We start from the raw sequence: 56111 nt of genomic DNA on the forward strand, positions 1-56111 counted from the left end.
GCAGGCTCAGGCGGCCGACAACGCCGCCTGAGCCGGAGGTGCAGCGCAGGGTGAGGGCCGAGGAACGAGGCACTCGCCCGTAGCGGAACCGCAGGCTCAGGCGGCCGACAACGCCGCCTGAGCCGGAGGTGCAGCGCAGGGTGAGGGCCGAGGAACGAGGCACTCGCCCGTAGCGGAACCGCAGGCTCAGGCGGCCGACAACGCCGCCTGAGCCGGACGCCTGTACCGGCCCACCCGACCCGTCAGATCCAGCGCTTCCAGCGGAAGATGCGGAACAGGCCCACGCTCACGCCCAGCATCGCGACCAGCGCGGCCGGATACCCGTACTGCGTGTGCAGCTCGGGCATGGTGTCGAAGTTCATGCCGTAGACGGTCCCGACGAGCGTGGGCGCGAACAGGATGGCCGCCCAGCCCGAGATCTTCTTGACCTCCTCGCCCTGCTGGATGCTCACCTCCGAGAGGTGCTTCATCTCCTCGTTCTGCCGCTGGGCGACGAGGGTCGCGTTCACCGTGAGGATGTCCCGCAGCGCCGCCCGGTAGGACTCGATGCGCTCGCCCGCCTCCGTCAGGTGGTCGGCCACGTCACGCAGGTACGCCTGCAGCTCCTCGTCGACGCCGTACTTCGCGGCACCCTTCGCCAGCGACGCGCACACGCCCTGGAGCGGCCGCACGGCCCGCTGGAAGTCCACGACCTCGCGCGACAGCTCGTAGATGCGCCGCGACACCTCGGGGTCGCCGCCGAAGACCTCGGACTCGATCTCGTCGACGTCGTTCTCCAGGCCCGCCACGACGGGCGCGTACCCGTCCACGACGGCGTCGAGGATGGCGTACAGCACCGCCTCCGGGCCCTGCGAGAGCATCTGGGGCTCCCGCTCGAGCCGGCCGCGCACGCCCGCCAGGTCCGGCGAGGCACCGTGCCGCACGGTCACGACGAAGTCCGGCCCGACGAACACGTGCAGCTCGCCGAACTCCAGCTGCTCCTCGGCGTCCAGGTACTTGGCCGCGCGCAGCACGACGAACAGCGTGTCGCCGTACCGCTCGATCTTGGGCCGCTGGTGCGCCTGGATCGCGTCCTCGACGGCGAGGGGGTGGAGGTCGAACTCGCGGGCGAGCGTCATCAGCTCCGTCTCGTCCGGGCGCTCGAGCCCGATCCACGCCATGCCTCCGGGCCGCTCCCGCAGCGTGCGGAAGGCCTCGGCGAGACGCGTGAACGACCCGGTGCGGCGCCCGTCGTGGTAGATCGCGGCGGCGACCACTGACGAGCGGCGGGTGTGCGGTGCGAGCGGGGCGTCGTCGGGCGCCACGAAGGGGACGACCGGCACGCCGGGGCGGCGGCGCAGGCCGAGGAACGGCTTGGAGTTTCGGGACGGCAGGAAGGTAGCCATGAGGGGCTCCGCGGGGTCGCGCGTGCGGGTGGGCACTGGGGCACGGCCTGGCCTGCCGACGGCGCGGCAGGGTGCGTACGGCCAACCCGGCGCGGCGTCGTCGTCGCGTCGGTCCTCGGGTGGCGTGAGGTCAGGTGGCCGTCAGCATGGGCCGGGACTACTCGGGGGCTCGCTGCGAGTCATTGCGTGCCACACCCCCTTCGTCCCTGCGGCGTCCGCCGCGGCCTGCCTTGCGAAGTCGGCCCTCTGCGGGCCGAGGGCAAGCCTACCCGCGCGGACGGGCGAATCGAACCCTTTCGAGACGTATCTCACCCGGTCCGGAGGCTACCGGGCGTCGTGGACGGGTGGAGGTGGCCCGGCGGGGTGCCTCGGTCGCCCGGGGCGGGCGAGAGATAGGTGCGGGCGAACTCGAGGGCCGCGGCCAGGTCCGCCTGCCGCTCGTCGGCGGTGCGGGCGCTCCGCGTCGAGATCTCGACGCAGACGTCGCCGCTCCAGCCCCGGCGCACCAGCTCCTGCAGCACCTTCTCGGCCTGCATCTGGCCCCGGCCGGGCACCAGGTGCTCGTCGCGGGCGCTGCCCGTGCCGTCCGCGAGGTGCAGGTGGCGGAGCCGGTCGCCGAACGTCTCGACGAGCGCCAGGCCGTCCTGCTGGGCCACGCTCGCGTGCGACAGGTCGAGGGTGACGGCGTCGTAGTTGTGCTCGGCGGGGTCCCAGCCCGGCAGGTAGGCCTGCAGCTCGCGCCGCGCACCCCGCCACGGGTACATGTTCTCGACGGCGATCGTGACGCCCGTGTCCTCGGTCAGCTCCCGCACCTGCTCCTGGAACAGGCGCGCGTACTTGTACTGCCAGCGGAACGGCGGGTGGACCACGACGGTGGAGGCGCCGAGCTCGAGCGCCATGTCGGCCGCCCGGCGCAGCTTGGGAGCCGGCGACCGGCCCCACACGCGCTGGCTGACGAGCAGCGTGGGCGCGTGGATCGACCGCACCGGCATCCCCGTCTCGGCCGACAGACGGGCCAGTGTGAGCGCGCTCTGCGTGGCCTCGTCGGACCAGACCATGACCTCGACGCCGTCGTAGCCCAGCTCGGCTGCGGACTCGAACGCGAACGGCGCCCGGCGCGGGTAGACGGAGGCAGTCGAGAGGGTGACGTGCACGTCTGGCTGGCCGGTCCGGCTCGTCTCGGTCATGAAGCCACCTTAAAGGGCTGAAGTGACAGGTTCGTGGCCTAGAGATTGACGATCCGTGCGCGCACGGACTCGCGGGCCTCGTGGGCAGTGGGCTGGTCCAGGGCCAGTCGTGCCAGCTCGGCGCACTCGTCGAACGTGACGGTCGCCAGGACCCCTGCGACCTCGGCAAGGGCCCGCGGGGTCATGGACAGCGACGTGACCCCGAGACCGACGAGCACCGGCGCGAGCCAGGGGTCGGCGGCAGCCTCGCCGCACACGCCCACCGGACGGCCGTGCACAGCACCGCCGGCGCACGCCACCCGGACGAGCTCCAGCACCGCCGGCTGCCACGGGGTCGACAGGGCCGCCACCCCCGCCAGGTCGCGGTCGGCGGCCATCGTGTACTGGGTGAGGTCGTTCGTGCCGAGGCTCGCGAAGGAGGCCTCCGCGAGGATCCAGCGGGACTGGATCGCGGCAGCGGGCGTCTCGATCATGACGCCCGCCTTCGGCAGCCCGTGGGCGGCGCACGCCTCGACGAAGGACCGCGTCTCGTCCACCGTCGAGACCATCGGCGCCATCACCCACACCTCGGCCGACTCCGCCGTGGCCGCCGTCGCGATCGCGGCGAGCTGGCGGTCCAGGACGTCCGGGTGCGCGACAGCGGTGCGCAACCCCCGCACGCCGAGCGCCGGGTTGTCCTCGTGGTCCGGGGTCACGAAGCGCAGCGGCTTGTCGGCGCCCGCGTCGAGGGTCCGGACGACGACGCGGCGCCCCGGGAACCTGGCGAGCACCGCCCGGTACTGCCGGACCTGCTCGTCGACGGTCGGTTCCTGGCCCCGGCCCAGGAAACAGAACTCGGTACGGAACAGCCCCACGCCGCGCGCGCCGGCGTCGGCGGCCGCCACGGCTCCGGCCGGGTCGGCGACGTTCGCGAGCAGCTCGACCTCGATGCCGTCCCGGGTGACCCCGAGCCCGCTGAAGGCGCGCTCGGGAGCCTTGCGACGCCGGGTGCCCTCCACCTCCGCCTCCGAAGGCGACCGCGTCACCGTGCCCGCGTCGCCGTCCACCAGGACGGTCTCGCCCGCGGCGAGGTTCGCCGCACCCGGCAGCGCCACCACCGCCGGGATGCCGAGTGCCCGCGCGATGATCGCCGTGTGCGACGTGGGGCCACCCCTGGCCGTGACCACCGCGAGGATCGTGTCCGGGTCCAGGGTGGCCGTGTCCGCGGGGGCAAGGTCGGTCGCCACCAGCACGAACGGGTGGCCCGGGTCCGGCACGCCGGGCGGCGTGGCCCCCGTCAGGGCGGCGACGATCCGGTCGCGCACGTCGCGCACGTCGCGCGCCCGCTCCGCCATCGGCCCGCCGAGCGCCTCCAGGCTCGCAGCGACCGCGCCCGCGGCGTCCCACACCGCGCGCTCCGGCGTCAGGCGGTCCTCGCGGACGCGGCGGGCCGCGTCCGCGGCGAGCGTCGGGTCGGCGGCCATCGCGGCCGTCACGGCGAGGATGTCGGCCGCGGTACCTGTCGCTGCGGCCGCGCGCTCGGTCAGGGCGTCCCGGACCTGCGCGGCGGCCCGCTCGACGGCGGCGGCCGCCGCGTCCACCGTCCCGGACTCGAGCCGCGTGGTGGGCGGCTCGGGGACGGGCGGCGGCATCCTGACGACATTCCCGACGACCCGTCCCGGGCTCGCGGGGACACCGGTCTCGGTCTGGGTGGACATGCGGCGGCTCCCGTGGGCTCGTCGTCGAGTGCGCGCGTTGGAACGTAACACGTTGGCGCGGGCGCGGCGAGGGTCCGGGCAGATCAGGGTTGGCGGAAGCCAGAAGATCCCTGACGCGTGCCTCCCGCGAGGGTCCAGGCAGATCAGGGTTGGCGGAAGCCAGAAGATCCCTGCGACGATGAGCCCATGGCCGAGGCGCTCACCGTCCTCTCCCCGGTCGCGGGGCGTGTCGTCGCGATGCGCGACGTCCCCGACCCGGTGTTCGCCGAGAGCCTCGTGGGGCCGGGCCTCGCCGTCTCGCCCGACCCCGAGCGGGGACGCGACGTGGTCGCTCCCTGCGCCGGGGTGGTGGTCAAGCTGCACGCGCACGCCTTCGTGCTCGCCGCGGGTGGCCCGCCCGCCGCTCCGGGGACGGCCGCCGTCGCCGGCGGGCGCGGGGTCCTCGTGCACCTCGGCATCGACACGGTGCAGCTCCGCGGGGCAGGGTTCAGGCTCCACGTCGCCGAGGGCGACGCCGTCGCCGCGGGGCAGGTCCTCGTGACCTGGTCCCCGGCCGAGGTGTCCGACGGCGGTCGCTCGCCCCTCGTCCCCGTCGTCGCCCTGGATCTCGGACCGGGCGAGCTCGAGCCGATCGCGCGGCCCGGCGCCGACGTGGCTGCGGGCGACCCGCTGTTCCGGCTGCGCTGAGTCAGCCGCGCAGCGGCAGCGTCAGCGTCTCCTCCGCGGCCGCCGGGACCACGCGGACGGGGACGCCCCAGTCCTGCTGGGCCAGGTGGCAGGCGGGGAACACGTCGGGGTCGGGTTCGCCGTCCGGCCCCAGCGGGACGACGTCGCACGACGCCGCCTTCGCCGTCACGTGCAGCACCCCCTCGCCGACCTCCGGGTTGATCACCAGGTCCCGGAACAGGTCCGGGCCGCCGCCCGCGCCGACGAGGAGCAGCTCCGGCGGGGTCGCGCTGACCTGGAGCTGTGTCGACGGGCCCCAGCGGTCGTCGAGCTTCTGGCCCGGCGCGGGCACGAACGGCACGTCGAGCCGCAGGGCGCCCGCGGGGATGTCGGTGACGGGACGCTTGGTGCGGCGAGCCTCGCCGTCGAGCACGTCGCCCGCGAGCGTCGCGGGGAGCGCGACCCGCGTGATGCGGTGCGCGGCGGACTCCACGACCAGCAGGTGCACCTGGTCGCCGTCGATCTCGACGAGCACGTCGGACGGCTCGGCCAGACCCTTCGCCAGCGTGGTCACCTCGCCCCGCTCCGGGTCGTACCGGCGCAGCGCCCCGTTGTACGTGTCGGCCACGACGACCGACCCGTCGGGCAGCACCGCCACGCCCAGCGGATGCTGGAACAGCGCCTCGTCGGCGGCCCCGTCACGGTGCCCGAAGTCGAACAAGCCTTGGCCGACGGCCGTGCGGATGGTGACTGTGGCCGCCGACGACGCCGTGTGTACGAACACGGTGCCCGGCTCGCCGGAACCCAGCTCCTGGGAGAGGTCCGCGCCTCCCGGCACATCGATGCGGCGGAGCGCGGAAGTCTCCGAGTCGGCGAGCCAGATCGTGCCGTCCGCCGCGCGGGCGAGGCCCGAGGGCTGCGCGAACCAAGCAGTCGTCCCCGGGCCGTCCTCCAGGCCCTCGTTCATGGTCCCGGCAAGGAGGCGGACGCTACCGTGCCGGTCGCGGACGACGGGATCGAACGCCCACAGCGTGTGGTTGCCGGCCATGGCCACGACGAAAGCTCCGAGCTCGGGCGACCATTCGATGTCCCACGGCGAGGAGAGCCGCACGATGCGCGCGGGATAGTCGTCCGCGGTGTCGAACGGCATGGCAGGACCGCTGACTTCCGGGACGAGCCGAGCGCCGGGTACCACGGGGTTGTCGTCGATGTGGCCCGAGCGCAGCACGTTCTCCTGGCCGCCCACCATGAACTGCTGACCCGTCCCCGCGAGGGTGACGACGACGCCGTCGGACAGCCGGACGCCGCGCAGCGCGTGGTTGACCGTGTCGGCGACGACGACGTCGTACCCGAGGCGCTCCGCCGCGTCGGCGGGCACGAGGCACAACCCGTTCGGCTCCGAGAACCGCGCCTCGTCCGCCGGCCCGTCCACGAGCCCGCGCTCTCCCGACCCGATGCGGCGCACCAGCGTCTCCCCGTCGGGGGCGAGCTCGGCGAGGGAGTGATGACCGGCGTCGGCGACGAGCAGGTTGCCGGAGGGCAGCGCGATGGCCTTGGCGGGGAAGCGCAGGGTGCCCGACGTCGACGCGGGCGCCACGTACGGGCCGTCGCCCCGGTGCAGGGTGCCTTTGGCGTCGTGCTCCGCGATCAGCTCAGCGACGAGCGCGGCGAGAGCCGACCCGTGCCCCTCGCCGGCCATCTGCGCGACGACGTAGCCCTCGGGGTCGATGACCACGAGCGTCGGCCAGGCGCGAGCGGTGTACGCGGACCAGGTGACGAGCTCAGGGTCGTCGAGGACGGGGTGGTGCACCTCGTACCGCTCGACGGCGGCGGCGAGCGCCACCGGGTCCGCCTCGTGCTCGAACTTGGGCGAGTGCACGCCGACGATGACCAGGACGTCGCGGTGCTGCTCCTCGATCTCGCGCAGCTCGTCGAGGACGTGCAGGCAGTTGATGCAGCAGAAGGTCCAGAAGTCCAGCACGACCACCTTGCCGCGCAGGTCGGCGAGGGCGACGGGGCGGCCGCCGGTGTTGAGCCAGCCACGTCCGACGAGCTCGGAGGCGCGGACACGGGGCAGGCGGGAAGAGGTGATGCGGCTGGTCACCCGGCTATTGTCCCCCGGGCGCCGGCGGAGTCCGCCGACCAGGACCCTGGTTGCGGAAAGGCGGCCTAAACCGCAACCAGGGTCCTGGTCGGCGGTCGTGCCTCGGGCGTCAGCCTGCGCGGACCTTCCCGACGACGCGGACGCGGACCGCCACGTCGTCGATCTCTTCCGGGACCTCGGCGACCACGCTCGGGTCGGTCACGTTGACCTGCAGGACCCAGCCGTCGGCGTCTCCCGCGACCTGGTCCACCGAGACCTCGTCGGCGAGCACCTCCACCCGTGAGGTGTGGCGCCCGCGTGAGCGACCGGGTTCGGACACCTCGGCGATCACCATGCTGCGTGCCGGGTACTCGAGGACGCGGCCGTGGCCGAGCGGGGTCGTGAACTCGGGTGCCACCCCGACGCCGACCACCCCACCGAGACCCGAGACGGCCTTCCGCAGCTGTTCCTTGGCTGCCCGCGCCTCATCGAGTGTTGCCATGCGATCACCTCCTGGACATCCATTGTGCTCCTCGTGTCCAGACCCCACCGGAGTTCAGGGGCGCACAGCGCACGTTCGGGCGGATCCCGGCATACCTACGCAGGTCAGGCCCCGCATCGGGTCCGGGGCGGGCCCGCGACACGCCTGGAGCGGCGTGCCGGGCGCGCCGACACGCCCGTCAGCGGCGCGCCGAGGCGGTCTCCCCGGCCAGCTCGATGCCCAGGACCTCGAGCACCGCGTCGATCGGGTTCGCATACGTGAGGCCCTTGCCCGCCCTGCCGCCGGTCTCGGAACCGGCGAAGAGCAGCCCGAGCGCGACGCCGTCCTCCCGGTAGACGAGCGCCCCGGAGTCACCCCCGCGGGAGAAGGGCTCGCCGCCGAGGCCCTCGATCTCGATCTGGTCGTCGAAGCTCAGGGCGCCGAGGTCCTCGTACCCCACGATGACGTCGTCCAGCTCGATCGCGGTGACCCGTCCGCGCGTCAGGGCGGTGGTGCGGCCCACCTTCTCCACCAGCTCGCCGCCCATCGCCCGCGCCGTCTTCGTGACGCGGCCCACCGGGTACTCGTACTCGACGGCGACGTCGTCCAGCCGGGCGAGAGCGGCGTCCGTCCACGACGCCTCGTCAGGGTCGAGCCGCACCACCTCGGACAGGGCGCCGACGCGATCTTCCGGGTAGTCGCCGCCGTCCGCCGGGCCGGGCTGGAGGACGACGTCGCCCGGCCGGGCCTCCGGCGACCCCGCGAGCACGTGGTAGTTCGACAGCGCGTAGAGCGCCGGTCCCGTCAGGCCGCGTCGCGTGACGAACGCCCCGAGCGTGCCCGCCGTGACGTCGACGTGCCCGATGGACACCCCCGGCCGTAGCGGGCGCACGCGGCCCGTCTCCCCTGCCGACTGCGCCGCCGGGGCCGGCGGTCGCGGCCCGAGGTCGGCGATCGGCCGGATGCGCCCGGTCCGCCGGACGTCGACCGCCGGGCCTGCCTCCGCCTCGACGCGCCGCACGATGCTGCGCGCCCGCGGCACGCCCAGCCGGTAGCGGACGGCGATCCCGTATCCCCCGCCCGGCTGCGGGGCGAGCCCGATGGCGAGCGTCGGAGCGCGCACCACCTCGGCCGCGGAGACGGCGGGCCCGGTCTGGGGAGCCTGGGCCTGGGCCTGGGGCACCACGACGCCGTGCCGCTCCGCCAGCTCCCGCGCGAAGCCGGCGAGCTGCTCCTTCAACTTCTGGGCCTCGTAGCGTTCCATGCGTCGATCCTCGCCGACCGCACTGACACGACACGAGAGGCGCGCCCGCGGCGACACGCCGTTTCGCGGGGGAAAGTCATCCCATAGAGGGATATCCCGAGCGAGCGGGACGCGATACGTTCCGCTCGTTTATCCCATCTCGGGAGATGCGCAACTTGAGGCACGGTGCGTTGTCACAGATCACCCGCCGTCCCCTCCTGTACCTGCGGGCCGGCTGTCCGGTCCCAGCGGAAGTGGGACCTGCCGACCGGTAGGACCCCGTGGAAGAACGGCGAGCAGGACCTGTGATCGCGACGATGGACGAGACACGGAGCACGCGGATCAGCCGCGCGGACGTGCAAGCCGCCCTCATGTGGGCGATCGAGCACGACCGCACGGCGTTCCTGGAGCACCGGTCGACGACGTACACCGGCCCCAGCGACTTCACCCGCCGCCGGGCGGATGCCAAGCTCGTCGAGCTCTGGCGCGTGGCCACCGGGCAGGTCACCGCGGGGTAGGCCGACGCTCAGCCGAGCATCGGCGGCAGCTCGCGTTCCTTGCCGAGCACGTGCTCGGAGAGGAATGCGAGCACCACCTGGTACCAGACCTTCGCGTGCTGCGGCGTGAGCACCCAGTGGTTCTCGTCCGGGAAGTACAGGAAGCGGTGCACCGTCTCCCCGTCCGGCCCGGCCGGCAGGCCGGACGCGGAGAGCAGCTCGTACCAGAGCCGCAAGCCCTCGCCCACGGGCACCCGGTAGTCCTTGTCGCCGTGCACCACGAGCATCGGCGTCCGGATCTGGTCCACGAACCGGTGCGGGGTGTTCTCGTGCGCCATCTCGGGAGTCATCTCGAGCGCCCAGTAGTACGACGCGTCCGTCGTCGGGCCGAACTGGTCGAGCGCCCACAGCGACGCATGGGTGACGATCGCCCTGAACCGGTCCGTGTGCCCGGCCACCCAGTTGGCCATGTACCCGCCGAACGACCCGCCCATCGCCGCAGTCCGGGTCTCGTCGATCTCCGGCAGCGCCTCGGCCGCGTCGGTGATCGCCAGGAGGTCGGTGTACGGCGCGGCACCCCAGGCGCCCCAGCCACGCTGCACGAACGCCTGCCCGTACCCGGTCGACAGGGCCGGGTCGGGCAGCAGCACGGCGTAGCCCTCGGCGACCATCAGCCACGGGTTCCAGCGCCAGCTCCACGAGTTCCACGAGCCGAGCGGGCCGCCGTGGATCCACAGCAGCAGCGGCGCCGGCTCGTCCGCCGAGGCGGTCGAGGGCAGCGCGAGCCAGGCCCGGACCCGCGACCCGTCCGAGGCCTGCGTCTCCACCTCGCGCAGCACGCCAGGCAGCTCGGCGGCGGGCACCGGAGAGCGCAGGGCCGTCGCCGCCACGGCCTCACGCTCGCCTGCCTCGCCGGATGCGAGGAAGGCGGCGAGGTCCACCCGGACCGGCTCGGCCGGGGCCGCGTACGACGCCCGCAGCGCATACAGCGCCGACCCGTCCGGCGCGACGCTCACGTCCGTGAACACCGCGGCGTCCGACGTGACCTTCTCGACGGCCACCTCGCCGCCGGGCAGGCCCGACGTGAAGGTCAGGAGGAACACCGGCCCGCGGCCGTCGTCGTCGGCCGTGACGACCAGGCCCGACCCGTCGGGCAGCCACGCCGCCGACGTCGGCCACCGGTCCCAGTCGTCCGCCAGGACGACGGGCTCCGCGTCACCCGCGAGGGCGACGAGCCCGAGGCGCGTCACCTGCGCCGTCGTCGGCGTGGTGATGGTCTCGGTCACATAGACGACCCAGGACCCGTCCGGCGAGACGACGGGCGAGGAGATGTGCGCGTCGGGGTCGTCCACCAGGGTGCGGCGCGCGCCCGTCGCGGTGTCGACGGCGACGAGCGTCTCGCGCACCGCCGTGCCTTCGATCAGGGCCCAGGTGGTCACGAGCGTCGACCCGTCCGGCGACAGGTTGGCGGTGTGGTTGAGCAGCTCGCGCCCGGCGCCCGTGAGGTCGCGCAGGTCCAGCCTGGCCGACGTCGGCTCCTCGGCCGACTCCTTCTCGCCCTCCGCCGGGGGCACCGGCGCAGCGGGCTCGTCCGCCAGACCGGCGAGGTCGGCGGCGAACCGGCGGTCCTGGTCCGGGCCGAGGTCGTGGTCCCAGTACCGCACCGGGTAGGAGGAGTGCAGGATCGCGGCGACCTTGTGGTCCTTGCGCTTCTTGCGCAGCTCCTCGTCCTGCTCGAGGTCCTTCGCGGTCGGCAGGAGGCTCGACGCGACGCTCACCACGTCCGCGTCGCGCGCGGCGAGCGGGCCCGAGATCCCGCCGGGCGCGGTCGCGACGACCCGCGCCTCGCCGCCGCCGGCCGGGAGCAGCCAGAGCGCGGACTTCGGGTCGTCACCGTTCCTGCCCGCGTCCGGGTCGGGCCGGGCGGACGTGAACAGCAGGTCTCCGCCCTGCGTGAAGGCGGCGGACGACTCGCCCTTCGCCGACCGGGTGAGCCGCCGAGCGGGCTGCTCGCCCGCCGGGTCGACCTCCCACAGCGCGGTGGTGTACCCCGTCCGCTCGGGGTCGAGGGTCTGGACGGTCGCGGCGAGGCGCGTGCCGTCGGTGCTGAGCACCAGGCCGGTCAGGCGAGGGATCGCGACGTAGCGGTCGAGGTCGTGGAACGGGGTGCCGGTCGGCTCGGAGGATGCGTTCACGGGTCCGTCCTATCATGGGCCGCTGACGACCCGGCCGGGTTTTCCCCAGGCCTACCTCGCGAGGAGCTCGTCCAGAACCCGCGGCGCCAGACCCAGCGCCGTCGTCAGCCCGGCGCCCGACGTGACCGCCACCGCCCGGACCCCCGGCATCGGCTCCGCGACGAGGAACGGGTCCGACGCCGTCGCGTGCACTCCGGTCCACCGCTCGACCACGCGCAGCGTGCCGCCGAGGACCGCCGTGGCCTCCCGGAGCAGCAGGTCGTCGAGCGCCTCGTCCCGGAAGGGGTCGTGGGTCGTGGCGTGGGCCTGCGTGCCGCCGAGCGTGACCGTGCCGTCCGGGCGCTGCGTCAGCGTGAGGCTCAGGCCGGCCTCCAGCAGCTCCGGCCGGGTGCTCGCGAGCCGCTCGCGGACGCGCGCCAGGGCGGGGCTCGGCGCGAAGCCGGCGTGGTGCAGCAGCGCCGTCCCGGTCAGCACGGTGGGGTCGATCGCGGGGGCGTCGGGTCCCCCGCCGCGCAGCGTGACGCACAGCATCTGCAGCCGGGTGCGCCGCACGCCGGCCGCGCGGGCGGTGTCGGGGAAGAACCGGTCGACGTCGTGCCCCACAGCGACCACGACCTTCCGCGCCGCCACGTCGCCCCGCGTGGTGCGGACCAGGGTGGCGCCGCTGCCCGCCTCGAAGCCGAGCACCGTGGTGGCCGTCTCGACGGTGACCCCGGGAAGGGTGGCGGCGTGGCGCGCGATCGCCGCCATCGCCGCCCGTTGGTCCACGCGGACGTCGAGCGGCAGGAAGGCGCCGCCCACGACGCCCTGACGACGGACCGGAACCAGGGCCAGGACGCCCGCCCGGTCAAGGAGCCGGGCGTCGCCGTCGCGGCGGGCCACGAAGTCGTCGAGCACTGCGAGCTCGTCCTCGGCCCGCGCGACGACGACGGTCCCCGCCTCCCGGACCTCGAAGCCGGCCTCCCGGCCGAGCCGCAGCCAGCGCTCCCGCGCCGCGAGGGCGTAGGCGAGGGCAAGGCCGTCCTGCGTGGTGAAGGCGGCGTGGCCCAGGCTCCGGACCGACGCTCCCACCGCGCGGTCGTCCCGCTCCAGCACCAGCACGGACTGGCCGCGCGCCGCCGCCTCGAGGGCATGCGCCAGACCGACGATGCCCGCGCCGACGACGGCGAGGTCGACGCGCGGCGGCAGCCCGGGCACGACGACCAGCGGGCGCTTCCTGGAGCTCACGCCGTGACCCTGCACGACGCGAGGTCGGGGCTCAAGCCCTCGTGACGACCGCGCGAACACCTTCCCGCAGAGTTCATGCGGTGTTCGGGTTCGTCACCCGGCGGCGTCCCTGCGTTCACCCGCGCGACAACCGCCGCCCGGATCCCGGAAGCGACGAACGCCACGCCCGACCCCTGCCGGGCAGGCCCGCCGCTCACCTAGGCTGGATCGGTGACCACAGCAGACGTGCGACCGGCGGCACCGAGGGGCGACGGCCCCGACGCGGCGCCCGCCGGCGTGCCCGCCCGGCCCTGGTGGCTCGTCGGGGCCGCGCCCGCGACGGTCGCCGTCGCGCTTCTCGCCGCCGTCGCCGCCGGGTCGTTCTCGGGCGCCTTCCGCCCCTTCACCTACTTCACCGACCCGGGCGCCGGGGTGCGCTGGGGCATGCCCATGGCGACGGTGGTGACGGAGCTCATGGCTGCCGTCACGCTGGGCGCCCTCGTGCTCACCGCGTGCGTGCTGCCCTCCGGCCGGGCGGTGGAGCGGGGGCTCGGCATCGCGGGCGTCACGTCGGGCGTCTGGGCGGTCGCGGCGACCGTTCACCTCGTCCTGCACACCTCGTGGTCCACGTTCGTGCCGGTCGGCGACCCGGTGTTCGGCCGCACGTTCTGGTCGTTCGTCACGGACGGCGAGGTCGGCCGCGCGTACCTGGGCGTGGTCGTGGTCGCGGCGGTCACGTCCGCCGTCGCGCTCGCCGTGCGCGGTCCCGTGGGCGCCCTGTGGACGGCGGGGATCGCGCTCGTCGCCGTCGCGCTGCAGTCGGGCACCGGCCACGCCGCGGGGGCCTCCAGCCACGACCTGGCGATCTCCGCGATGTTTCTGCACCTCGGCGGCGCCGCCCTGTGGGTGGGCGGCCTCGCGGCGATCGCGCTCCTCGGCCTGCGAGACGCCGCCGCGCCCACCACGATCCGCCGCTACTCCGCGATCGCGGGCTGGTGCTACGCGGCCGTCGCGTTGTCAGGCCTCGTCAGCGCCTGGATCCGGCTGGGCTCGGTCGACGCCCTCACCACCGACTACGGCGTGCTCCTGATCGTCAAGGCCACCCTCCTGGTCGTGCTCGGGGCGCTCGGCTGGGTGCACCGCCGCGCCGTCCTGCGCCGGCTGCCCGACGCCGTCCCGCGCCCCGGTGCCGTGGTGCAGGTGGACGCGCGTCCGCCGTCGGCCGGCGTGCCACGGCTGTTCTGGCGGCTCGCCGCCGTCGAGCTGCTCGTCATGGGCGCAGTTTCCGGGGTCGCGGTGGCGCTCGGCTCCACCGCCGCGCCCATCCCCGAGGTGCCCGTCGTCGACGCGAGCGCCGCCCAGCAGGTCACCGGCCACCCGCTGCCGGCCGAGCCGACGGTCGCCCGCTGGTTCACCGAGTTCCAGTGGGACCTGCTCCTCGCGTTCGGGTGCGCCGCCGCGGTCGTCGTCTACGTGACGTGGGCCGTACGCCTCGCCCGGCGCGGCGATCGCTGGCCCGTGTCCCGGACCGTGTCGTGGTGCCTGGGGATCGTCGTGCTGTTCTGGGCGACGAACGGCGGCGCGGCCGTCTACGGGCACATCCTGTTCAGCGCGCACATGGTGCAGCACATGGTGCTCGCCATGGTCGTGCCGCTGCTCCTCGTGCTGGCCGCGCCGGTCACGCTCCTGCTGCGCGCCGTCCCGGCCCGGCGCGACGGCTCCCGCGGGCCGCGCGAGTGGATCCTCGCGCTGGTGCACTCACTCTGGGGCCGGCTGATCGCCCACCCGATCGTCGCGGCAGTGCTCTTCGCGGGCGGCATGATCGCGTTCTACTACACGCCGCTGTTCGAGCTGTCCCTGCGCTCCTACCCCTGGCACGTGTGGATGATCATGCACTTCACGCTCGTCGGGTACCTGTTCGCGAACGCGCTCGTCGGCATCGACCCCGGGCCGTCACGCCCGTCCTACCCCCTGCGGATCGTGCTGCTGTTCGCCACGATGACCTTCCACGCGTTCTTCGGCGTCGCGCTCACGTCCGGCACGGCGCTCCTGGTGCCGGAGTGGTTCGGACTGCTCGGCCGGCCCTGGGGGCCCTCCGCCATCGAGGACCAGCAGCGCGGCGGCGCCGTCGCGTGGGGCATCGGGGAGCTGCCGATGCTCATCCTCGCGATCGGGGTGGCGGTCTCCTGGACCCGCTCCGACGCCCGCGACGCCAAGCGTCAGGACCGAGCCGCCGACCGCGACGGCGACGCCGAGCTGGAGGCGTACAACGCCATGCTCGCGAAGATGGCGAAGCGCAAGGACTGACGTGCAGGTGCCACGAGGTGAAGCCTCGGCCAGCGCGGCGTAGCATTGTGGCTGCCGCCCCCGCTGGGGGAGAGGAAGTGAAGCCGGGAACCCTGATGGAGATCAGGATCCCGGCATTCGCGTTTTCTAGAGCAGTTCGATGTTGACCTCCTCGACCCCGTCCCCGAGCGCCAGCCGCACGTCGAGAGCTCGCCCGCCGCGAGCGTGCGCGGTGATCCCGGCAACGGCATCAGGAACCCACAGCATGGGCTCGACGGTTGGGTTGGCGAAGTCGACGTGGGTACTTGGGGAGATGCGACCCTTGTTGCGCACTGCGTCGACGAGGCGGATGTCGCTGCGATTGAGGGACTCTGTCCGAGACTCCAGCCAGACTCTCGTCACACCGAGCTTCTCCAGCTCGTGCAGCAGCCGCTCCATGCACAAACGACGCGCCCGCTCCTGACGCCTGGGGTCGATCGGGACACCGACGACCACGAGATGGACCTTGTCGTAGGCACCGATCGCGGAGGCGATCTTGAGGTGACGCTGCGCGGACTCGTCGCGCCAGTGGAAGCGAGCACCCTTCTTCTTCAGTAGCTCGCGGAGGCTGTCCCGCACCGGCTCGCACTCTTCGGGGTCGGCGATTGCTGCCGCGAGCACATACATCCCGACGCGTTCTTGAGTGGGCATCTGCATCGACTCGTCCACCCAGGCGTGCAACGAGAACGACACCTGAGGGTCGATCACTGCCCGATAGCGCCACGGGAACCGCAATCTTTCACGGTGAAAAGGTCCTTGCGGATATGGAACAGCATCAACCGTTACTACATGACCGCGGCTTCGGGCCACCGACCTGCCGGGCCTGTTCCGGCTCGCCGGTCCACCTTTCGGGCCCGCTCACCCTGTGCGTACGTTGTCGACCCAGAGTGAGCGGACTCCAGGGCACCAGCCGGTCCAGGCACTGCCGACGCGCGCGGCTGCGCGCGAAGCGGGCCCGCGCACCGGCATACTTGTCCCCCGACAGCGACGCAGATCACAGGGGGTTGCCCGGTGCCTGAGCACAACGAGATCAGCGCGTCCGACCTGGACCGGGCGACTGCGCTGCTCAAGCGCATCACCCAGGTCTTCGACGAGAAGGTCGTCGGGCAGGAGGCACTCCGGACGGCCCTGACGAGCTGCCTCCTCGCGGGCGGCCATGTCCTGCTGGAGAGCGTCCCCGGCCTGGCGAAGACCACCGCTGCGCAGACGCTCGCCGCGGCGGTGGGCGGCGAGTTCCGGCGCATCCAGTGCACCCCGGACCTCATGCCGAACGACATCGTCGGCACGCAGATCTTCAACTACGCGTCGGGCGAGTTCAGCACCCAGCTCGGGCCGGTGCACGCGAACCTCGTCCTCCTGGACGAGATCAACCGCTCCTCGGCGAAGACGCAGAGCGCGATGCTCGAGGCGATGCAGGAGAAGCAGACCTCCATCGGCGGCGTGAACTACCGCCTGCCGGACCCGTTCATGGTCCTCGCCACGCAGAACCCCATCGAGGAGGAGGGCACCTACGTGCTGCCCGAGGCCCAGATGGACCGCTTCCTGATGAAGGAGGTGATCACGTACCCCACGCCGGACCAGGAGCTGGAGATCCTGCGCCGCGTCGCGAGCGGCCAGATGGAACGCCCCGTGGTGACGGAGCCGATCAGCCTCGGCGACGTGCACTTCCTGCGCGAGCTCGTCGACAAGGTGTACGTGGACGACTCCGTGAAGCGGTACGTGGTGGACATCATCAACACGACCCGCATGTCGGGACCGCGCCCGGTCCGCGACCTGGGTCGGCACGTGCGCGTGGGCGCCTCGCCGCGCGGCGGCATCGCGCTGATGCGCCTGGGCCAGGCGCTGGCCGTGCAGTCGGGCCGGGGGTTCGTGATCCCGGAGGACATCCGCGCCATGCGGTACGCGGTGCTGCGGCACCGGCTGGTGCGCACCTTCGACGCCCTCGCGGACAACGTGCCGCCCGAGCAGCTCGTGGACGCCGTCTTCGACGCCGTCCCGGCGCCCTGACCCCGCCCGCCGACCCCTGAGCGCATGCACGACGTCTCCCGTCTCGCCCAGGTCCGCGCCCGGCTCGACCTCCCGGTCGCGCGGCGCGCAACCGGCCTGCTCGAGGGCCGGCACCGGTCGATCTACAAGGGCCACGGTCAGGACTTCGACGACCTGCACCTGTACGCCCCCGGTGAGGACGTGGGCGACATCGACTGGAAGTCGTCGGCCCGGGCGGGGATCCCGGTGGTGCGACGGTTCGTCAGCGAGTCCAACCTCAACCTCGTCCTGGTGGTGGACACGGGCCGGACGATGTCGGCGACCGCCCCCAGCGGCGAGCCGAAGCGCGAGGTCGCGGCGTTCTGCGCGGCCCTGGTGGCGTACCTTGCCCGAGACCGCGGCGACCGGGTGGCGCTCGTCGCAGGCGACGCCGAGCGCCTGGTCCAGCTCCCGCCACGGGCCTCGACGAGCGACCTGGAGACTCTCCTGCGCACTGTCGACCGGATGTGGACCGACGACCCGCGCGACCTGCCCGGGAGCGACCTCGCCCGCCCGCTGGACCGGGCGCTGCACGCCTTCACCCGCCGCTCCCTCATGGTGATCGTGACGGACGAGGCGCGGCCCGCCCCCGAGCACGAGCCGCTGCTGCGCCGGCTGCGCGTGCGGCACGAGCTGATGGTCCTCGCCGTGGCGGACGTCTCGCCGTTCGCGGCGCCCGGTTCGGGACGGATCGCGGACGTCGACGGTGACCTCGTCCTCCCCCCGTTCCTGGCGGGGCGCACCCAGATCGCGCGCGAGGCGCGGCGCGAGGTGGAGCGACGCCGCGCGGAGGTCGCCGAGGTGCTCCGCCGGCAACAGGTCGAGGGCGCCGTCCTGGACGGCACCGACGACGTCGTGCACCGGTTCGTCGAGCTGCTGGGGAGGCAGAAGCGTGCCCGGCGATGAGCTGCTGCCCCCGGTGGGGTACTCGGGGTGGTGGACGGTGCTGGGCGTGGCCCTGCTCCTGGTGGCCGTCGCCCTCGTCGTGCTCCCGCTGTGGTTCACCCGCCGGTCGAAGCAGGAGATGGAGGCGGAGCGCCACGCTCCAGCCCCGTCCGGGCGCCGGGGCCGCACCGATCCCTGGGACGCCCTGCGCAAGGAGTACACGGCCCGCCTGGACGAGATCGAGCGACGCTACGAGCGCGACGAGCTCGACAGCAGGGCCCTGCACCAGGAGCTCGCGCGCGAGATGCGCCGGTTCGCGGCGACCCGCCTGGGCAGGCCCGTCGAGACCCTGACGCTGACCCAGATCGCGGAGCTGCAGGACGCCCGCCGCCTCACGGATCTCATCACCCGCTGCTACGCGCCCGAGTTCGCCGATCCCCACAACCGGGACGCCTTCGGCCTTCGTGCGCGCACCTCGGTGCACCAGGCACGGGAGGCGGTGCGCGAGTGGTGACGACGACGGTGTGGCCGTGGCTGTGGGTGCTCGCCGGCCTGGCGGTCGTCGCCGCGGGGGCGGCGGCGGCCTGGTTCGCGCGCCGCCGTCGGGCAGACAGGACCACCTGGGTGGCCAACTCCGCCTACCTGGCCCGCGTCCCTGCGTTCCGGAAGTGGCTCCTGAAGTACCGCGTGTGGCGCGCGGCCCTGGCCGTGGGCCTGCTCGCGGCGACCCTGGCGGCGGGCGCCCTCGCCGCCCGCCCGGCCGACGTCGAGGTCGTCACCGAGCGCCTGGGGACGCGGGACATCGTGCTGTGCCTGGACGTGTCGGGCTCGATGACGGACTACGACGGCGCCATCCTGGGGATCTTCCAGCGGATGGTCGACAGCTTCCAGGGCGAGCGCATCGCGCTGTCGGTGTTCAACTCCACCTCCCGCACGGTCTTCCCGCTGACGGACGACTACACGCTGGTGCAGGCGGAGCTGCAGCGCGGGGCCCACGCCCTGGAGGACTTCGACGAGATCGACCCCGAGGACCCGGACGACCGCGACGAGGTCCTCGACTACCTGCAGTTCACGGCCGGGACGTGGGCCAACGAGGACGCGGCGAGCCTCATCGGCGACGGCCTGGCGTCGTGCGCGCTGCTCTTCGACGAGGCGGAGTCGGAGCGGTCGCGCTCGATCGTGCTCGCGACCGACAACTACGTCTCGGGCGAGCCGATCTACACGCTGCCCGAGGCGGCGACGCTCGTCGCGGACCGCGGCATCACGCTGTACGGGATCTTCGGCGGCGGGCGGGAGTACTGGGGCGGCGTCGAGGAGCAGGAGTATCGCGACGTCGTCCAGGCCGGCGACGGCCTGTACTTCCGTACGGACGACCCGGCGCTGGTGAACGGCATGGTGGACGACGTCGTGGCGCAGCAGGCCGTCGCGCTCGACGCGTCGCCCGAGGTGATCGTCACGGACCGGCCCGCGGGCTGGTTCCTCGTCGCGGCGCTCGGCGTGGCGGTCCTCGTCCTCGCGGCCTGGCGGGTGCGCTCATGACCTTCCAGCCCCTCGCCCCCTGGTACGTGCTCGTCGCGGTCGCGGCGCTGGTCGCCCTGAGCGGCGTGCTCGCTGCCCGGGCCGGCGATGCCGCCGGCCGCTGGGGCTGGGTCCGGCGGCTGGCGCTGTGCGCCGTCCTGCTGGCCGCCGGCCTGGGTCCGTCCGTCCCCGAGACGACGACGGACCGCTCCGTGACCGTGGTGGACGTGTTCTTCGTGGTGGACCGCACGGGCTCGATGGCCGCAGAGGACTACGGGGCCGGGCGCGACCAGGAGCGGCTCGACGGCGTCCGGCACGACGTCCAGGCGCTCACCGAGGCGGTCCCGGGCGCGCGCTACTCGGTCATCACGTTCGACTCGCAGGCCGCCCGCCAGCTCCCGCTCACCGCGGACGCACGCGCGATCGGCGCGTGGGCGCAGACGTTCCGCCGCGAGATCTCGCTGTACTCGCAGGGCTCCCTCACCGACCGGCCGCTCGCGGAGCTGACGGCCGCCCTCGAGGGCTCGGCCGAGCAGCACCCGGCCAGCCTGCGGCTCGTCTTCTTCCTGTCCGACGGCGAGCAGACCGCATCCGGCACGCCCCGCTCGTTCGCGGCACTCGAGCCGCTGGTCGACGGCGGGGCTGTGCTCGGGTACGGCACGCCCGAGGGTGGGCAGATGAAGGAGTACGACCCGGACGTGCCGCCCGAGGAGGCCGCGTACCTGGAGGACCCGGAGACGGGCGAGCCCGGGCTGTCGCGCATCGACGAGGGCGTCCTGCGGGGGCTCGCGGAGCAGCTCGGGGTGCCGTACGAGTACCGCGCCGAACCGTCCGACCTGACCCACCTGGTCGCGGACCTCGACCCCGATCAGGTCGCCGCCGACGGGCGCCGCACCGTCACCACCTACCGGCCGGTCGTGTGGCCCCTCGCGCTCGTCCTCGCGGCGCTGCTCGCGTGGGAGGCGTGGGCGTTCGTGGTCGTCGAGGCGCGCGAGCGCGGGTCAGGGAGGAGGGCGAGGCCATGACGAAGAGGAGGCAGACGCGGACGCTGCTGCTGGTCGTGGCGGTGCCGCTGGCCGTGACCGCGCTGGTGTTCGGCGTTCGGCTGACGACGCTCGCCCCGATCACCGCCGGGGCGCGCGAGGACTACGACGCCGGCCGGTTCGAGGCCGCCGCCGAGAAGTACGAAGGGCTGGAGAACGTCAACGTCGTCCAGCCGTGGAAGGCCCACTTCGACGCGGGGACCGCGCGGGCCGCGGACGTCGCCGCGGGCGGCTCCTCGTCCCCCTACGACGCGGTCGACACGCTGCACGAGGCGTACCGCCTGGCCGAGGGCGAGACGCCCGAGGTGCGGTGCCTGATCCAGACGAACCTGGCCCTCGCCTACGAGCTCATGGGCGACGACGAGAGCGCCCGCGCCGCCGAGCACGCCGCCGAGCTCGCTGCGCTCGAGGAGGCGCTGGCCGCGCGCGAGGCCGGCGAGCCGTACGACGAGGAGGCCATCGACCCGTACGGCGACTCCGGGGACGAGCTCGACCCCGACGAGCTCCGGGACGAGGTGCAGACCTGGTACGAGTACGCGGAGGGGTCGTACCGGCATGCCGAGAACGTCCAAGCCTGGCCGGACTGCGGGCAGGCCGACCGGTCCTCGTCCGAGGAGCAGAGTGCCGAGGAGGCGGAGCAGCGCGTCGCCGGGAAGGCGGACGCGGCGGAGCAGTCGCAGCCCGACCACGAGGAGCCGGCCCCCAGCCCCGAGCCGACAGCGCCGGACCAGGCGGAGGCCGAGCGTCAGCAGCAGCTCGAGGAGTCCAACCAGCAGGCCGCCGAGACGGCCGACCAGGAGCAGCAGGAAGACCGCGACACCTGGGGCTCCGGCGACGAGGGAGACGACGGCGGGGGCGGCCCGACCAAGAACTGGTGAGGCCGCCCCCGGGCGTCAGCCCCAGACCAGGCCGCGGGCCGGGTCCTCCAGGACACGCGCGACGTCCGACAGGAATCGCGCGCCCAGCTCGCCGTCGACGAGCCGGTGATCGAAGCTCAGCGCCAGCTGCGTGACCCAGCGCGGCTTGATCTTGTCCTTGTGCACCCATGGCTGCCGGCGGATCGCGCCGAAGGCCAGGATGCCCGCCTCTCCTGGGTTCAGGATCGGCGTACCGGTGTCGATGCCGAAGACGCCCACGTTGGTGATCGTGAACGTGCCGTCGGACATGTCTCCCGGAGTCGTGCGGCCTGCCCGCGCGGTGGCGGTCAGGTCGGCGATGGCGCGGGCCAGCCCGAGCATGTCGAGCGTGTTCGCGTCCTTGATGTTCGGCACCACGAGCCCGCGCGGCGTCGCGGCCGCGATCCCCAGGTTCACGTAGTGCTTGTAGACGATCTCCTGCGCGGCGTCGTCCCAGCTCGCATTGATCTGGGGGTGACGCCGGACCGCCAGCAGCACCGCCTTCGCGGCGACGAGCAGCGGGGTGACGCGCACGTCCGCGAAGTCGCGGTCCGCCTTGAGGTTCTCGACGAGCTTCATCGTGCGGGTCACGTCGACCGTCACGAACTCGGTGACGTGCGGAGCGGTGAACGCGCTCGCGACCATCGCCTCGGCGGTCCGCTTGCGCACCGACTTCACGGGGACGCGCGTCTGCCGGCCGCCCTGGCTCACCGCACCGGACGCCAGCCACGGCTCGTCCGGGTACGTCGCGAGCTGCTGGGGCTCGGTCGCCGCGGAGGCGGCGAGCACGTCCTCGCGCGTCACGATCCCGCCGGGACCGCTCGCGGGGACGCCGGCCAGGTCGACCCCGAGATCCTTCGCGAGCTTGCGCACGGGTGGCTTGGCGAGCACACGATGCGCCGTGGACGCCGGAGCGGCGGGCACGCTCGCCAGGGCAGTGGCGGGCGGGGCGGCCACGGGAGCCGGAGCAGCCGCGACCGGAGCAGCGGTCGCCGTCGGCCCGGCGGGAGCGGCGGTGAACCGCCGCCGCCGGCCTGTCGACCCGGCCTCCGCGGTGCCGTACCCGACGAGCACGGAACCGGACGTCTCCGCTGCCGGCGCAGGCGCGGCGGGGCCGGTCTCGACCGGCGCGGCCGCGACCGGGGCGGCCGCGGGTCCGCCGTCGGACGCCGGAGCGCCCGTGGCGATCTCGATGATCGGGGTGCCCACGTCCACCGTGGCGCCCTGCCCCACGAGGACCGCCGAGACGATGCCCGCCCACGGCGAGGGCAGCTCGACGAGGGACTTCGCCGTCTCGATCTCGACGATCGTCTGGTTGACCGCGACCGGGTCGCCGACGCCGACGCGCCACTCGACGATCTCAGCCTCGGTGAGCCCCTCCCCGACGTCGGGCAGGAGGAAGCGCTGGTTCGACATCAACAGCCTCTCAGTGCGCGAAGGCGCGGTCGACGGCGTCGAGCACGCGGTCCACGCTCGGCAGGTAGTCGTGCTCGAGCTTGGCCACCGGGTACGGGATGTGGAACCCGCCCACGCGCAGCACGGGGGCCTCGAGCGAGTAGAAGCACTCCTCGGTGACGCGCGCCGCGATCTCCGCACCGGCGCCGAAGTACATGGGCGCCTCGTGGATGACGACGCAGCGACCGGTCTTGCGGACGCTGTCCACGATGGTCGCGGTGTCGATCGGCGAGATGGCCCGCAGGTCGACCACCTCGGCGGAGCGGCCCTCGACCTCGAGCGCCTCCGCGCTCTTCAGGGCCGTGGCCACGGTGGGCCCGTAGGCGACCAGGGTGACGTCGGTGCCGGCTCGGACCACCTTGGCGGCGTTGAGCGTCGCCGAGCCCACGGGCGCGTCGAGGTCCACCTCACCCTTGGACCAGTACCGGCCCTTGGGCTCGAAGAAGATCACGGGGTCCGGGGAGGTGATGGCCTCCTGGATCATCGTGTACGCGTCCTGCGGCGTGGCCGGCGTGACGATGCGCAGGCCGGGCGTGTGCGCGAACAGCGCCTCCGGGCTCTCGCTGTGGTGCTCCACCGCGCCGATGCCGCCGCCGTAGGGGATGCGCACCACGACAGGCGCGCCCACCGCGCCGCGCGAGCGGTAGCGCAGCTTGGCGAGCTGGGTGGTGATCTGGTTGAAGGCGGGGAACACGAAGCCGTCGAACTGGATCTCGCAGACGGGCCGGTAGCCGCGCAGCGCCAGACCGATGGCGGTCCCGAGGATTCCCGACTCGGCGAGCGGTGTGTCGACGACACGGTCCTCGCCGAACTCCTCCTGGAGGCCGTCGGTCACGCGGAAGACGCCGCCCAGCGGACCGATGTCCTCGCCCATGAGCAGGACCTTCGGGTCGTTCGCGAGGGCGCGGCGCAAGCCCTCGTTGATCGCCTTCGCGAGCGTCAGCGTGCGCGTGCCGGAAGGCATGGTGGTCTCCCGGCGCTCGGCGGTGGTGGTCATCGGGTCCCTCCCTGGGGGTGCGCGGGGGTGTGTGCGCTGACCGGGCCTGCGGGCGGCTCGCCCGCCTCGAAGGACTCGAACCAGGCCCGGTCCTCGGCGACGATGCTGTGCGGGGTGGCATAGACGTCGTCGAAGATCGTGGTCGCGGAACCGGGGTGCAGCTTGCGGGTCTCGGTGCGGACCCGCTCGGCGAGCACCTCGGCGTCGGCCGCGAGGTCCGTGAGGAACGCCTCGTCGAGGGCGCCCTCGGCACGGAGCAGGGCCTCCAGGCGGGCGATCGGGTCGCGGCCCGCCCAGAGCTCCTCCTGCTCGGAGGTGCGGTACCGCGTGGGGTCGTCCGACGTGGTGTGCGCGCCCATGCGGTAGGTGTAGGCCTCGATGAAGGTGGGGCCGTCGCCGCGGCGGGCGCGCTGGAGCGCCTCGGTGGTGGCCGCGTACACGGCCAGCACGTCGTTGCCGTCCACGCGCACGCCCGGGACGCCGAAGCCCTCGCCGCGCCGGTAGAGCGGCACCTTCGTCTGCTTGCTCGTGGGCACGGAGATGGCCCACTGGTTGTTCTGACAGAAGAACACCACGGGCGAGTTGTTGACCGAGGCGAACACGAGGGCCTCGCTGACGTCGCCCTGCGAGGTGGCGCCGTCGCCGAAGTAGGTGACGACCGCGGCGTCCACGGCGTCGTCCCCCGTGCCCACCACGCCGTCGCGCTGCATGCCCATCGCGTAGCCCACCGCGTGCAGGGCCTGCGCGCCGATCACGACCGTGTACATCTGCACGTTGTGCTCGTTCGGGTCCCAGCCGCCGTGGTCGGAGCCGCGGTAGAAGCGGAGCCGGTCCACAGGGTCCACGCCGCGCACCTGCAGCACGCCGTGCTCGCGGTAGGACGGGAAGACGTAGTCCTGCGGGCGCAGCGCGTGGGCACTGCCCACCTGCGCCGCCTCCTGGCCGCGGGCCGGCGCGTACAGCGCGAGCTCGCCCTGGCGCTGGAGGGCCGTGGCCTCCTCGTCGAACCGCCGCGTGAGCACCATGTCGTGGTACATAGCTCGCAGACGGTCCGGGGTGAGGTCCGCCGCGAGGTCGCGGTACTGCTTCGTGCCGCGCGTGGTGACGCGCGTGCCGTCGGGAGTCAGGAGTTGCAGGAGGGGCACGTCGCCCCCGTCGGTTTCGTGCTTCACACACTCTCCGTTCGCCGCGGTGCCGACCTCTTGGACCGGACCGGAACTGCTCTTACCAGCACCGTCCATCCGTTACCGGCCGGGCCGCAACCTACGCCTTCGTAGCCTACGCAAGCGTAGGCTACGGCCCCGTAGGTTACGCAGTCGACGTGTCGGCCAATGTCTTGGTCGGCGGTTTGGAGGAAACCTCAATCCGGGGCCGGCGGAGCAGGTGCTTCGCAGTACCGGAGGGGCCGATTCCTCGGATCTTCTGGGCGCTGCGCGGCCTCCCGGGTCTTGCTTGTGAGACTACTGCCGCTTACATTGGCTCAATCATCTGATGTTTGCCCTTCTGGTGCGAGGTCCCCATGCCAACGATCACAAGCGTCGAGGTCGAGGATGTCCGGTTCCCGACGTCCCGCACGGCGGACGGCTCCGACGCGATGAACAAGGACGGCGACTACTCGGCGGCGTACGTCGTGCTCCGCACCGACGGCACGGCAGCGGACGGCACGCCTCTCGCGGGCCACGGCCTGACGTTCACCATCGGACGCGGCACGGACGTGGTCGCGCTCGCCGCGCGGCACCAGGCGGAGACGCTTGTCGGGCGCGACGTCGAAGAGCTCGCGGCCGACATGGGACGGACGTACCGCGACCTGACCTCCGACTCCCAGATGCGCTGGCTCGGGCCGGAGAAGGGCGTCGTCCACCTGTCGCTCGCGGCGGTCCTCAACGCCACGTGGGACCTCGCCGCACGCCGCGCGGACAAGCCGCTGTGGCGGCTGCTCACCGACATGACGCCAGAGCAGCTCGTCGACGTCGCCGACCTGCGCTACCTCTCGGACGTCCTCACGCGTGACGACGCGCTCGCGATCCTCCGGGCGCAGGAGCCCACGAAGGCCGAACGCGTCGCGCGGCTCGAACGCACCGGATACCCCGTCTACACCACGTCGGCCGGCTGGCTCGGGTACGACGACGCGAAGCTGCGCCGGCTCTGCCAGGAGGCGGTCGACGCCGGCTACGGCCACATCAAGCTCAAGGTCGGGGCCAGCCTGTCCGACGACGTCCGCCGGCTCGCGATCGCGCGAGACGTGATCGGGCCGGACCGGAAGCTCATGATCGACGCGAACCAGGTCTGGGACGTACCGCAGGCCATCGAGTGGGTCGGCGAGCTCGCCCGCTTCGACCCGCTGTGGATCGAGGAGCCGACGTCGCCCGACGACGTCCTCGGCCACGCCGCCGTGCGGTCTGCGGTGGCACCGGTCGGCGTCGCGACCGGCGAGCACTGCCACAACCGCGTGATGTTCAAGCAGTTCTTCCAGGCCGGGGCGATCGACTACTGCCAGCTCGACACCGGCCGGCTCGCGAGCATCAACGAGATCGTGTCCGTGCTGCTGCTCGCGGCGAAGTTCGGGGTGCCCGTGTGCCCGCACGCCGGTGGCGTCGGGCTGTGCGAGATGGTGCAGCACGTGTCGGTGCTCGACTACGTGGCGGTCGCCGGCGACCTCACCGGCCGGGTCACCGAGTACGTGGACCACCTGCACGAGCACTTCACGGACCCTTGCGTCGTCGCCGACACGGGGGACGGCGCCGGCTACGTCCTGCCCTCGCTGCCCGGGTACTCCACGAGGATGCGCGAGGAGTCCGTGGCCCGGTTCCGGTTCCCTGACGGCGCGGCCTGGTCCGCTGCGTAATACTTCGAGCCATGTCCCGCACGGATGATGTCGTCGACGGCATCAAGCGCATGATCTTCGACGGCGAGCTCGGTCCCGGTGACAAGCTGCCCGTCGAGAAGGACCTCGCCGAGCGGCTCGGCGTCTCCCGCGGATCGCTGCGCGAGGGCGTGCGGGCCCTGTCGATCCTCGGGATCCTCGACACGCGCCAGGGCGACGGCACCTATGTGACGAGCCTCGACCCGTCCCGCCTGCTCTCGCCGCTGCGGCTCGTCGTCGACCTGCACGGCGAGGCCGAGGCGCAGCCGTTCCACGCGGTGCGGCGGGTCCTCGAGACGGAGGCGGCCGGCCTCGCGGCGCGCCGGATCACCCCCGGAGCCCTCGCCGAGGCGCGTGCGCTGCTGGACCGGGTGGCCGAGATTCTCGGCCGCTCCCCCGTCGACCACGCGCAGTTCATCCAGGCGGACGTCGCGTTCCACCGCATCATCGCCGGGCAGGCGGGCAACCCCGTGCTCGAAGCTCTCATCGAGACCCTCGCGAGCCGCACGGTGCGCGAGCGACTCCAGCGCGGTCGCGACGACGAGCGTGCCGAGCCGCGCACCGCTCAGGACCACGAGGCGATCTGGCGCGCCCTCGCCGCGGGCGACGCCGAGGGCGCGCGCGTGCGCATGGCGGCGCACCTGCTCGACGTCGAGGAGTCGCTGCGCTGACCCCGGCGCCGGGCGCCCGTCAGCCCTGCCGGACGCCGATCGTGAGCAGCAGGTTGGCGTAGACCCGCTGGTCGCCGGTCGCGACGAGGAGGGCGACGTCGTCGGACCGCGCTGCCTCGTAGAAGGCGAACCGGTCGAGCTCGTGCCAGCCCACGTGCGGGCCGAGGACGGTCCGGTAACCGGCGTGTGCCGGGACCGGCTCGCCCGCCGGGGCGACGTCGCCCGCGACCCCGCCCGGGACCATGACGGACGCGGACTCGACCGGGACGGCCTCGACGAGCACCTCCAGCACCTGGTCGACCGTGACCAGGTCGGGCCGCAGGTTGAGATGGACGCGTTCGGCGCCCGCGCGCACGCCGGTCGAGTGCGGGTAGTTGGCGTCGGCGAGGAGCACCCGGGAGCCGTGCCCCGCGGCGGCGAGCGCAGCGGCGAGGCCGGGGTGCAGGAGCGTGTACCGGAGCACGGCTCTCAGGCCTCCGGCGCCGGGGCCGCCGGCGTCCGGGCGAAGGTGTGCCGCTGGCGCCCGATGCCCTCGATCTCCAGCTCGACCACGTCGCCGTCGGACAGGTACGGGAACCGTCCGGAGAGGGCGACCCCCTCCGGGGTGCCCGTGCAGATCAGGTCGCCCGGCTCGAGGGCCATGTACTGCGAGAGGTGCCACACGAGGTGGTCGACGCCGAAGATCATGTCCTTCGTCGTCGAGTCCTGGCGCGGCTCGCCGTCGACCCAGGAGCGGAGGCGTAGGTCGCGCGAGTCGACCTCGTCGGCGGGGACGAGGGCCGGGCCGGTCGGGAGGAAGCCGGGGCCGCACTTGCCCTTCGACCACTGACCGAGCGAGTCCTCGATCTGCCAGGCGCGCTCGCTCACGTCGTCGACCACCGTGTACCCGGCGACGTGGTCGCGGGCCGCCTCGACGGAGGGCAGGTAGCTCGCCCGCCGGCCGATGACCACCGCGAGCTCGACCTCCCAGTCGACCTTCTCGGCGCCGGGCGGCAGCGGGACCGTGTCGTCGGGGCCGACCATCGTGTTGGGGTGCTTGAGGAAGACGATCGGCAGGCGCGGCGGCTCGGCGCCGGACTCGGCGGCGTGCGCGGCGTAGTTCTGCCCGATGCAGATGACGGCGGTCGGTCGGGCGATCGGCGCGCCGCGGCGCAGGGAGGCGGCACCCGCCAGGACGGGCAGCTCGCCCGCGGCGAGCGCCGCGCGCGCACGGGCGATCCCGTCGGAGGCCAGGAAGGCGCCGTCGACGTCGTCGGTGAGCGGCCGCAGGTCGTGGACGACGTCGCCCTCGACGACGGCAGGGATCTCCTGGCCGGCGGGGCCGAGACGGAGCAGGTGCATGTCTTCTCGTTTCGTGGTGCTGGTGTCAGGGTGCTGGTGTCAGGCGGTCCAGGCGCCGGGCGCCGCCCGGTCGTCGAGCAGGCCGGCCCGCACGAGCGCGGGCCACAGGTCGTCGGGCACGTCGGCCGCTGCGCGGTCGACCGTCTGGCGCACCTGCTCGGCGGTCTGCATGCCCACGACGGTGCTCGCCACCGCCGGGTGGGTACGCACATACGCCAGCGCGGCCTCGGGCAGGGTGACGCCGTGTTCGGTGCAGACGGCGGCGATCCGGCGCGTCCGGTCGAGGAGCGCGGCGGGCGCAGGCGCGTAGTCGTAGGTCACGTCGTCGGGCGGGGCGGCGTGCGCCAGGAGCCCCGAGTTGTAGACCCCCGCGACGACGACCGCAACGCCCCGCTCCAGCGCCGCGGGGAGCAGGTCGTCGAGCGCGGGCTGCTCGAGCAGCGTGAAGCGGCCCGCGCACATCACGACGTCGATGTCGGTCTCCCGCACGAAGCGGGCAAGCATCGCGGACTGGTTCATCCCGGCGCCCACCGCGCGCACGACCCCCTGCTCGCGCAGCTCGACGAGGGCGGGGATCGCCTCGGCGACCGCCTGGTCGCCGAAGTCGTCGGGGTCGTGGACGTAGACGACGTCGATCCGGTCCAGGCCCGTCCGCGCCAGGCTCGCGTCGAGCGATCGGAGCACGCCGTCGCGGGAGTAGTCCCGCACGCGTCGCGCGTCGGCCGGCACGTCGAAACCCTCGGCGTCGCGGAGGTGGGCGGCCCCGGGGGACGGCACCAGGAGCCGCCCCACCTTCGTCGACAGCACGTACTGGTCCCGCGGCCGAGCGGCGAGCGCCGCGCCGAGCCGTCGCTCCGAGAGGCCCAGACCGTAGTGCGGGGCCGTGTCGAAGTACCGCAGTCCGGCGTCCCACGCGGCGTCCACGGCGGCGCGCACGACGTCGTCGGACACGGCCGCGTACAGGTTGCCGCCCTGCGCGCCCCCGAAGCCGAGGCCCGTGAGCTCGACGCCGCGAGCGTGCCCCGCGCCGCCCGTCACGACACGGCGCGCGGGCGCGTGCGCAGCCCGTGCATGCCGCCGTCCACGGCGAGCGACTCGCCCGTCGTGGACGCGGCCAGGGGGCTGGCGAGGTAGCACACGGCGTGCGCGACGGCCTCGGGGCTCACGAGCCGGCCCGTGGGCTGGCGTGCCTCGAGCGCGGCCCGCTCGGCCACGGGGTCGTCGGCGGCGTCGAGCAGGCGGCCGACCCACGGCGTGTCGACCGTGCCCGGGCACACGCAGTTGACGCGGATGCCTTCCGCGACGTGGTCGGCGGCCATGGCGAGCGTGAGCGCCTGCACCGCGCCCTTGGACGCGGAGTACAGCGCACGTGCGGGCAGGCCGGTCCACGCGGCGATCGAGCTCATGTTGACGACCGCCGCCCGGTCCGACTCCCGCAGGTACGGGAGCGCCGCGCGGGTGACGCGCGCGATCCCGAGGACGTTGACGTCGAGCACGCGGAACCACTCGGCGTCGTCGTTGTCGGCGATCGTGCCCAGGGCGCCGATGCCGGCGTTGTTGACGACGACGTCGATCCCGCCCATCACGCGGGCGGCGGACTCGACCGCGGCGCGCACCGCGGCGTCGTCGGTGAGGTCGGCGACCTCGGCGTGGGCGCCACCGGGGACGCCGTCGACCGAACGGTCGATCGACGTCACCCAGGCCCCGCGGGCCAGGAACGCCGTGACGACGGCGGCGCCGATGCCCGCCGCGCCGCCGGTGACGACGGCGCGCAGACCGTCGAGATCGAACGTGTCTGTGGTGCTCACGGGTGGCTCTCCTCGTTCGTCGGCGTCTCTTTCGTCGGAGCCTTGCGCGTGGGGGCCGGGCTCGTGGGCGCCGGGCTCGTGGGCGCCGGGCGCGAGATGCCGTACACGCGGCAGGCGGTGCCCGCGAGGACTGCGTCGCGTTCCGCGTCGGTCAGGTCGGCCAGCAGCCCGCGGGCCACGTCGAGCCAGCGGCCGTAGCTCGCCGCGAGGAGGCAGACCGGCCAGTCCGAGCCGAACATGAGGCGGTCGGGCCCGAAGACGTCGAGCGCGTGGTCGACGGCGGGCCGCAGGTCCCCGGGCGTCCAGCCGTCCCAGCGGGCTTCCGTGACCAGGCCGGAGACCTTCGCCGTCACGTTCGGCAGCTCGGCCAGCGCGGCCAGGTCGTGGCGCCAGGCGCTCAGCGCACCGGGGTCGTCGACGGCGGCGAGCCGGGGCTTGCCGAGGTGGTCGAGGACGAACCGGACCTCGGGGAGGCCTGCGGCGAGCCGTGCGGCCGCGGCGAGCTGGTGGTCCCGGACGACCAGGTCGAACGGGAGCCCGGCCGCTCCGACGGCGGCGACGCCCGAGCGGACGTCCGGGCGGTCGAGGTACCCAGGGTCGGGCTCGGCCTGCACCATCGTCCGGATGCCGACGAGGGAGCTTCCGCCGGGGTCGGCACGCAGGGCGGCGAGTCGCTCGGCGAGGTCGGGAGCCAGGAGGTCGGCCCAGCCGACGACGCCGGTGATGCCTGCAGCGCGACCCTCGGGCGAGTCGGCAATGGCGAGCAGCTCGACGGTCTCCGACCAGAGGCTCACGGACTGGACCACGACGGTCGCGCCGACGCCGTGAGCCGCGGCGGGCAGGTCGGCCGGCTCGAAGTCCGCATCGATGACGCCCATGGTCGCGGGGTCGATCCACCCCTGCGGAGTGCGTGCCCGCACCCACAGGTGATGGTGTGCGTCGACGACGATGTCGGTCATGCGCTGAACCCCCTCCCGGGAATTCATCGAATCTATAGGAAGTTGAGCCGACCGGACAAGGTGGAGTTTGGCGGTGTGTACTGAAAACCTCGGCGCGCAACGCAGCCGATGGCAGGGATACATCCGACCTCTTGCGCCACTCAGCGCCAGCTGGCCGCCACCGCGAGGAACGCGTCGTTGGCCGCGGGCTCGCCGATGCTGACGCGCAGGCCGTCACCCGCGAACGGGCGCACCAGCACGCCGGCGGCCGTCGCCTGCGCGGCGCACTCCATCGTCGCCTGCCCGAGGCCGAACCACACGAAGTTCGCCTGGCTCTCCGGCAGCTCCCAGCCCTGGCCGCGCAGGGCGGCCGTGACCCGGGACCGCTCCTCGACCAGCGCGTCCACCCTCTCGAGCAGCTCGGCCTTGGCCCCGGGCTCCAGCGACGCGAGGGCGGCGCGCTGCGCCACGTGCGACACCCCGAACGGCGTGGAGACGGCCCGGATGCCGGCGGCGAGCCGCGGCTCCGCGACGGCGTAACCGACGCGCAGGCCGGCCAGCCCGTACGCCTTGGAGAGCGTGCGCAGGAGCACGACGTTCGGGTGCGCGGCGAGGAGGTCCACGCCCGACGGCGCCTTGGGGTCGCGCACGAACTCGAGGTACGCCTCGTCGACCACCACGAGCACGTCGCCGGGAACGGCCGCGAGGAACGTGTCGAGCTCGTCGGCCTGGACGACCGGGCCCGTCGGGTTGTTCGGCGTGCACACCAGCACCACGCGGGTGCGGGGCGTGACGGCGGCAGCCATCGCCGGCAGGTCGAGACGTCCGGTGCCGTGCTCGAGCGGCACGGTGACGGCGGTCCCGCCGGACACGGCGACGGCGATCGGGTACGCCTCGAACGAGCGCCAGGGGAAGACGACCTCGTCGCCGTGCTCCACGACCGCCTGCAGCACGTGGGCGAGCACCGCGACGGACCCGTTGCCCACCACGACCTGCTCCGGCGGCACGCCCACCTCTCCGGCGAGAGCCTTCACCAGCTCGGACGCATACATGTCCGGATACCGGTTGGTCTCCTCCGCGGCCGCCGCGATGGCCGCGATCACGGACGGCAGCGGCGGGTACGGGTTCTCGTTGGACGAGAGCTTCCACGCCCGCCCGCCGGGCGCGACCCGCGCGCCGGGGACGTAAGCGGGCAGGGCGGACACGGCCGCACGGAGCGGCACGACGGGAGTTGCGGGTGTTTCCACGGCCCTCAGCATGCCACGATGCGGTCATGAAGATCCTCGTGCGTATCGCCGTGACGGCCGCCGCGATCGGGCTCTCCGCCTGGCTCCTCGCCGACCACCTGAACGTGGTCAGCAACGGCACCATGCTGGGCACGATCCTCGCGACTCTCGCGGTCGCCGTGGTCTACGGCCTGGTCAACCTCATCGTCAAGCCGATCGTCCAGCTCTTGTCCCTCCCCCTCTTCATCCTCACGCTCGGCCTGTTCACCCTGGTGGTGAACGCATTCATGCTCTGGCTGACCACGGTGATCGCCAACCAGCACTGGTTCTCCGACCAGCCCAACTGGGGGCTGGAGGTCAACGGCGGGTTCTGGTGGTTCGTGCTGGGCGCCCTCGTGATCTCGGTCGTGCAGATGATCCTCAACGCCGTGCTCCCGGACCGCGTCACGGAGTGACCCGCCGCGCGGACCAGTAGGTCGTGGTCACCTGCTCCCCCTGGAGCAGGGGCCCGACCCGGTCCGTCACGTCCAGCACCCGCGGATCGCCGGACGCGACGGCGAGCTCAAGCGTGCGCACGTGCGTGTCGACGCCGTGAGCGGCGGGCACGCTGCCCGACGCCGCGCGGTCCAGCGGGTCCGCCGACGCGGCAAGCGACCGCGAGACCGTCACCCGGTCGCCCGTGCGCGGGTTCTCCCCGCTGCTGTGCCCGTCGGCCGCGGACACGACCTCCTCAGCCGTCTCCAGGTGAAGCACGGGCACACCCGGCGGGGCGCCGAACGTCGCGACCGGCGACCCCGCCGTCACCACGCCGCCGAGCCGGTAGCGCTCGGTAAAGCCGGGCGAGGACGCGAGCGCCATGGCGGCGATCCCGCCGAGGCTGTGGCCCACGAGCGTCACCGGCTCGTCGGCACCGACCCCCGCCTGCTCCAGCGCGCCGACCACCGCCGCCGATGCGCCGTCGGCCTCGCGCCCCATGAGCTCCAGGTCGGTGACCGCGTCCCACGGGTGGCCGGCGGGAAGGACGGACTCGGTGCCTGGCACGAGGACCGTCCAGGACACGCCGCCGTCGGCGCCGACGACCCGTTGCACCGCGACCGTCGCGTACGGGGCGCCCCCGTCCCACGGGTACAGGTCCGCCACACGCCGCAGCGTCTCGGCGACCGTCCCGCCCTGCGTGGACCAGGCCGGAGCTGCTCCACCCGCGAACCCGGCCTCCTGCACCTGGGTCACGACGACAGGGTCACCGCCTGCCCCGGACGGCAGGTGACGCACAGCGGCCGCGACCACGCGCGCCCCGCCCGGGACGCCGACCTCGCCGCCGGCCTGCGCCGGACGCGCCCAGGCGATCCCGGCCCCCAGCCCGGCGACCCCCTCGTCCGTCCACGGCGCCAGCCGCCGCACCGCCTCGGGCGCGACGGCGTGGAACAGGGCCGTCGAGAGCCCACCGGTCGCCCGGTTCGACAGCCACGCGAGCACCCCCGTCCCGGCTGCCGCCGCGGCGCCGCCGAGGAGCATGGCGGGCGACCCGGCGAACACCCGCCCGAGCACGAAACCCTCCGTCGTCACGAGCGCCCCGACGGCCCGCTCGGCCACCGACTCCGCCTCCTCGTACAGGCCGGCGGCCCGCAACAGGCGCCACCCGAGCAGGTCGTACAGGTCCGCCCGGACCTGCAGGCGCCGGGCTGCCCGCTCGACGGCCTCCACGGCGGCAGCCTGCTGGACGGCGAGGCCGGGCGCGGCCCACGCGGCGCCGAGCGGCTGCCCGACGGCGCAGCCCGCCCGGCTGCACCACGTCACCGCCTCGCGGAGGTCGTCCGCGGCGGCCGCGAGCCGGGCGGCGGCCGACCGCACGGCGTCCGCCTCCACCGCCGTCGACGCAAGGCCGCCGGTCACCACGATCGTGTCGGCCGGCGCGAGCGGCCCCTCAGGCCGACTCACGCCGTGCCTCCACCCAGCCCGGGCGACGGGGCCGCGCCGAGGGCGGCCTCGAAGGCCCGCGCCAGGCACAGCGCCTCGTCGAGCAGGTGGTCCTCCCACGCCACCTGCACGGACGACTCCACGAGCGCGTCGCGGAACAGTGCTGCCGCAGCCGAGTCCCACTCGACGGCGGCGGCCACCCGCGCCGCATCGGTCCCCGCAAGGAACCGCTCGCGCGCCGCCGCGAGCGCCGTGCCTGCCTCCATCTCTCCCCCTGTGGTCGCCCTGTGCCCTCACCACCGGCGACGCTAAGGGAGAGGCGAGCTCCGCCGTCGGGCAGCGGGGTGTGCTTGTGCACAGGGACCGCGAAGGGCCGCTGTGGACGGGCTCGTCGCCGCCCGCCGCCGTCGGCGCGGTCCACTCCGGAACGCAACGAATCCGCCGTGGGAGAATGGAGCACGTGCCCGAGACGACCGCCCCCGCCATCACGCCTGCACGTATCAACCTCGCCGAGGTGACCCCGCCGATCGCGCTGGGTCCGCTGGACGGCAGGTACCGGGCTGCGGTGGCACCCCTGGTGGACCACCTGAGCGAGGCCGCGCTGAACCGCGCGCGGATCCACGTCGAGGTCGAGTGGCTGATCACCCTCTGCAACGGCGCCCCGGGCGTCGTGGCGCCGGTCGTGCAGGGCGCCCCGTCGCTCACGACGGAGGAGCAGGCGTACCTGCGCAGCATCCCGGCGTCGTTCGGCGCCGAGGAGATCGCGGAGCTCGCCGCGATCGAGCGGGAGACCGTGCACGACGTCAAGGCGGTCGAGTACTTCATCAAGCGCCGGATCGCCGTGGCCCCCGAGCAGATCCCCGGCACGAGCCTCCCGGCCGCGAGCGAGCTGGTGCACTTCGCCTGCACCAGCGAGGACATCAACAACCTGTCGTACGCGCTGATGGTGCAGGGTGCCGTGCGCGACGTCTGGCTCCCGGCCGCCGCCGCGCTGGCCGACCAGCTCGCGGACATGGCGCGCGAGCACGCCGCCGTGCCGCTCCTCAGCCGCACCCACGGCCAGCCGGCCACGCCGTCCACGCTCGGCAAGGAGCTCGCCGTCCTCGCGCACCGCCTGCGCCGCCAGCTGCGCCGCATCGAGAGCGCCGAGTACCTCGGCAAGCTCAACGGCGCCACCGGCACGTACGGCGCACACGTCGTCGCGGTCCCGACGGCGGACTGGCCCGCCGTGTCCGAGGCGTTCGTCGGGGGCCTCGGCCTGACGTGGAACCCGCTGACCACGCAGATCGAGTCGCACGACTGGCAGGCCGAGGTCTACGCCGACATGGCCCGGTTCAACCGGATCCTCCACAACCTCGCGACCGACGTGTGGACGTACATCTCGCTCGGGTTCTTCACGCAGATCCCCGTCGCGGGCGCCACCGGCTCGTCGACGATGCCGCACAAGATCAACCCGATCCGGTTCGAGAACGCCGAGGCCAACCTCGAGATCTCGTGCGCGCTCCTGGACACCCTGTCCGCCACCCTCGTGACGAGCCGCATGCAGCGCGACCTCACCGACTCCACGACGCAGCGCAACATCGGCCCGGCGTTCGGTCACGGCCTGCTCGCCATCGACAACGTCGCCCGAGGCCTGCGGGCGCTGGCCGTGAACGAGACGCTGCTGCGCGAGGACCTCGACCAGAACTGGGAGGTGCTCGGCGAGCCCGTCCAGTCGGCGATGCGCGCCGCCTCGGTGGCGGGCGTTCCCGGCATGGAGAACCCCTACGAGCGCCTCAAGGACCTGACGCGTGGCCGTCGCGTTGACGCGGAGCGCATGCGCGAGTTCGTGGCGGACCTGGGCCTGCCGGCCGACGTCGCCGAGCGCCTGAGCGAGCTGACCCCCGCCACCTACACGGGCCTGGCGGAGCGGCTCGTCACGGACTACCTGGCCTGAGGACCGCGGCCAGGCCCTGATCCCCACGGAGGCGGTCACGGTCGCGACGTCGACGCGAGGCTCCGCCAGGTGGGCTGAACAGGATTCAGACACACCGACGCCGGTGGCGCACCTCGCGTGGGAGGTGCGCCACCGGCGTCGGGTTACCCGGGTCAGGCCTTCGGGTCTGCGAGCTGCGACGTCTGCCACACGGGCGGCTCCTCGTCGCGCTCGTACTTCTGCACCAGCGCCCTCACGACATTGACACTGATGAGCAAGGGCAGGACGAAGATGTACCAGACGATGTAGAACGTCGCCGGCAGGAAGAAGTACAAATAGCAGCCATAGCCCAGGAACAGGAGTCCGAGGGCAACGGTGCCCAGTCGGGCCCATGGGCCTTTTCCGGAGTTGAGTGAGCCGCCGGCGATCATGACCAGGCCGGCGATCACGAGGGCGACGGTGTACACGGCGTACAACGGATCGAGGTCGAACAATTCAGGGAGATACCACATGGCGTGTGTCCTCTTGACGTAGTGGACTGGCGGCCACATGGCCCACCAGAGGTCAACACGCTAAGAAGCGAGCGATCTCCGTTGGAAGAGTCTGGCCTTGATTTCACCCGCCCGAACATTAGGGCCAAGTTTGACGAATCAGTCAAAGTCTCTTGAACAGCCATTCACTATTTCCGGCTTGTCGGATTCCATCCCGTCTCAGGCGTAGAACCGCAGGCGTTCCACTTCGGCACGTTCTTGCGCAAAGAAGAAACCGGACGGGTCGCCTTCAAGAAGAGGCGACCCATCCGGCTCAGCGCATCACCAGCGCGCGTTGCGCGCCAGTTCCAGCGCGATCTCCTGCCACCACGCCCCGGCCGCCGGCCCGCCGTTGCACGCACCGTCCGACTCGCCGGGCAGCTTGACCCAGAGCAGCGCGTCGAGGTGCGTGGAGTCGTCCACGACGGCGGGCCGCTCACCGAGTGCGCGACCGCGCGGGTTGCACCACTCGCCGTTGGAGCCGTTGCCGTTGCGGGACGTGTCGATCACATACCCGCGCCCGCCCACGAGTGCCGAGACCTGCTCGCCGTAGGACTGGGTCGCGGACGTCGTCTGGTAGTTCGAGGTGTTGAGCGCGAACCCGGCGGCGTACTGGAAGCCGACGAGGTTGAGGCGGCGGGCCGCCTCGGACGGGCTCAGCCAGGCGGAGTGTCCGGCGTCGATGTAGACGCGGCCCCCTGCCTCGGTCAGCTCGCGCGCCGCGTACTGCAGGAAGCCGACGCGGTCGCCCTGGCCCGCACAGTCGCCGAGCATGGCGAGGGCGTCAGGCTCGAGGATGATGTACGGGCTGCCGTGGATGCCCGCCGCGATCGTGTCGATCCACGCTGCGTACTCGCTCTCCTCGACTCCGCCGCCGGAGTGCGAGCCGCAGTCGCGGCCGGGGATCGCGTAGACGGTCAGGATCGGCGTCTTGCCCGCGGCGACGGCCCGCGACGTGTAGTCCTCGACCTCCTGGCGGGCGTGGGTCGCGTCGTCCCAGTTCCCCACCCAGTACGACTGCGGTGTCTGCGCGATCTTCTCCAGCAGCGCCTTGTCGCTGCCGCTCGCGGCGGTCCACGCCGCGTACGCCTGGGTCTGCGGGTCGACATAGAACGCGGACGACGTCGGGGGCGGCGTCGGCGAGACCGTCGGGCTGGGCGTCGGCGTCGGCGTCGGCGTGGGCGTCCCGCCCACCGAGCCCGTGCACGCCACGCCGTTCAGCGTGAACGCGGACGGCACCGGGTTTGACCCGTTCCAGGACGAGACGAACCCGAACGACGCGCTCGCGCCCGTGCCGAGCGACCCGTTCCACGCAACGTTCGTCGCGGTCAGAGCAGTGCCCGATTGCGTCACGGTCGCGTTCCACGCCTGGCTCACGGTCTGCCCTGTGGCCGCGGTCCAGCGGAGCTGCCACGAGGACACGGGCGAGCCGAGGTTCGTCACCGTGACGTCACCCTGGAAGCCACCGCTCCACTGGTTCGTCACGCGATAGCTCACCGAGCAGCCCTCGGCGGCGGCGGCGCTGGTCGCGGCCCCGACGGCGACGGCGCCGGCGGTGAGCAGCGAGAGGGCGGCGGCGAGGGCCGCCCAGGAGGTACGTCGTCGGACCATCGGGAAGCTCCATCTGCACAGGGGGACTGCAGTGCGCACGACACGCTAGGTACCCCAGGCGGCGCCGGGTAGCGGGCTAATCGATTCACGCGCGACCCGACGCCGGACCGGTCATCGACCTGGGACGTCCCACCCGTGCTGCTCGAGGTACTCGACGGCCTTGCGGAGCGACTCGTCGTTGGCCTGCTTCTGCACGTCGACGGCATCCCGGTGGTCGGCGATGAACTGGGCCTGGAGGCGGGCGTCGAGGTCTGCGAGGCGCCGCACGGTGTCGTGCTGCAGCTTGCACTGCACGTCGACGCGCGCCATGGCGATCTGCCCGTCGCGGGCGTCCCCGGGTCCCGTCCCGATCATGGCGCCCGCCGGGACGAGGCCGTTGTCTTCAGGCTCCCGCGGCGTGACGCCCTGGGCCGCGATGCACTGCTTCCACTCGTCGACAATCGCCCGACCCTCGTCCGTGAGAATCGCTCGTACCGGCTCACCGGGCCAGGAGCCGTCGTCGGGAGTCCCACCCTCCATCGCTTCCGCGACGACGGCCAACATCTCTGGGACGTACGGGACGGCCCCGGCCATGCCCGTCGCCATCATCTTGTCGTCGCAAGCCTGGTACCAGGTCAGGGACCCACTGCCGGACGGCTCGATGTGGACGTCCGCCGGTTCCGCGTCGAGCGAGAGGTAGCCGTCACGCTCGGCGTCCTCGACACGCCAGATCCCGTACACCGTGCCGTGCACCATCCGTGTCGGCTGCAGCTCGTGGAACCACACGCTGTCGCCGAACCCGGCCTCGGTGAGGCAGTTGACCATGAAGAGCTGACCGGCCGACTCACGGATCGCTTCCTCCTCGGCGCCCAGGCTGTACTCGTCCCAGGGCAGGACGATCGTCCCGGCCGCCTCGTCGATGACGGCCCTTGCCTGTGCGGGGTCCGACGGCGGGGCCGCGCTCGGGCTGGGCTCCGCCGTCGCCGGCGCCGTCGCCATGGCGGTCGCCGTCGGGCTCGTCGTCCCGGCGGGAGTGGGGGGCGGGCCCAGGAACTGTGGCGCGGCCGCCGCGGCCACCGCGGCCACCGCCCCGAGCACGCCCACGCCCGAGGCGACGCCAAGTGCCCGCGCCGCCCTCCGGCGTCGGCCCTTCGTCAGGACCGCCGTACGGTCGATGCGGACCGGGGGCACGTCTGAGGCGAGCGCCCGCATACGCTCGACCGTCTCGTCGTCGTTCATCGGTTCTCCTCAGATGTCTCGGTCAGCAGGTCGCGGAGCTGGGCGAGGCCGCGGGACGCCGCGGACTTCACGGCGCCGGCGGAGATGCCGAGGTCTGCGGCGACCTGCTGCTCGGGAAGGTCCATCAGGTAGCGGAGCACCACCACGCGGCGGCGCTGCGGGGCCAGCAGAGCGAGCGCCCGGACGAGCCGGTCACGGTCGGCGTGCGCGACGGCATGGGCGTCGGGAGTGCCGGGCGCGCGGTCCGGGACGTCGTCGGGGGCGACGAGGACCTCACGCCGACGTCGGCGCCACGTGTCGATCCGCGCGTTCGAGAGGACACGTCGGGCGTAGGCGAGCGGCTCTCCCTCGCGGGCGCGCGGCCACGCCACGTACGTGCGGACCAGCGCCTGCTGCACGAGCTCCTGCGCGCGGTGCACGTCACCCGTAAGGAGCCACGCCATCCGGGCGAGGACCGGCTCGGCGACCTGCATGAACGCGACGAACTCCGCGTCGCGTCCCCGAAGGCTGGGGTCGTGGACCGGCAGGTACTCGTCCTGGTCGGCCTCCGCGGGCCCGGGCGGCGGTTCGGCGGGCCGGTTGGCGATCACTGTCACGCGCGGAACACGCGCGCTCCCGGCTTCGGGTTGCCCGAGCCTTCCAGGTAAATTAGTTTCAACACTTCAACCTCAGCGCAAACCCACTTCACAAGTGGACGAACGTGTGCAAGAGTTTCGTTACGGCGCCGCACGATGGCACAGAGCACCACGCTCCTCGTCCTCAGGCGGCGCCGGCCAACCGGCCTCCGGCACGAGCCGGACGCATCTCGCACCACCGGACGAGAGACAGCACGACCGCACCGCCCCGACGCACCGCACCCGAGCCCCCGGAGGTCCCCCGTGACGAATCACAAGAGCCTCGCTTCCCTGTCAGCCCGGGCATCGGCGCACCGCTACACGGTGCGCGAGGTGCTGCTGCTCACCGTGCTCGGGTTCGCGGCCGTGGCGATCAGCGTGACGATCGCGCTCATGGACCCGGCAGCGGCCCTCGCGGTCCCCGAGAGCGTGCTGGAGTCGGCGCGCTGACGCCCGAGGGGCGCCAGCGCGACCGCCGTCAGGCCAGCGCCTCGCCCACCAGCTCCTTCGCCGCAGCCTGCACGCGCTCCAGGTGCGTGGCGGAGACGAACGACTCGGCGTAGATCTTGTAGACGTCCTCGGTCCCGGACGGACGGGCCGCGAACCACGCGTCCACCGTCGTCACCTTGAGGCCACCGATCTTCGCGCCGTTCCCCGGCGCAGCCACGAGCGCCTCGGTGATGTCCTGACCCGCCAGCGAGGTCGACTTCACGGCGTCTGCCGAGAGCGCACCCAGCTTCGCCTTCTCCTCGCGCGAGGCCGCCGCGTCGACGCGGGCGTACCAGCTCTCCCCGTACTTGGTCACCAGGTCGGCGTGGTGCTCCGACGGCGACCGCCCCGTCGTCGCGACGATCTCCGACGCGAGCAGGGCGAGCAGCAGGCCGTCCTTGTCGGTGGACCAGACGCGGCCGTCGCGCCGCAGGAACGACGCCCCGGCGGACTCCTCGCCGCCGAACCCGACCTCGCCCGAGAGCAGGCCGGGGACGAACCACTTGAACCCGACGGGCACCTCGAGCAGGCGGCGGCCCAGGCCGGCCGCGACCCGGTCGATCAGGGCGGAGGAGACGAGCGTCTTGCCGATCGCCGCGCCCTGGGGCCACGCGGGCCGGGCGCCGCCGAACAGGTACTGGATCGCGACGGCGAGGTAGTGGTTCGGGTTCATCAGGCCGGCGTCGGGGGTGACGATGCCGTGCCGGTCGGAGTCGGCGTCGTTCCCCGTCGCGATGTCGAACGGCGCGTCGCCCCCCGCCATGCGCTCCACCAGCGACGCCATCGCGTACGGCGACGAGCAGTCCATGCGGATCTTGCCGTCCCAGTCGAGCGTCATGAACGCCCACCGGGGGTCGACCTGCGGGTTCACCACGGTCAGGTCCAGCCCGTACCGCTCGCCGATCGCGCCCCAGTACTCCACCGCGGCCCCGCCGAGCGGGTCGGCCCCGATACGCACGCCGGCGGCCCGGATCGCCTCGAGGTCGATGACGTTGGGCAGGTCGTCCACGTACGTGGTGAGGAAGTCGTGCCGGTGTGTCGTCTCGGCGGCGAGCGCGTCCTCGAGCTTCACGCGCCGCACGGCGCCGATGCCCGTGCGCAGGATCTCGTTGGCGCGGTCGGCGATCCAGCCGGTCGCGTCCGAGTCCGCCGGACCGCCGTGCGGCGGGTTGTACTTGAAGCCGCCGTCGCGCGGCGGGTTGTGCGACGGGGTGACGACGATGCCGTCCGCCAGGCCGGGCCCCGTCAGCCGCACGCCGTCCTCCGAGGTGGCCTCGTTGTGCAGCAGGATCGACTGGGAGACGGCCGGGGTCGGGGTGTACGAGTCGCGGGCGTCCACCATCACGGTGACGTCCGCCGCGGCGAGGACCTCGAGCGCCGTCTGCCAGGCCGGCAGGGACAGGGCGTGGGTGTCGCGCCCGATGAACAGCGGCCCGTCGGTCCCCTGGGCGCGCCGGTACTCGACGATCGCCGCCGTGATCGCGACGATGTGCGCCTCGTTGAACGCACGGTCGAGCGACGAGCCGCGGTGTCCCGACGTCCCGAAGACGACCTTCTGCGCTGGGTCCTCGGGATCTGGCGAGTGGTCGTAGTAGGCGCCGACCACCTTGTCGACGTCGATGAGGTCTTCTTCGAGGGCGAGAGTCCCGGCACGAGGGTGCATAGGTCGATAGTGCCAGGAACCTCGGGCCGACGGCGACGTGCGCCCGGGAGCGACGGTGCACCCGGGGCGACGCCGTCGCCGTCGTACCCTGGACGCATGTTCCCGCCCATGCTGCCCGACGTCCCGACGGTCGACCCGGCCGAGCTCGACCCGGCCGCCCCGGTCCCCGCCGGCACCACGTTGCTGGACGTGCGGGAGCAGGACGAGTGGGACGGGGGCCACGCGCCCGGAGCCGTCCACATCCCCCTGGGCGACCTGCCCGTCCGCTACGGCGAGCTCGACCCCGACACGCAGATCCTCGTGATGTGCCACTCGGGCGCGCGCTCGGCGCGCGCGACGCAGTTCCTCAACGACGCCGTCGGCTTCGAGGCGGCGAACCTCGAAGGCGGAATCGTCGCCTGGTCCCGCGTGGGCCTGCCGGTCACGACCTGACGTCGCGTGCGCTGCTCGGATGCAGGACCAGGTCCTGCCACTCCGGGTGCCGGTTCACGTACGCGCGGATGAAGGGGCAGAGCGGCACGATCTTGTCGCCCGCCTCCCGGACCTCGCTGAGCGCGCCGACGGCGAGCTGCGAGGCGACGCCCTTGCCCTCCATCGACGGGTCCACCTCGGTGTGCGTGAAGATCACCACCCCGGGCTCGCGCTCGTAGTAGGCGCTGCCGACCACGGAGCCGTCGGCGAGCCGCGCCTCGAACCGCTCCAGGTCGGGGTTCTCGACGACCGTGATCGGGATCTCGTCAGTCATGCCGCCCATAGTTCACGCGCATGACGCCGGACGCCACCCCGGGTCACTCATCGACGAGGTTGGCATACTCCGGGTGCCGCTCGACGTACTCGGCGACGTACCAGCAGACCGGCACCACCAAGGCCCCCGCCACACGCGCGTCGTCCAGCGCCCGCCGGACGAGCGCGGCCGCGATCCCGTGACCGCGGAACGCCGGCTGGACGCGGGTGGACGGCATCACGACGACGCCGTCCTCGCGCCTGTACTCGAGCACCCCGATCACGTCCCCGTCCGTGGTGGTCGCCTCGTACCGCGAGGCCTGGGGGCGGTCGGTGATGTCGAAGTCGGCCCGGTCGGTCATCGGCCCAGGCTAGCCGCACGATGAACGCCCGGTGACCGGCCTCACCGGTTATCGGGTCGGCCTCTCGGGCCGTCCGGTGCGACACTCGAACGCGTGGCCCAGGACATCGCGCAGGCGCGCAAGAACCCGTACCTCGACGTCCTGAGCAGCCCGGGCGCGGCCGCGTTCTCGACCGCCGCCGCGATCGCCCGCATGCCGATGTCGATGATCGGGATCGGCACCGTGCTCATGGTGCAGACCCTGTACGGCTCGTACGGCATGGCGGGGCGGGTCGCCGCGGTCCTGGGGCTCGCCCAGGCGCTCGTGTCACCGCAGCTCGCGCGCTGGGTCGACCGGCGGGGCCAGCGGGTGATCCTGCTGCCCTCGCTGGGCGTCACGGCTCTAGGCCTCGCCGGCCTCGTGGTGGCGGGCGTGCTGCACGCCCCGGAGCCCGTGCTGTGGCTGTTCGCCGCGGTCGCGGGGGCGAGCCAGGGCTCGTACGGCTCGATGGTTCGTGCTCGCTGGTCCCACACGCTCCGGGATCCGCGCCGCCTGCACACCGCGTACTCGCTGGAGTCGGCTGTGGACGAGCTGGTCTACATCGCCGGGCCGATCCTCGCGACGACGCTCGCGACCGCCGTCGCGGCGCCGTCCGGCCTCGTCGTGGCGGCCGTCGCGACGGTCGGGGGCGGCCTGTGGTTCTGCTCCCTGCGCGGCACCGAGCCGCCCGTGCGCCCGGCTCCCGCCGACGCCGGCCCGCACCGCTCCGCCCTTCTGACGTCCGGGATGCCCGTGCTCCTCGTCGCGTTCGTCTCGACCGGCACGATCTTCGGGGCCACCGAGGTCGCCACGGTCGCGTTCGCGGAGGAGGAGGGCGCCAAGGCGATGGCGGGCGTCGTGCTCGCCGTGTTCGCGGCGGGCTCGCTCCTCGCGGGCCTCGCATACGGCGCACGGCACTGGGTCTCCCCCGCGACGCGCCGCTTCACGATCGGCATGGCGGCCCTCGCCGCGGGCGTCTCGCTCTTCTTCCTCGCGAACTCCCTGTGGGCCCTCGCCGCCGTCATGTTCGTGGCCGGCATGGCCATCGCGCCGACGATCATCACGGGCAACGCCCTCGTCCAGGAGCTGATGGAGCCGCACCAGCTCACCGAGGGCCTCGCCTGGATCGGCACGGCCATCGGCATCGGTGTGTCGATCGGCGCGTCCCTGGCCGGGGCCAGGGTGGACGACGCCGGAGCCCACGCGGGCTTCCTCGTCGCCATGGTCGCGGGCTGGGTCGCCGCCCTGGTGACGTTCGCTGCCGGCCGGACACTGCGCCGTCGCGCCTGACGTGGTGGGAGATGCTGTGCGGGTGGACCCCGCATCCCCGGAGAGCGTTCAGCACATCATCGTCATGGGCGTCGCAGGCTCGGGCAAGACGAGCGTGGCGAGGCTCCTCGCCGAGCGCCTCGGCGTCACGTTCGCCGAGGGTGACGCGTTCCACCCGCACGCGAACGTGACGAAGATGAGCGCCGGGATCCCGCTCACCGACGAGGACCGATGGCCCTGGCTCGAGTCGATCCGCGACTGGCTCACGGCCCGGGCGCGCGAGGGCGTGCTGACGGTGGTGCCGTGCTCGGCGCTGCGCCGGGCCTATCGCGACATCCTGCGTGGCGCCGAGGGGCGCGTCCGGTTCGTGCACCTGACCGGCACGCCGGAGCTGCTCACCGCGCGGATCGGACGGCGATCGGGCCACTTCATGCGGCCGGACATGCTCACGAGCCAGCTCGCGACGCTCGAGCCGCTCGGCGCGGACGAGGACGGTTTCGCGGTCGACGTCGAACCGCGTCCCGACGAGATCGTGGACGAGATCGTCGCCCGGCTCAGGTAGGGGTCACGGCTCCGGGTGGCGTGCGTCGTACGCCCAGAACCTCGGCGTCGTCCGCACGATCAGCCAGAGCACCACCACGCACGTGAGCCCGCCGACGACGGCCGCCCACCCCTCGCCGAACCACGCCGCCTCGGAGCCGAGCACCAGCTCACCGAGGCGCGGCCCGCCCGCGACGACCACGATGAAGACACCTTGCAGGCGGCCGCGCATGTGGTCGGGCGTGGCGGTCTGCAGCATGCTCTGCCGGAACACGGACGAGATCGCGTCGGTCCCGCCCGCGAACGCGAGCGCCACGCCGGCGGCGATGACGCCGCCGACGAGCATCTGGCTCGGCTCGGTGCGCCCTACCGCGACCAGCACGAGCCCGAACGCGGCGATAGACAGTCCCCACGCGGTGATCGCCCACACGATGACGCGGCCCTGGTGCCGCACCCCGGACAGCCCCCCGGAGAGCAGCGAGGCGAGGATGCCGCCGACGGCGAACGCCGCGGCCAGCACTCCCGTGGTGGTCTCGCCGCCGCCGAGGTAGATGACGCCGGCGGCGGGCCACAGCACCCGCGGGAACGCGAGGACCATGGCGCACAGGTCGACGAGGAACGTGGTGCGCACGTTGGGCTGGGTCGCGAGGTAGCGCAGGCCGTCCAGGACGGACCGCAGCCCGACCACCCTCCGTGTCGTCACGGCGGCGCCACCGGCCGCGCCACCGGCCTCGGCGCCCTCGGCGGGCTCCGGCGGCATGGCGGGCAGCCGCCAGACCGCCCACAGGGCGGCGCCGAAGAGCACGAGGTCGATCGTGTAGGCGACGCCGTACCCCCAGCGCGCCACGAGCACCGCGCCGAGCAGCGGCCCGCCCGTGAGCGCGACATTCATCGCGAGGGTCTGCAGCGCCATCGCGGCGGGCATGAGCGTGGCCGGCAGCAGGCGGGGGATGATCGCCGAGCGCGCCGGGTTGTTGATCGCGAAGGCAGCGCTCTGCACGGCGACCAGCCCGTAGAGCAGGTTCACGGACCCGATCCCGAGCCACGCCTGAGCCGCGATGGCGGCGGTCACCGCCCACAGCACGGCCGAGGCCGCGAGGGAGACCCGACGCCGGTCGTACGCGTCGACCAGCGCTCCGCCGTACAGCCCCAGGGCGACCAGCGGGACGAGCGAGCACAGCCCCAGCACGCCGACGGCCAGCGTCGAACCGGTCAGCGCGTACACCTGCAGCCCCACGGCGACGACGGTGAGCTGCGCCCCCAGGTTCGAGACCCCGAGGCCCCACCACAGCCGGCGGTACTCGGGCGACACCCGCAGCGGCGTGGTGTCGGCGAGCAGGCGAGGCATGGTGCCCCGACTCTACGTCGGTGCCCGACGTCGGCCGGTGAGCAACCGTTGTGATGTGCGCCTCTCCCCGGGCGTACCCGGGGAGAGGCGCCCTCCCGGTGCACGGTCTCAGGCCACCCCCCAGCGGAGTCCTGAAACCGTGCTACCGGAAGAGGAATCCGGCGGAGGCGAACGTTCCGCCCCCGTGCCGAGGCACCCCCCAGAGGTGCCTCGGCGCCCGGAGCTCCTTCTGGCGCAGGTTGCGGTGCAGGTCTCGGGCCACCCCCCAGCGGTTTCCCGGGACCGCGCCGCGCCCTACGTCAGGCGGCGTCGGGTCGTACCGCGCTCACACGCGGCACCACCGACGACGCAGCCGGAATGCCGCCAGGCCGAGGCCCAGCAGCAGTACCGCGATCGCCATGACCGGTGCCGCCCCCACGGCGCCGGTCATGGCCATCACGGCGGGCAGGCCCGCCACGGTCACGCCCGTCCGTCCGGCCGCGAGGCCGAGGACGGGGCCGCCACTGCTGACGGGGTTGGTCACGAACGACGGGTTACCGCCGGCCGTGCCGGTGCCCGGGTCGGACCCGGGGTCAGTGCCCGGGCTGGTACCCGGGTCGGTTCCGGGGTCGGTTCCGGGGTCCGTCCCCGGCGCCGAGTCCTCGAAGAGGTCGTCCAGCAGGCCGTCCGCACCGACGATCCCGCCCACGAGAGTCCGGGAAGGGAACGCTGACGCGTCGCCGAGCATCTGCTCGACGTCCTCCACGACGGCGTCCACGACGCCGTCCGTCACGCCCTCGGTGGGCTCGTCCCCACCGACGACGTCGTCGACGGTGCCGTCCTCGCCGGCCACCCCGTCGACGAGATCGGCCGTCGGCGTCCCGTCCTCGAGGGCGTCGTCCAGCACACCCTGCTCGGCGACGACGTCCTCGACCACGGCCGTCACGTCGCCCGCGGCGAGATCCTCGGTGACGCCGGAGTCACCGGCCACGTCCTGCACCAGTGCGTCGGCAACGCCGTCGGTGACGCCGTCCGTCGGCGCGTCCGGCCCGACCACGTCGTCCACCAGGCCGCCGTCGGGCAGCACGCCGTCCACCGCGTCGTCGACCGGCGACGCGTCCAGGGCGGGGTCGTCCTCGACGACGTCGTCGACCAGCCCGTTCTCACCGGCGACGTTCTCGACGGTGTCGGCCACCGGCGTGTCGCTGTTCAGCAGGTCGTCGACCGCGGTCTCGACGTCGTCCGTCAGGGCGTCGCCGACGCCGTCCGTCACGCCGTCGGTCGGCTCGTCGGACCCGACCACGTCGTCCACCAGGCCGTCCTCGGCCACGACCGCGTCGACCGTGTCGGAGACGGGTGTGCCGTCCTCCAGCACGTCGTCGACCAGCCCGTTCTCACCGGCGACGTTCTCGAGCGTGTCGTCGACGGGTGCCTCGCCACCAAGGTCGTCGATGACGGCGGCGACGTCATCCTCGAGGGCCCCGACGAGCCCGTCGGTGACACCGGCCGTCGGCGTGTCCGGGCCGACGACGTCGTCCACGAGGCCACCCTCGCCGACGACGGTGCCGACCGTCGAGCTGTCCTCCACGAGGTCGTCCACGACGCCTCCTTCATCGACCACGGTCTCGACCGTGGCCGTGACTTCTGCCTCTGCCGCGTGGGCCACTGAGGCCCCGGCGGCCACCAGGCCGCCTGTGACGAGCGCTGTCTGGAGCGCGCGTCGGACCAATGGGTACATGGGACTCTCCTGCCTTGCTACGGGTTGCCGACGGCGGATGCGGTCGGCTGCGTGACGCGCCTCAGGGGCGCGACCCGATCCCGTCAGGCAGGAGCGACGGGGACCTCGTGGAAGGTGCGAGGGTGCGCCGTCCGCGTGTCCGCGGAGGCGAGCATCCAGGAGCGAAGGACTACCAGCGCGAGGAACGCGAGCACGGCAATCTCGCTCTCGGCGGAGCGCAATGGCGAGCCACCGGCACCGGAGCCCGCTCCGCTCGTTCCAGAGGCAAGCTCGGCGCCGCCGCCGCCCAGGGCGAGCGTCTGGACGCCACCACCGGTGGGCGTGACTCTGTCGACGGTCGCGACAAGAGCCCGGACGACCGCGGTGGCCAGGAACCGGAAGACAGAGCCCTCCGCGGCGAGCACGAAGGCCGCCATGTGCACCGACGTGGTTGTCGGACCCAGCAGGCCGACGAAGAAGCCGCCGAACACGCCGCCGCCCGTCAGGATGCCGTCGTCACCCGTGAGCCCGGGCAGGTCCGGCAGAGCCGGCACGTCGAGCTCGACATCGGCCAGGATCGGGACCAACGGCTCGACGACAGGGGCCAGGGCGTTCCCGACGGGGCGAAGGATCGGGTCGAGCCCGGGGAGGACGACACCGGCGGTGTCCAGCACCGGGCGGGTCACAGGCTCCACGGCGTCGACGACCGGCGCCGCCACCCCGCCGACGACGTCAGTCACAGGGCTTGCGGCTTCTGCGACGGGCTTCACGGCCTCGGTCACCGGCATCGCCACGTCGGCCAAGGGCTTGACGGCCTCCGTCACGTCGGTCAGAGGCTTGACGGCCTCCGCCACGTCGGCCAGAGGCTTGACGGCCTCCGTCACGGGCTCTACGGCTTCAGCCACGGGCTTCGCGGCGTCCGCCACGGGCTTCGCGGCGTCCGCGAGTGGCTTCTTGGTTACCGCCGCGAACGTGGTCGCCTGCTCCACGACCGGCTCAACCGGCGCGGCGGCCGGCTCAACCGGCTCCACGGCCGGCTCCACCACGGCGTCGACCACCTGGGTCACCGCGCCCGCCGTGTCGCCCAACAGGTCGTCGACGCCGCCGAGCGCGGAGGCAGAGGACGCGAGCCCGACGCCGCCCGCGAGACCGCAGGCCGTCAGGGCCGAGGCGCCGAGAGCGCGCAGGACCCAGCGTCGGAGGCGAGAAGCCCCCTGCGCACGGTCCGCGTCGCTCGTCATTGCCTTGCTCCTTCTGAAACGTCACGTAGGACAGGACCCAATCTGCGCCGCGCCGCTACGACACGCAACAGGTGAAAAGCAGTCCGCGCCGCGAAAACGTGCTGACCTGCGGGTGGCGCACGGGATTTCACCCGCGACACGTCGCACTGTCCCGGATTCGTTCCACTCTGTGAACACAAGGCCACCATTCGGAACACCGCGAAAGGGACAAAGTCCGAGGGCGGCATCGTCGTCAGGCAGCGAATGACGCCGGAACCGACCTCAGACGGTTGCGCCGAAAGCCAGTCCGAGGGCGTACGTGACGGCCGCCGCGCCGAAGCCGATGGCGAGCTGGCGCACGGCCCGCGTCAATGGCGACGCGCCCGACAGGAGGCCCACGATGGCCCCCGTGACGCACAGCGCGACGCCGACCAGGACTGCGGCGACGGCGACCGCCGCGCCCCCTTCGAGCCCGAGCAGGTAGGGGAGCACGGGCACCAGGGCACCCGAGGCGAAGAAGCAGAAGCTCGACCATGCCGCGCCCCACGCCGTGCCGAGCGTCTCGTGGTCGTCGGGCTCGTAGGCCGTGCCTGCGCGGTCCTCCAGGGTGCCCTCCGGCGACTCCGCGGCTCCGTGCGCCGCGAACCTCCCGAGCACCTCGTCCGCGTGCGCCTGCGCCTCCGGCGCGGACAGGCCGCGCGCCCGGTACACGAGCGCGAGCTCGTTGGCGTCGACGTCCAGGTGCGGGAGGGCTGCGTCGGCGTCCGCCGACGGTGTCGACGCCTCGACGAGCTCCCGCTGCGACCGGACCGACACGTACTCGCCGGCCCCCATCGACAGCGCCCCCGACAGCAGGCCCGCGAGCCCCGTGAGCAGGACGACGGTGCTCGACGCCCCCGACGCGCCGATGCCGAGCACCAGCGCGAGGTTGGACACGAGGCCGTCGTTCGCCCCGAAGACCGCGGCGCGGAACGTGCCCGAGAGACGGTTGCGACCCCGCGTCGCGAGCCCGCGCACGACCTCCTCGTGGATCTGCTCGTCCGCCGCCATCGTCGCGGTGGCGTCGGCGTCGGTCCCGTAGGCCGAGCGCGCCTCGGCGCGCTGCGCGAGCGCAAGAACGAACACGCCTCCGAACCGGCGGGCCAGCCAGCCGAGGGCCAGGGTCCGCGGGTCGCCTCGGAGCGGCCGGCCGGCGTCGTCGCCCAGGAGGTCGAGCCAGTGCCGCTCGTGCCTCTTCTCCGCCTCCGCGAGCGCCAGCAGGATCTCCCGCTCCTCTCCCGTGCGACGGCTCGCGAGGTCGCGGTAGGTCGCTGCCTCGGCCCGCTCGTCGGCCAGGTACCGGCGCCAACGACGCACGTCCCGGGGCGTGCGGCGCCGGGCCGGGTGCTGACCGGCGGCGCGCTGCGCGGGGGTGAGTGGGGTCGCTGCCATGCCGTCATGATCCCAACTGGCGCCGCTCCGCGGGTTTCGTGTGTCCGAACAGGCTGTCACGGGATGCACAATGGACGCCGTGATCATTGTCAGCACCGACGGATCGTGCCTGCGCAACCCGGGCGGCGCGATCGGCTGGGCGTGGATCAACCACGACGGCGGTCGGTTCGACTCGGGCGGGGCCTTCTCTGGCACCAACCAGATCGCCGAGCTCACGGCGCTGCTGCGCGCCATCGAGGCGCACCCGGGCGCCGACCCGCTGTTGATCGAGTCCGACTCCCAGTACGCCATCCGTTGCGCGTCGGAGTGGGTCGCGGGATGGAAGCGCAAGGGCTGGCGCACCGCCTCGGGCGAGCCGGTCAAGAACCTCGAGCTCGTCCAGTCCATCGACCGCGCGATCGCCGGGCGCGAGGGACCGGTCCGGTTCCACTGGGTCAGGGGGCACGTCGGCAACCCGTTCAACGAGCGCGCCGACCAGCTGGCGGGCTTCGCCGCCCGGGAGTGGGCCGCGGGCCGCGGCGACGTCGACGACGTCCTGGTCGGGGACCTCGAACCCAAGGCGCCCGGCGCCGTGCGGCCGGAACGCGAAACCCCCGCTCGCTCGGGCTCGGCCCGGGCGGCGGGGGCGGGTGTCGCGGCATGGGAGTCGGCGACGCTCTTCGACTGAGCCGGAGGTGCAGCGCAGGGTGGGGGCCGAGGAACGAGGCACCCGCCCGCAGCGGAACCGCAGGCTCAGGCGATCGACAATGTCGACTGAGCCGGAGGTGCAGCGCAGGGTGGGGGCCGAGGAACGAGGCACCCGCCCGCAGCGGAACCGCAGGCTCAGGCGAACGACAACACGACTGAGCTACGCCGAGAGCAGCACCTTCTCGTCCGCCACCTCGGTCGCGGCGACCAGGTCGGCGCCGGCCGGTTCCACCGGGACGGGGACGTCGGCGGCCACGGCGACGCGTGCGGCGTCGGGCACCGGGGCGGGGCGGCGGGCCGGAGCCACCGCGGGGATCTGCAGGCGGTCCGCGACGGCGCGGGCATGCTGCGCCATGGCCGTCGCGATGGCGATGCTCTCCCCGAGGTAGTGGGTCGGGTCGAGGAGGCGGCGGATCTCTGCCTCGCTGAAGTGGGCGGCGACGACCTCGTCCGCGACGAGCAGGTCGAGGAACGGAGCGTCGCGACGGGCCGACTCCTGCGCCACGTCGAACACGATCTCGTGCGCCTTCTGCCGGCCGATGCGCTCGCCGAGCTCCATCATCAGCGACTCTGACCCGATGAGGCCCTCGGACAGGGCGAGGTTCGCGCGCATGCGCTGCTCGTCCAGCTCGAGGCCGTCGAGGATCACGACGAGCCGCGTGAGGATGTCGCCGGCCATGACCGAAGCCTGCGCGACGACGTCCTCCAGGAGGGCCGTCATCGCGCCGTTGGCCTCGTGGTCGTGCAGCATCGACTCGAGGGCCGGACCGGCGAGCGCCCGGAGCTGGGCGCTGGAGGAGATGACGTCGAGGGCGAGCTGCGGGTTGCGCTTGTGCGGCATGGTCGAGCTGCCGACCGTGCCGTACGGGATGGGCTCGAACGCCTCACCGAACTCCGGCTGCATGAGCGAGTAGATGTCCTTGCCGATCTTGCCGGCGGTGCCGGCCAGGAGCCCGAGGACGAGCACGAGCTCGACGATGCCGTCGTTGATCGCGCGAGACGGGACCGGCATCTCCTTCAGGCCAAGGCGCTCGGCGACGCCGCGCTCCACGTCGCGGCCCGCCGGGCCGAACGACGCGAACGTGCCGACCGCGCCGCCCATCAGGACGCGGAACAGCCGGTCCTCGAGGCGCTCGAGCCGGTCGACGTGCGCCGTCGTCTCGTCGATCCAGACGGCCACCTTGAAGCCGAACGTGATCGGCACGGCGTGCTGGCTGTGCGTGCGGCCGGCCATCGGGATCGCGGCCGCGGAGTCGGCCTGCTTGGACATCGCCCGCAGCACCTGCGCGAGGAGCCGCTTGATCTCCCGGTGCGCGTCACGAAGCACCAGCATGTCCGCCGTCTGCGTGATGTTCTGCGTCGTGGCGCCCCAGTGGACCCAGCCACCGTGCTCTCGGCCCACAACCCGGGCGAACTCCTCGATGAGCGGCACGAGCGGGTGGCTGGCCGCGGCGGTCGCGGCTGCCACCCGGGCGAGGTCGAGCTTGTCGAGCTGGGCGGCGGCGGCGATCGCCTCGCCGGCCGGGACGGGGATCAACCCGACCTCGGCCTCAGCCTGTGCGAGTGCGGCCTCCACGTCGAGGCGCGCCTGGAATCGGTTCTCGACGCTGAACAGACGTGCGATGCCTGCGTCGGGCACGCGTCCGTCGGTGAAGTGTCGAAACGATTCGGTATTCATTCGTGGGGTCCCCTGGTAGACATTTTCGTTGTCGGTGCGTGGTGGGTCAGCCCTTCTCCGCACCGGAGGTGAGGCCGCCGGCGAGAAACCTCTCCGAGGCGAAGAAGATTGCCACCACCGGCACCGTCAGCACAATCGACCCTGCCATGAGAGTCGCCGGTGGCGTCTCCAGCGCGTTGGTCAGCTGCGCCAGGCCGAGCGACACGGTCCACACGTCCCGGTCCTCCACGAGGAACAGGAGGGCGAACAGGAACTCGTTCCACGCGATCATGAACACGAACAGCGCGTTCGAGACGATCGCCGGCAAGGACAGTGGCAGGGTGATGCGTCTGATGATGCCGAGCCGGCCCAGGCCATCAAGGGCTGCCGCCTCCTCCAGCGCGACCGGCACGGTTCGAAAATAGTTCCGCAGCATGAAGATCGCGACCGCAACTGTCTGTGAGACGTAAACCACAACGAGCACCGCAATATTCCCGCGGAGGCCCATCCGGGTGAATGCCACGAAGAGCGGGACGGCGAGAAGGATTCCCGGAAACAGGTACACGGCAAGGAAAAGGGCACTGATCTGGCGCCGTCCGAGGAACTCCAGCCGGCTCACCGCGTACGACGCCGGCACCGCCACGAGGAGCGTCACCGCGACCGTCGAGACCGCGATCAGGGCACTGTTCAGCATGAGGTTCGCGAAGTCCTGTCCGCCCCTCTCGTAGGGGAGCAGGACGTCGACGTAGGCGTCGAGCCGCACCTCGTCGAGGTTGGGCCAGAAGCGCGCCGGGTCCCTCTGGAGCGAGGCGATGTCGCGCGTCGAGAGCACCCCGACGTACAGGAACGGGAACACGGCGACGAGGAGCAGGGCCCCGATCACGACCCGCCGGAGCACCCCGAGGGCGCGCAGCTCGAGGTCGTTGCGAGACCAGCGGGTGAATTCTCGATTCACCCGCTGCGGTCTCGCCAGATGAGACGTGGTCTCGCTCATGACTCTCCTCCGCGCCGTCCGACGAGCCTCAGATAGACGGTGATCAGCACCGCGAGGATCAGCGCCAGCAGCAAGGCCTGCGCAGACGCCGCGCCGATGTCGCCGCGCCCGACGAGCGCCGTGTAGACGCCGACGCTCACGACCTGCGTGCCCGCCCGGCCCTCGGTCAGCAGGTACACGTCGTCGAAGTTGTTGAACGTCCAGATGAACCGCAGCACGGTCAGCACCGCGACGATCGGCAGGAGCTGCGGCCACACGATGTACCGGAAGGACTGCGTCGGCGTGGCGCCGTCCACGCGGGCCGCCTCCTCGATGTCCGCCGGCATCGCCTCGAGCCGCGCGGTGAGGAACAGGAACGCGAACGGGAAGGTGCGCCACATCTCGAACGCGATCACTGTCGTCAGGGCGACCGGCACGGTGAGCTCAAGCCCGAAGATCCCCACCGGGGCGGACCGCTGGGTCAGGAACGACACCGGCCGCTCCCAGCCGAGCAACGCCTGGCCCCACGCGTTGACGAGCCCGTACTGCGGGTTGAGCAGGGTGCGCCAGGCGAAGGTCGTCGCCACGATCGGTGCGACGTAGGGCAGGAGCAGCAGCGCCCGCACCAGGCCGCGCCCCCGGAAGGGACGGCGCAGCGCCAGCGCCGCCACGAGACCGACGGCGACCGCCCCCGCCGTTCCGATCACCGAGTACGCGAACGTCGCGCCGAGCGACTCCCACAGGCGCGGCGAGGTGACCACCTCGACGATCGAGTCGAGCGTGAAGTCGCCGAACAGCGGCGCCCGCGCGATCTCGACGAGCCGCAGGTCCTTGAACGCCAGGACCAGCGACCACAGGATCGGCGCCACGACGAGCACCAGCACGACCACGACGCTCGGCAGCACCAGCCCGACACCGGCGCGGGCGTCCGCCCGGGCGAGCGGCCCGCGAGGCGGGGTGCGCACCCGGGTGGGCGGCCGACGTCGGACAGCCGCCTGGAGCCTCACCCCAGCGACTCCTGGATCTCGCGGACCTGGTCCGCGGCCTGCTGTGCCGCCTCCTCGGGCGTGACCGCGTCGGTGAGCATGTCGTTCATCGCGTTCTCCACCGGCAGCTCGCCGAGCATCGCGCCGAGGAGCTCGGCGTGGCCCTGCCGGACCGCCCACCACAGGACGTCGCCCTGCGGGTCCGTGAGCGCGTCGAGGACCTCGGGCGGGTAGAAGTCGGCGAGGGTCTGCTGCTTGACCGTGCCGATCGGGAGCTGCGACCACCCGTCGATGTACTCCGTCGGGTTCTCGGCGGTGCCGAGGCGGTCCGGGACCTTGCCCTCGGGCGCCATCGACAGCACGTCGAGGTAGCGGTCGCTCATCGCGTACGTGACGAAGTCGGCGGCCTCGGGGTCTGCCGTGACCGTGATCGCCCAGTCGCTCTGCATGCGGAACTGGCCCCGGACCTCGCCGTCGGCCCCGCCGATGTCCGCGACCACGCCCGTGTTCTTCGCGAGATAGGCAGGGTCCGCGGCGCACTCGGTGCAGCTGGGCACGAAGTTCTCGTGCTGCCCGGCGAGCTCGTCGAGCAGGTAGGAGGAGTACATCGCCA

At 73.0% G+C, this 56111-nt stretch carries 53 protein-coding genes (1 of these 53 running past the window's edge); 18 read left to right on the top strand and 35 right to left on the bottom strand.

Annotated elements, in window-relative coordinates; genetic code table 11:
* Window positions 1-242: 242 nt before the first annotated feature.
* The 3 genes from L1785_RS04680 to ptsP all read right to left on the bottom strand — a co-directional run bounded on the left by L1785_RS04680 (window position 243) and on the right by ptsP (window position 4269).
* Complete coding sequence (locus tag L1785_RS04680; protein ID WP_236088036.1) at window positions 243-1385, bottom strand: magnesium and cobalt transport protein CorA; 1143 nt, start codon at window positions 1383-1385, stop codon at window positions 243-245.
* Window positions 1386-1693: 308 nt separating this feature from the next.
* Window positions 1694-2572: a sugar phosphate isomerase/epimerase family protein gene (locus L1785_RS04685; protein WP_236088038.1), complete on the bottom strand. Its 879-nt coding sequence runs from the start codon at window positions 2570-2572 to the stop codon at window positions 1694-1696.
* 38 nt (window positions 2573-2610) lie between these two features.
* Window positions 2611-4269 (bottom strand): phosphoenolpyruvate--protein phosphotransferase, encoded by a 1659-nt coding sequence (gene ptsP / locus L1785_RS04690; RefSeq protein WP_236088039.1) that lies wholly within the window; start codon window positions 4267-4269, stop codon window positions 2611-2613.
* Between the two features lie 186 nt (window positions 4270-4455).
* Here ptsP and L1785_RS04695 point away from each other — a divergent pair, with 186 nt between their 5' ends.
* Window positions 4456-4956 carry a PTS sugar transporter subunit IIA gene (locus tag L1785_RS04695; RefSeq protein WP_236088041.1) on the top strand — a complete coding sequence of 167 codons (501 nt, stop codon included), beginning with the start codon at window positions 4456-4458 and terminating at the stop codon, window positions 4954-4956.
* Window position 4957: 1 nt separating this feature from the next.
* On the opposite strand, the gene L1785_RS04700 is transcribed toward L1785_RS04695, so the two are convergent.
* The 3 genes from L1785_RS04700 to L1785_RS04710 form a co-directional block, all read right to left on the bottom strand.
* Window positions 4958-7039 (bottom strand): NHL domain-containing thioredoxin family protein, encoded by a 2082-nt coding sequence (locus L1785_RS04700; RefSeq protein ID WP_236088047.1) that lies wholly within the window; start codon window positions 7037-7039, stop codon window positions 4958-4960.
* Window positions 7040-7148: 109 nt separating this feature from the next.
* Window positions 7149-7520, bottom strand: a complete 372-nt coding sequence (locus L1785_RS04705) for a hypothetical protein (protein WP_236088049.1) — start codon at window positions 7518-7520, stop codon at window positions 7149-7151.
* A gap of 178 nt (window positions 7521-7698) precedes the next feature.
* Window positions 7699-8763, bottom strand: a complete 1065-nt coding sequence (locus tag L1785_RS04710; protein WP_236088050.1) for a chymotrypsin family serine protease — start codon at window positions 8761-8763, stop codon at window positions 7699-7701.
* Window positions 8764-9059: 296 nt separating this feature from the next.
* On the opposite strand from L1785_RS04710, the gene L1785_RS04715 reads away from it, so the two are divergent.
* Window positions 9060-9260 (top strand): hypothetical protein, encoded by a 201-nt coding sequence (locus L1785_RS04715; RefSeq protein WP_236088051.1) that lies wholly within the window; start codon window positions 9060-9062, stop codon window positions 9258-9260.
* Window positions 9261-9268: 8 nt separating this feature from the next.
* On the opposite strand, the gene L1785_RS04720 is transcribed toward L1785_RS04715, so the two are convergent.
* Window positions 9269-11434 (bottom strand): S9 family peptidase, encoded by a 2166-nt coding sequence (locus tag L1785_RS04720; RefSeq protein ID WP_236088052.1) that lies wholly within the window; start codon window positions 11432-11434, stop codon window positions 9269-9271.
* Between the two features lie 51 nt (window positions 11435-11485).
* The gene (locus L1785_RS04725; RefSeq protein ID WP_236088053.1) at window positions 11486-12661 is read right to left on the bottom strand and encodes a TIGR03364 family FAD-dependent oxidoreductase; all 1176 of its coding nucleotides are present in this window, start codon (window positions 12659-12661) and stop codon (window positions 11486-11488) included.
* A 210-nt stretch (window positions 12662-12871) separates the two neighbouring features.
* Between L1785_RS04725 and L1785_RS04730 the strand changes: the two genes are divergently transcribed.
* On the top strand, window positions 12872-14947 hold the full coding sequence (locus L1785_RS04730) for a bifunctional copper resistance protein CopD/cytochrome c oxidase assembly protein (RefSeq protein ID WP_236088054.1): 2076 nt from the start codon (window positions 12872-12874) through the stop codon (window positions 14945-14947).
* A gap of 126 nt (window positions 14948-15073) precedes the next feature.
* On the opposite strand, the gene L1785_RS04735 is transcribed toward L1785_RS04730, so the two are convergent.
* Window positions 15074-15673, bottom strand: a complete 600-nt coding sequence (locus tag L1785_RS04735) for a hypothetical protein (RefSeq protein WP_236088055.1) — start codon at window positions 15671-15673, stop codon at window positions 15074-15076.
* A 303-nt stretch (window positions 15674-15976) separates the two neighbouring features.
* On the opposite strand from L1785_RS04735, the gene L1785_RS04740 reads away from it, so the two are divergent.
* From L1785_RS04740 to L1785_RS04765, 6 genes are read left to right on the top strand one after another with little or no spacing between them, the layout of a single operon-like run.
* On the top strand, window positions 15977-16972 hold the full coding sequence (locus L1785_RS04740) for an AAA family ATPase (protein ID WP_236088056.1): 996 nt from the start codon (window positions 15977-15979) through the stop codon (window positions 16970-16972).
* 24 nt (window positions 16973-16996) lie between these two features.
* On the top strand, window positions 16997-17896 hold the full coding sequence (locus tag L1785_RS04745) for a DUF58 domain-containing protein (RefSeq protein ID WP_236088057.1): 900 nt from the start codon (window positions 16997-16999) through the stop codon (window positions 17894-17896).
* Window positions 17883-18389, top strand: a complete 507-nt coding sequence (locus L1785_RS04750; RefSeq protein WP_236088058.1) for a hypothetical protein — start codon at window positions 17883-17885, stop codon at window positions 18387-18389. Before L1785_RS04745 ends, L1785_RS04750 begins: the two co-directional genes overlap by 14 nt.
* Complete coding sequence (locus L1785_RS04755; protein ID WP_236088059.1) at window positions 18386-19414, top strand: vWA domain-containing protein; 1029 nt, start codon at window positions 18386-18388, stop codon at window positions 19412-19414. The genes L1785_RS04750 and L1785_RS04755 overlap by 4 nt, the downstream gene beginning before the upstream one ends.
* Entirely contained in the window at window positions 19411-20418 is a 1008-nt protein-coding gene (locus tag L1785_RS04760) for a VWA domain-containing protein (RefSeq protein ID WP_236088060.1), read from the top strand. The genes L1785_RS04755 and L1785_RS04760 overlap by 4 nt, the downstream gene beginning before the upstream one ends.
* Window positions 20415-21314, top strand: coding sequence for a hypothetical protein (locus tag L1785_RS04765; protein WP_236088061.1), 900 nt, complete (start codon window positions 20415-20417; stop codon window positions 21312-21314). Before L1785_RS04760 ends, L1785_RS04765 begins: the two co-directional genes overlap by 4 nt.
* A gap of 15 nt (window positions 21315-21329) precedes the next feature.
* Here L1785_RS04765 and L1785_RS04770 read toward each other — a convergent pair whose 3' ends face one another.
* From L1785_RS04770 to pdhA, 3 genes are read right to left on the bottom strand one after another with little or no spacing between them, the layout of a single operon-like run.
* Complete coding sequence (locus tag L1785_RS04770) at window positions 21330-22748, bottom strand: dihydrolipoamide acetyltransferase family protein (protein ID WP_236088062.1); 1419 nt, start codon at window positions 22746-22748, stop codon at window positions 21330-21332.
* Window positions 22749-22758: 10 nt separating this feature from the next.
* The gene (locus tag L1785_RS04775) at window positions 22759-23784 is read right to left on the bottom strand and encodes an alpha-ketoacid dehydrogenase subunit beta (protein ID WP_236088063.1); all 1026 of its coding nucleotides are present in this window, start codon (window positions 23782-23784) and stop codon (window positions 22759-22761) included.
* Window positions 23781-24956 (bottom strand): pyruvate dehydrogenase (acetyl-transferring) E1 component subunit alpha, encoded by a 1176-nt coding sequence (gene pdhA, locus L1785_RS04780; protein WP_236088064.1) that lies wholly within the window; start codon window positions 24954-24956, stop codon window positions 23781-23783. The genes L1785_RS04775 and pdhA overlap by 4 nt, the downstream gene beginning before the upstream one ends.
* 347 nt (window positions 24957-25303) lie before the next feature.
* On the opposite strand from pdhA, the gene L1785_RS04785 reads away from it, so the two are divergent.
* Window positions 25304-26629: an enolase C-terminal domain-like protein gene (locus tag L1785_RS04785; RefSeq protein WP_236088065.1), complete on the top strand. Its 1326-nt coding sequence runs from the start codon at window positions 25304-25306 to the stop codon at window positions 26627-26629.
* A gap of 11 nt (window positions 26630-26640) precedes the next feature.
* Window positions 26641-27318 (top strand): FadR/GntR family transcriptional regulator, encoded by a 678-nt coding sequence (locus L1785_RS04790; RefSeq protein WP_236088066.1) that lies wholly within the window; start codon window positions 26641-26643, stop codon window positions 27316-27318.
* Window positions 27319-27337: 19 nt separating this feature from the next.
* Here L1785_RS04790 and L1785_RS04795 read toward each other — a convergent pair whose 3' ends face one another.
* The 6 genes from L1785_RS04795 to hisC form a co-directional block, all read right to left on the bottom strand.
* Window positions 27338-27781, bottom strand: coding sequence for an RbsD/FucU domain-containing protein (locus tag L1785_RS04795; protein WP_236088067.1), 444 nt, complete (start codon window positions 27779-27781; stop codon window positions 27338-27340).
* Between the two features lie 5 nt (window positions 27782-27786).
* Window positions 27787-28659 carry a fumarylacetoacetate hydrolase family protein gene (locus L1785_RS04800; RefSeq protein WP_236088068.1) on the bottom strand — a complete coding sequence of 291 codons (873 nt, stop codon included), beginning with the start codon at window positions 28657-28659 and terminating at the stop codon, window positions 27787-27789.
* 39 nt (window positions 28660-28698) lie between these two features.
* Window positions 28699-29697 (bottom strand): aldo/keto reductase, encoded by a 999-nt coding sequence (locus L1785_RS04805; protein WP_236088069.1) that lies wholly within the window; start codon window positions 29695-29697, stop codon window positions 28699-28701.
* Entirely contained in the window at window positions 29694-30467 is a 774-nt protein-coding gene (locus L1785_RS04810) for an SDR family NAD(P)-dependent oxidoreductase (protein ID WP_236088070.1), read from the bottom strand. Before L1785_RS04810 ends, L1785_RS04805 begins: the two co-directional genes overlap by 4 nt.
* Window positions 30464-31426 carry an amidohydrolase family protein gene (locus L1785_RS04815; RefSeq protein WP_236088071.1) on the bottom strand — a complete coding sequence of 321 codons (963 nt, stop codon included), beginning with the start codon at window positions 31424-31426 and terminating at the stop codon, window positions 30464-30466. Before L1785_RS04815 ends, L1785_RS04810 begins: the two co-directional genes overlap by 4 nt.
* Window positions 31427-31566: 140 nt before the next feature.
* Window positions 31567-32664: a histidinol-phosphate transaminase gene (gene hisC, locus L1785_RS04820; RefSeq protein WP_372461783.1), complete on the bottom strand. Its 1098-nt coding sequence runs from the start codon at window positions 32662-32664 to the stop codon at window positions 31567-31569.
* Window positions 32665-32678: 14 nt separating this feature from the next.
* Here hisC and L1785_RS04825 point away from each other — a divergent pair, with 14 nt between their 5' ends.
* Window positions 32679-33086, top strand: coding sequence for a phage holin family protein (locus tag L1785_RS04825; protein WP_236088073.1), 408 nt, complete (start codon window positions 32679-32681; stop codon window positions 33084-33086).
* On the opposite strand, the gene L1785_RS04830 is transcribed toward L1785_RS04825, so the two are convergent.
* Both L1785_RS04830 and L1785_RS04835 read right to left on the bottom strand, forming a co-directional pair.
* A complete protein-coding gene (locus L1785_RS04830; protein WP_236088074.1) occupies window positions 33076-34569 on the bottom strand; it encodes a hypothetical protein in 1494 nt (497 codons plus the stop codon). The two genes, L1785_RS04825 and L1785_RS04830, sit on opposite strands and share 11 nt — an antisense overlap.
* Window positions 34566-34814, bottom strand: coding sequence for a hypothetical protein (locus tag L1785_RS04835; protein WP_236088075.1), 249 nt, complete (start codon window positions 34812-34814; stop codon window positions 34566-34568). Before L1785_RS04835 ends, L1785_RS04830 begins: the two co-directional genes overlap by 4 nt.
* A 185-nt stretch (window positions 34815-34999) precedes the next feature.
* Between L1785_RS04835 and purB the strand changes: the two genes are divergently transcribed.
* Window positions 35000-36484, top strand: coding sequence for an adenylosuccinate lyase (gene purB, locus L1785_RS04840; RefSeq protein WP_236088076.1), 1485 nt, complete (start codon window positions 35000-35002; stop codon window positions 36482-36484).
* A gap of 152 nt (window positions 36485-36636) precedes the next feature.
* Here the strand turns inward: purB and L1785_RS04845 are convergent, their stop codons facing one another.
* The 4 genes from L1785_RS04845 to L1785_RS04860 form a co-directional block, all read right to left on the bottom strand.
* A complete protein-coding gene (locus L1785_RS04845) occupies window positions 36637-36975 on the bottom strand; it encodes a hypothetical protein (RefSeq protein WP_236088077.1) in 339 nt (112 codons plus the stop codon).
* A 300-nt stretch (window positions 36976-37275) separates the two neighbouring features.
* Entirely contained in the window at window positions 37276-38604 is a 1329-nt protein-coding gene (locus L1785_RS04850) for a glycoside hydrolase family 6 protein (RefSeq protein WP_236088078.1), read from the bottom strand.
* 111 nt (window positions 38605-38715) lie between these two features.
* Entirely contained in the window at window positions 38716-39822 is a 1107-nt protein-coding gene (locus L1785_RS04855; protein WP_236088079.1) for a hypothetical protein, read from the bottom strand.
* Window positions 39819-40418: a SigE family RNA polymerase sigma factor gene (locus L1785_RS04860; RefSeq protein ID WP_372461785.1), complete on the bottom strand. Its 600-nt coding sequence runs from the start codon at window positions 40416-40418 to the stop codon at window positions 39819-39821. Before L1785_RS04860 ends, L1785_RS04855 begins: the two co-directional genes overlap by 4 nt.
* A gap of 282 nt (window positions 40419-40700) precedes the next feature.
* On the opposite strand from L1785_RS04860, the gene L1785_RS04865 reads away from it, so the two are divergent.
* A complete protein-coding gene (locus tag L1785_RS04865) occupies window positions 40701-40886 on the top strand; it encodes a hypothetical protein (protein WP_236088080.1) in 186 nt (61 codons plus the stop codon).
* 28 nt (window positions 40887-40914) lie between these two features.
* On the opposite strand, the gene pgm is transcribed toward L1785_RS04865, so the two are convergent.
* Window positions 40915-42588: a phosphoglucomutase (alpha-D-glucose-1,6-bisphosphate-dependent) gene (gene pgm, locus L1785_RS04870; protein WP_236088081.1), complete on the bottom strand. Its 1674-nt coding sequence runs from the start codon at window positions 42586-42588 to the stop codon at window positions 40915-40917.
* A 96-nt stretch (window positions 42589-42684) separates the two neighbouring features.
* Here pgm and L1785_RS04875 point away from each other — a divergent pair, with 96 nt between their 5' ends.
* Complete coding sequence (locus tag L1785_RS04875) at window positions 42685-43020, top strand: rhodanese-like domain-containing protein (protein WP_236088082.1); 336 nt, start codon at window positions 42685-42687, stop codon at window positions 43018-43020.
* Here L1785_RS04875 and L1785_RS04880 read toward each other — a convergent pair.
* Entirely contained in the window at window positions 43010-43333 is a 324-nt protein-coding gene (locus L1785_RS04880; protein WP_236088083.1) for a GNAT family N-acetyltransferase, read from the bottom strand. The two genes, L1785_RS04875 and L1785_RS04880, sit on opposite strands and share 11 nt — an antisense overlap.
* A gap of 43 nt (window positions 43334-43376) precedes the next feature.
* On the bottom strand, window positions 43377-43673 hold the full coding sequence (locus tag L1785_RS04885; RefSeq protein ID WP_236088084.1) for a GNAT family N-acetyltransferase: 297 nt from the start codon (window positions 43671-43673) through the stop codon (window positions 43377-43379).
* Window positions 43674-43766: 93 nt separating this feature from the next.
* Between L1785_RS04885 and L1785_RS04890 the strand changes: the two genes are divergently transcribed.
* Window positions 43767-44981: an MFS transporter gene (locus L1785_RS04890; protein ID WP_236088085.1), complete on the top strand. Its 1215-nt coding sequence runs from the start codon at window positions 43767-43769 to the stop codon at window positions 44979-44981.
* Between the two features lie 64 nt (window positions 44982-45045).
* Window positions 45046-45522 (top strand): gluconokinase, encoded by a 477-nt coding sequence (locus L1785_RS04895; protein WP_236088207.1) that lies wholly within the window; start codon window positions 45046-45048, stop codon window positions 45520-45522.
* 3 nt (window positions 45523-45525) lie between these two features.
* On the opposite strand, the gene L1785_RS04900 is transcribed toward L1785_RS04895, so the two are convergent.
* From L1785_RS04900 to L1785_RS04915, 4 genes are all read right to left on the bottom strand, one after another.
* Window positions 45526-46848: an MFS transporter gene (locus tag L1785_RS04900; RefSeq protein WP_236088086.1), complete on the bottom strand. Its 1323-nt coding sequence runs from the start codon at window positions 46846-46848 to the stop codon at window positions 45526-45528.
* 325 nt (window positions 46849-47173) lie between these two features.
* Entirely contained in the window at window positions 47174-48565 is a 1392-nt protein-coding gene (locus L1785_RS04905) for a hypothetical protein (RefSeq protein WP_236088087.1), read from the bottom strand.
* 83 nt (window positions 48566-48648) lie between these two features.
* Window positions 48649-49785 carry a hypothetical protein gene (locus L1785_RS22720; protein WP_268914861.1) on the bottom strand — a complete coding sequence of 379 codons (1137 nt, stop codon included), beginning with the start codon at window positions 49783-49785 and terminating at the stop codon, window positions 48649-48651.
* A gap of 261 nt (window positions 49786-50046) precedes the next feature.
* Window positions 50047-51195 carry a VIT1/CCC1 transporter family protein gene (locus L1785_RS04915; protein WP_236088088.1) on the bottom strand — a complete coding sequence of 383 codons (1149 nt, stop codon included), beginning with the start codon at window positions 51193-51195 and terminating at the stop codon, window positions 50047-50049.
* A 70-nt stretch (window positions 51196-51265) separates the two neighbouring features.
* On the opposite strand from L1785_RS04915, the gene L1785_RS04920 reads away from it, so the two are divergent.
* Window positions 51266-51862, top strand: coding sequence for a ribonuclease H family protein (locus L1785_RS04920; protein WP_236088089.1), 597 nt, complete (start codon window positions 51266-51268; stop codon window positions 51860-51862).
* Window positions 51863-52042: 180 nt separating this feature from the next.
* On the opposite strand, the gene L1785_RS04925 is transcribed toward L1785_RS04920, so the two are convergent.
* From L1785_RS04925 to L1785_RS04940, 4 genes are all read right to left on the bottom strand, one after another.
* The gene (locus tag L1785_RS04925; RefSeq protein WP_236088090.1) at window positions 52043-53521 is read right to left on the bottom strand and encodes a class-II fumarase/aspartase family protein; all 1479 of its coding nucleotides are present in this window, start codon (window positions 53519-53521) and stop codon (window positions 52043-52045) included.
* A gap of 85 nt (window positions 53522-53606) precedes the next feature.
* Window positions 53607-54533: a carbohydrate ABC transporter permease gene (locus tag L1785_RS04930; RefSeq protein WP_236088091.1), complete on the bottom strand. Its 927-nt coding sequence runs from the start codon at window positions 54531-54533 to the stop codon at window positions 53607-53609.
* Window positions 54530-55519: a carbohydrate ABC transporter permease gene (locus L1785_RS23160; protein WP_236088092.1), complete on the bottom strand. Its 990-nt coding sequence runs from the start codon at window positions 55517-55519 to the stop codon at window positions 54530-54532. The genes L1785_RS04930 and L1785_RS23160 overlap by 4 nt, the downstream gene beginning before the upstream one ends.
* On the bottom strand, window positions 55516-56111 hold the end of the coding sequence (locus L1785_RS04940) for an ABC transporter substrate-binding protein (protein ID WP_236088093.1). 781 nt of this gene lie beyond the right edge of the window; the window shows 596 of its 1377 coding nt (coding positions 782-1377); its start codon lies beyond the right edge, outside the window; the stop codon is at window positions 55516-55518. The genes L1785_RS23160 and L1785_RS04940 overlap by 4 nt, the downstream gene beginning before the upstream one ends.

This window comes from Antribacter soli, from assembly GCF_021568775.1.
In the GTDB taxonomy this organism is placed as follows: domain Bacteria; phylum Actinomycetota; class Actinomycetes; order Actinomycetales; family Cellulomonadaceae; genus Antribacter; species Antribacter soli.

Excerpts from the sequence above, each read along its gene's own strand:
- L1785_RS04680 (WP_236088036.1), bottom strand. The coding sequence starts at position 1,385 with ATGGCTACCTTCCTGCCGTCCCGAAACTCCAAGCCGTTCCTCGGCCTG.
- purB (WP_236088076.1), top strand. The coding sequence starts at position 35,000 with ATGGAGCACGTGCCCGAGACGACCGCCCCCGCCATCACGCCTGCACGT.
- L1785_RS04745 (WP_236088057.1), top strand. The coding sequence starts at position 16,997 with ATGCACGACGTCTCCCGTCTCGCCCAGGTCCGCGCCCGGCTCGACCTC.
- L1785_RS04770 (WP_236088062.1), bottom strand. The coding sequence starts at position 22,748 with ATGTCGAACCAGCGCTTCCTCCTGCCCGACGTCGGGGAGGGGCTCACC.
- L1785_RS04800 (WP_236088068.1), bottom strand. The coding sequence starts at position 28,659 with ATGCACCTGCTCCGTCTCGGCCCCGCCGGCCAGGAGATCCCTGCCGTC.
- L1785_RS04920 (WP_236088089.1), top strand. The coding sequence starts at position 51,266 with ATGGACGCCGTGATCATTGTCAGCACCGACGGATCGTGCCTGCGCAAC.
- hisC (WP_372461783.1), bottom strand. The coding sequence starts at position 32,664 with ATGCTGAGGGCCGTGGAAACACCCGCAACTCCCGTCGTGCCGCTCCGT.
- L1785_RS04900 (WP_236088086.1), bottom strand. The coding sequence starts at position 46,848 with ATGCCTCGCCTGCTCGCCGACACCACGCCGCTGCGGGTGTCGCCCGAG.
- L1785_RS04710 (WP_236088050.1), bottom strand. The coding sequence starts at position 8,763 with ATGGAACGCTACGAGGCCCAGAAGTTGAAGGAGCAGCTCGCCGGCTTC.
- L1785_RS04880 (WP_236088083.1), bottom strand. The coding sequence starts at position 43,333 with ATGACTGACGAGATCCCGATCACGGTCGTCGAGAACCCCGACCTGGAG.
- L1785_RS04705 (WP_236088049.1), bottom strand. The coding sequence starts at position 7,520 with ATGGCAACACTCGATGAGGCGCGGGCAGCCAAGGAACAGCTGCGGAAG.
- pgm (WP_236088081.1), bottom strand. The coding sequence starts at position 42,588 with ATGCACCCTCGTGCCGGGACTCTCGCCCTCGAAGAAGACCTCATCGAC.
- L1785_RS04685 (WP_236088038.1), bottom strand. The coding sequence starts at position 2,572 with ATGACCGAGACGAGCCGGACCGGCCAGCCAGACGTGCACGTCACCCTC.
- L1785_RS04875 (WP_236088082.1), top strand. The coding sequence starts at position 42,685 with ATGTTCCCGCCCATGCTGCCCGACGTCCCGACGGTCGACCCGGCCGAG.
- L1785_RS22720 (WP_268914861.1), bottom strand. The coding sequence starts at position 49,785 with ATGACGAGCGACGCGGACCGTGCGCAGGGGGCTTCTCGCCTCCGACGC.
- L1785_RS04695 (WP_236088041.1), top strand. The coding sequence starts at position 4,456 with ATGGCCGAGGCGCTCACCGTCCTCTCCCCGGTCGCGGGGCGTGTCGTC.
- L1785_RS04825 (WP_236088073.1), top strand. The coding sequence starts at position 32,679 with ATGAAGATCCTCGTGCGTATCGCCGTGACGGCCGCCGCGATCGGGCTC.
- L1785_RS04790 (WP_236088066.1), top strand. The coding sequence starts at position 26,641 with ATGTCCCGCACGGATGATGTCGTCGACGGCATCAAGCGCATGATCTTC.
- L1785_RS04765 (WP_236088061.1), top strand. The coding sequence starts at position 20,415 with ATGACGAAGAGGAGGCAGACGCGGACGCTGCTGCTGGTCGTGGCGGTG.
- L1785_RS04785 (WP_236088065.1), top strand. The coding sequence starts at position 25,304 with ATGCCAACGATCACAAGCGTCGAGGTCGAGGATGTCCGGTTCCCGACG.
- L1785_RS04815 (WP_236088071.1), bottom strand. The coding sequence starts at position 31,426 with ATGACCGACATCGTCGTCGACGCACACCATCACCTGTGGGTGCGGGCA.
- L1785_RS04895 (WP_236088207.1), top strand. The coding sequence starts at position 45,046 with ATGGGCGTCGCAGGCTCGGGCAAGACGAGCGTGGCGAGGCTCCTCGCC.
- L1785_RS04930 (WP_236088091.1), bottom strand. The coding sequence starts at position 54,533 with ATGAGCGAGACCACGTCTCATCTGGCGAGACCGCAGCGGGTGAATCGA.
- L1785_RS04760 (WP_236088060.1), top strand. The coding sequence starts at position 19,411 with ATGACCTTCCAGCCCCTCGCCCCCTGGTACGTGCTCGTCGCGGTCGCG.
- L1785_RS04775 (WP_236088063.1), bottom strand. The coding sequence starts at position 23,784 with ATGACCACCACCGCCGAGCGCCGGGAGACCACCATGCCTTCCGGCACG.
- ptsP (WP_236088039.1), bottom strand. The coding sequence starts at position 4,269 with ATGTCCACCCAGACCGAGACCGGTGTCCCCGCGAGCCCGGGACGGGTC.
- L1785_RS04835 (WP_236088075.1), bottom strand. The coding sequence starts at position 34,814 with ATGGAGGCAGGCACGGCGCTCGCGGCGGCGCGCGAGCGGTTCCTTGCG.
- L1785_RS04855 (WP_236088079.1), bottom strand. The coding sequence starts at position 39,822 with ATGAACGACGACGAGACGGTCGAGCGTATGCGGGCGCTCGCCTCAGAC.
- L1785_RS04915 (WP_236088088.1), bottom strand. The coding sequence starts at position 51,195 with ATGGCAGCGACCCCACTCACCCCCGCGCAGCGCGCCGCCGGTCAGCAC.
- L1785_RS04715 (WP_236088051.1), top strand. The coding sequence starts at position 9,060 with ATGGACGAGACACGGAGCACGCGGATCAGCCGCGCGGACGTGCAAGCC.
- L1785_RS04885 (WP_236088084.1), bottom strand. The coding sequence starts at position 43,673 with ATGACCGACCGGGCCGACTTCGACATCACCGACCGCCCCCAGGCCTCG.
- L1785_RS04850 (WP_236088078.1), bottom strand. The coding sequence starts at position 38,604 with ATGGTCCGACGACGTACCTCCTGGGCGGCCCTCGCCGCCGCCCTCTCG.
- L1785_RS04905 (WP_236088087.1), bottom strand. The coding sequence starts at position 48,565 with ATGTACCCATTGGTCCGACGCGCGCTCCAGACAGCGCTCGTCACAGGC.
- L1785_RS04845 (WP_236088077.1), bottom strand. The coding sequence starts at position 36,975 with ATGTGGTATCTCCCTGAATTGTTCGACCTCGATCCGTTGTACGCCGTG.